The sequence below is a fragment of the Devosia sp. genome (genome assembly GCF_036406155.1).
Lineage (GTDB): Bacteria > Pseudomonadota > Alphaproteobacteria > Rhizobiales > Devosiaceae > Devosia_A.
The window spans coordinates 1-49,529 of the sequence record NZ_DASWVV010000107.1; the positions used below are offsets into that span (position 1 = coordinate 1).

Annotated in this window: 53 protein-coding genes, 1 tRNA gene and 1 pseudogene; 31 read left to right on the plus strand and 24 right to left on the minus strand. The window is 68.4% G+C overall.

From position 1 onward, the window contains the following. The first annotated feature begins 397 nt into the window (after nt 1-397). Nucleotides 398-802: a host attachment family protein gene (locus VGD93_RS06575; RefSeq protein ID WP_395010408.1), complete on the plus strand. Its 405-nt coding sequence runs from the start codon at nt 398-400 to the stop codon at nt 800-802. A 47-nt stretch (nt 803-849) separates the two neighbouring features. Here the strand turns inward: VGD93_RS06575 and VGD93_RS06580 are convergent, their stop codons facing one another. Continuing rightward, nucleotides 850-1,161, minus strand: coding sequence for a hypothetical protein (locus VGD93_RS06580; RefSeq protein WP_395010409.1), 312 nt, complete (start codon nt 1,159-1,161; stop codon nt 850-852). 122 nt (nt 1,162-1,283) lie between these two features. Here VGD93_RS06580 and VGD93_RS06585 point away from each other — a divergent pair, with 122 nt between their 5' ends. After that, complete coding sequence (locus VGD93_RS06585; protein WP_395010411.1) at nt 1,284-1,433, plus strand: hypothetical protein; 150 nt, start codon at nt 1,284-1,286, stop codon at nt 1,431-1,433. Nucleotides 1,434-1,441: 8 nt separating this feature from the next. On the opposite strand, the gene VGD93_RS06590 is transcribed toward VGD93_RS06585, so the two are convergent. Genes VGD93_RS06590 through VGD93_RS06600 form a run of 3 tightly spaced genes read right to left on the minus strand, consistent with a single transcriptional unit; the run spans nt 1,442 to nt 3,875 of the window. Beyond that, complete coding sequence (locus tag VGD93_RS06590; RefSeq protein ID WP_395010413.1) at nt 1,442-2,797, minus strand: ATP-binding protein; 1,356 nt, start codon at nt 2,795-2,797, stop codon at nt 1,442-1,444. Next, nucleotides 2,794-3,459, minus strand: a complete 666-nt coding sequence (locus VGD93_RS06595) for a response regulator transcription factor (RefSeq protein WP_395010415.1) — start codon at nt 3,457-3,459, stop codon at nt 2,794-2,796. Before VGD93_RS06595 ends, VGD93_RS06590 begins: the two co-directional genes overlap by 4 nt. Further along, complete coding sequence (locus VGD93_RS06600; RefSeq protein ID WP_395010417.1) at nt 3,459-3,875, minus strand: PepSY domain-containing protein; 417 nt, start codon at nt 3,873-3,875, stop codon at nt 3,459-3,461. Before VGD93_RS06600 ends, VGD93_RS06595 begins: the two co-directional genes overlap by 1 nt. A 231-nt stretch (nt 3,876-4,106) precedes the next feature. Between VGD93_RS06600 and VGD93_RS06605 the strand changes: the two genes are divergently transcribed. Next, nucleotides 4,107-4,505 (plus strand): hypothetical protein, encoded by a 399-nt coding sequence (locus VGD93_RS06605; RefSeq protein WP_395010418.1) that lies wholly within the window; start codon nt 4,107-4,109, stop codon nt 4,503-4,505. A 74-nt stretch (nt 4,506-4,579) separates the two neighbouring features. Here the strand turns inward: VGD93_RS06605 and VGD93_RS06610 are convergent, their stop codons facing one another. Genes VGD93_RS06610 through VGD93_RS06635 form a run of 6 tightly spaced genes read right to left on the minus strand, consistent with a single transcriptional unit; the run spans nt 4,580 to nt 10,378 of the window. Further along, nucleotides 4,580-5,374: a DUF1684 domain-containing protein gene (locus VGD93_RS06610; RefSeq protein ID WP_395010420.1), complete on the minus strand. Its 795-nt coding sequence runs from the start codon at nt 5,372-5,374 to the stop codon at nt 4,580-4,582. A 22-nt stretch (nt 5,375-5,396) separates the two neighbouring features. After that, entirely contained in the window at nt 5,397-6,143 is a 747-nt protein-coding gene (locus VGD93_RS06615; RefSeq protein ID WP_395010422.1) for an ABC transporter ATP-binding protein, read from the minus strand. Then, nucleotides 6,140-6,946, minus strand: coding sequence for an ATP-binding cassette domain-containing protein (locus tag VGD93_RS06620; protein ID WP_395010424.1), 807 nt, complete (start codon nt 6,944-6,946; stop codon nt 6,140-6,142). The genes VGD93_RS06615 and VGD93_RS06620 overlap by 4 nt, the downstream gene beginning before the upstream one ends. Next, on the minus strand, nt 6,943-7,788 hold the full coding sequence (locus tag VGD93_RS06625; protein WP_395010426.1) for an ABC transporter permease: 846 nt from the start codon (nt 7,786-7,788) through the stop codon (nt 6,943-6,945). Before VGD93_RS06625 ends, VGD93_RS06620 begins: the two co-directional genes overlap by 4 nt. After that, nucleotides 7,785-8,825 (minus strand): ABC transporter permease, encoded by a 1,041-nt coding sequence (locus VGD93_RS06630; RefSeq protein ID WP_395010428.1) that lies wholly within the window; start codon nt 8,823-8,825, stop codon nt 7,785-7,787. Before VGD93_RS06630 ends, VGD93_RS06625 begins: the two co-directional genes overlap by 4 nt. A gap of 56 nt (nt 8,826-8,881) precedes the next feature. Next, nucleotides 8,882-10,378 (minus strand): ABC transporter substrate-binding protein, encoded by a 1,497-nt coding sequence (locus tag VGD93_RS06635; RefSeq protein ID WP_395010430.1) that lies wholly within the window; start codon nt 10,376-10,378, stop codon nt 8,882-8,884. A 367-nt stretch (nt 10,379-10,745) separates the two neighbouring features. Between VGD93_RS06635 and murB the strand changes: the two genes are divergently transcribed. From murB to minE, 5 genes are all read left to right on the plus strand, one after another. Then, on the plus strand, nt 10,746-11,759 hold the full coding sequence (murB, locus tag VGD93_RS06640; protein WP_395010432.1) for a UDP-N-acetylmuramate dehydrogenase: 1,014 nt from the start codon (nt 10,746-10,748) through the stop codon (nt 11,757-11,759). Nucleotides 11,760-12,047: 288 nt separating this feature from the next. Further along, nucleotides 12,048-12,929 carry a DUF2934 domain-containing protein gene (locus tag VGD93_RS06645; protein ID WP_395010434.1) on the plus strand — a complete coding sequence of 294 codons (882 nt, stop codon included), beginning with the start codon at nt 12,048-12,050 and terminating at the stop codon, nt 12,927-12,929. 66 nt (nt 12,930-12,995) lie between these two features. Further along, nucleotides 12,996-13,727, plus strand: coding sequence for a septum site-determining protein MinC (gene minC, locus VGD93_RS06650; RefSeq protein ID WP_395010436.1), 732 nt, complete (start codon nt 12,996-12,998; stop codon nt 13,725-13,727). A gap of 23 nt (nt 13,728-13,750) precedes the next feature. Beyond that, entirely contained in the window at nt 13,751-14,569 is an 819-nt protein-coding gene (minD, locus tag VGD93_RS06655) for a septum site-determining protein MinD (RefSeq protein ID WP_395010438.1), read from the plus strand. After that, on the plus strand, nt 14,566-14,817 hold the full coding sequence (minE, locus tag VGD93_RS06660; protein ID WP_395010440.1) for a cell division topological specificity factor MinE: 252 nt from the start codon (nt 14,566-14,568) through the stop codon (nt 14,815-14,817). The genes minD and minE overlap by 4 nt, the downstream gene beginning before the upstream one ends. A 10-nt stretch (nt 14,818-14,827) precedes the next feature. Here the strand turns inward: minE and VGD93_RS06665 are convergent, their stop codons facing one another. From VGD93_RS06665 to VGD93_RS06705, 9 genes are all read right to left on the minus strand, one after another. After that, nucleotides 14,828-15,457 (minus strand): L,D-transpeptidase, encoded by a 630-nt coding sequence (locus VGD93_RS06665; RefSeq protein WP_395010442.1) that lies wholly within the window; start codon nt 15,455-15,457, stop codon nt 14,828-14,830. Then, complete coding sequence (locus VGD93_RS06670) at nt 15,417-16,568, minus strand: AAA family ATPase (protein ID WP_395010444.1); 1,152 nt, start codon at nt 16,566-16,568, stop codon at nt 15,417-15,419. The genes VGD93_RS06665 and VGD93_RS06670 overlap by 41 nt, the downstream gene beginning before the upstream one ends. A gap of 13 nt (nt 16,569-16,581) precedes the next feature. Beyond that, nucleotides 16,582-17,187, minus strand: a complete 606-nt coding sequence (locus VGD93_RS06675) for a TadE family protein (protein WP_395010446.1) — start codon at nt 17,185-17,187, stop codon at nt 16,582-16,584. A gap of 41 nt (nt 17,188-17,228) precedes the next feature. Next, nucleotides 17,229-17,732: a TadE/TadG family type IV pilus assembly protein gene (locus VGD93_RS06680; protein ID WP_413789703.1), complete on the minus strand. Its 504-nt coding sequence runs from the start codon at nt 17,730-17,732 to the stop codon at nt 17,229-17,231. A gap of 4 nt (nt 17,733-17,736) precedes the next feature. Next, the gene (locus VGD93_RS06685; RefSeq protein ID WP_395010450.1) at nt 17,737-19,257 is read right to left on the minus strand and encodes a TadE/TadG family type IV pilus assembly protein; all 1,521 of its coding nucleotides are present in this window, start codon (nt 19,255-19,257) and stop codon (nt 17,737-17,739) included. A 23-nt stretch (nt 19,258-19,280) separates the two neighbouring features. Further along, nucleotides 19,281-19,544, minus strand: coding sequence for a hypothetical protein (locus VGD93_RS06690; protein WP_395010452.1), 264 nt, complete (start codon nt 19,542-19,544; stop codon nt 19,281-19,283). Continuing rightward, nucleotides 19,531-21,054 (minus strand): type II and III secretion system protein family protein, encoded by a 1,524-nt coding sequence (locus tag VGD93_RS06695; RefSeq protein ID WP_395010454.1) that lies wholly within the window; start codon nt 21,052-21,054, stop codon nt 19,531-19,533. The genes VGD93_RS06690 and VGD93_RS06695 overlap by 14 nt, the downstream gene beginning before the upstream one ends. Before the next feature lie 33 nt (nt 21,055-21,087). Then, nucleotides 21,088-21,954: a Flp pilus assembly protein CpaB gene (gene cpaB / locus VGD93_RS06700; RefSeq protein ID WP_395010456.1), complete on the minus strand. Its 867-nt coding sequence runs from the start codon at nt 21,952-21,954 to the stop codon at nt 21,088-21,090. Nucleotides 21,955-22,030: 76 nt separating this feature from the next. After that, entirely contained in the window at nt 22,031-22,201 is a 171-nt protein-coding gene (locus VGD93_RS06705; RefSeq protein ID WP_395010458.1) for a Flp family type IVb pilin, read from the minus strand. A gap of 542 nt (nt 22,202-22,743) precedes the next feature. Here VGD93_RS06705 and VGD93_RS06710 point away from each other — a divergent pair. From VGD93_RS06710 to VGD93_RS06735, 6 genes are all read left to right on the plus strand, one after another. Continuing rightward, nucleotides 22,744-24,159 carry a CpaF family protein gene (locus VGD93_RS06710; protein ID WP_395010460.1) on the plus strand — a complete coding sequence of 472 codons (1,416 nt, stop codon included), beginning with the start codon at nt 22,744-22,746 and terminating at the stop codon, nt 24,157-24,159. Further along, nucleotides 24,159-25,124: a type II secretion system F family protein gene (locus VGD93_RS06715; RefSeq protein WP_395010461.1), complete on the plus strand. Its 966-nt coding sequence runs from the start codon at nt 24,159-24,161 to the stop codon at nt 25,122-25,124. The genes VGD93_RS06710 and VGD93_RS06715 overlap by 1 nt, the downstream gene beginning before the upstream one ends. A gap of 9 nt (nt 25,125-25,133) precedes the next feature. Beyond that, complete coding sequence (locus VGD93_RS06720) at nt 25,134-26,102, plus strand: type II secretion system F family protein (protein WP_395010463.1); 969 nt, start codon at nt 25,134-25,136, stop codon at nt 26,100-26,102. Nucleotides 26,103-26,159: 57 nt separating this feature from the next. Continuing rightward, nucleotides 26,160-26,639, plus strand: a complete 480-nt coding sequence (locus tag VGD93_RS06725) for a tetratricopeptide repeat protein (protein ID WP_395010465.1) — start codon at nt 26,160-26,162, stop codon at nt 26,637-26,639. Beyond that, nucleotides 26,640-27,155, plus strand: coding sequence for a prepilin peptidase (locus VGD93_RS06730; RefSeq protein WP_395010467.1), 516 nt, complete (start codon nt 26,640-26,642; stop codon nt 27,153-27,155). A 162-nt stretch (nt 27,156-27,317) separates the two neighbouring features. Next, the gene (locus VGD93_RS06735) at nt 27,318-28,475 is read left to right on the plus strand and encodes a M24 family metallopeptidase (RefSeq protein ID WP_395010469.1); all 1,158 of its coding nucleotides are present in this window, start codon (nt 27,318-27,320) and stop codon (nt 28,473-28,475) included. On the opposite strand, the gene VGD93_RS06740 is transcribed toward VGD93_RS06735, so the two are convergent. Next, a complete protein-coding gene (locus tag VGD93_RS06740; RefSeq protein WP_395010471.1) occupies nt 28,476-29,270 on the minus strand; it encodes an IclR family transcriptional regulator in 795 nt (264 codons plus the stop codon). 123 nt (nt 29,271-29,393) lie between these two features. Between VGD93_RS06740 and VGD93_RS06745 the strand changes: the two genes are divergently transcribed. The 6 genes from VGD93_RS06745 (at nt 29,394) to VGD93_RS06770 (ending at nt 34,356) form a co-directional block, all read left to right on the plus strand. Next, complete coding sequence (locus tag VGD93_RS06745; RefSeq protein ID WP_395010473.1) at nt 29,394-30,065, plus strand: amino acid ABC transporter permease; 672 nt, start codon at nt 29,394-29,396, stop codon at nt 30,063-30,065. Continuing rightward, on the plus strand, nt 30,062-30,712 hold the full coding sequence (locus VGD93_RS06750; RefSeq protein ID WP_395010475.1) for an amino acid ABC transporter permease: 651 nt from the start codon (nt 30,062-30,064) through the stop codon (nt 30,710-30,712). Before VGD93_RS06745 ends, VGD93_RS06750 begins: the two co-directional genes overlap by 4 nt. Continuing rightward, nucleotides 30,699-31,430, plus strand: a complete 732-nt coding sequence (locus VGD93_RS06755) for an amino acid ABC transporter ATP-binding protein (RefSeq protein WP_395010477.1) — start codon at nt 30,699-30,701, stop codon at nt 31,428-31,430. The genes VGD93_RS06750 and VGD93_RS06755 overlap by 14 nt, the downstream gene beginning before the upstream one ends. A gap of 99 nt (nt 31,431-31,529) precedes the next feature. Further along, nucleotides 31,530-32,324: a transporter substrate-binding domain-containing protein gene (locus tag VGD93_RS06760; RefSeq protein ID WP_395010479.1), complete on the plus strand. Its 795-nt coding sequence runs from the start codon at nt 31,530-31,532 to the stop codon at nt 32,322-32,324. 71 nt (nt 32,325-32,395) lie between these two features. Further along, a complete protein-coding gene (locus VGD93_RS06765) occupies nt 32,396-33,412 on the plus strand; it encodes a succinylglutamate desuccinylase/aspartoacylase family protein (RefSeq protein ID WP_395010481.1) in 1,017 nt (338 codons plus the stop codon). Further along, nucleotides 33,409-34,356: a threonine ammonia-lyase gene (locus VGD93_RS06770; protein ID WP_395010483.1), complete on the plus strand. Its 948-nt coding sequence runs from the start codon at nt 33,409-33,411 to the stop codon at nt 34,354-34,356. Before VGD93_RS06765 ends, VGD93_RS06770 begins: the two co-directional genes overlap by 4 nt. Before the next feature lie 207 nt (nt 34,357-34,563). Here VGD93_RS06770 and VGD93_RS06775 read toward each other — a convergent pair. Continuing rightward, nucleotides 34,564-34,637, minus strand: a tRNA-Gln gene (locus VGD93_RS06775). 274 nt (nt 34,638-34,911) lie between these two features. On the opposite strand from VGD93_RS06775, the gene VGD93_RS06780 reads away from it, so the two are divergent. Both VGD93_RS06780 and VGD93_RS06785 read left to right on the plus strand, forming a co-directional pair. Next, complete coding sequence (locus VGD93_RS06780; protein WP_395010485.1) at nt 34,912-36,087, plus strand: Ppx/GppA phosphatase family protein; 1,176 nt, start codon at nt 34,912-34,914, stop codon at nt 36,085-36,087. Continuing rightward, nucleotides 36,087-36,809, plus strand: a complete 723-nt coding sequence (locus tag VGD93_RS06785; protein WP_395010487.1) for an RlmE family RNA methyltransferase — start codon at nt 36,087-36,089, stop codon at nt 36,807-36,809. Before VGD93_RS06780 ends, VGD93_RS06785 begins: the two co-directional genes overlap by 1 nt. Here VGD93_RS06785 and VGD93_RS06790 read toward each other — a convergent pair. Beyond that, nucleotides 36,806-38,218, minus strand: coding sequence for an MFS transporter (locus VGD93_RS06790; protein WP_395010489.1), 1,413 nt, complete (start codon nt 38,216-38,218; stop codon nt 36,806-36,808). The genes VGD93_RS06785 and VGD93_RS06790 overlap by 4 nt on opposite strands. Nucleotides 38,219-38,366: 148 nt before the next feature. Between VGD93_RS06790 and VGD93_RS06795 the strand changes: the two genes are divergently transcribed. The 7 genes from VGD93_RS06795 (at nt 38,367) to VGD93_RS06825 (ending at nt 46,251) form a co-directional block, all read left to right on the plus strand. Next, the gene (locus VGD93_RS06795; protein ID WP_395010491.1) at nt 38,367-39,689 is read left to right on the plus strand and encodes a hypothetical protein; all 1,323 of its coding nucleotides are present in this window, start codon (nt 38,367-38,369) and stop codon (nt 39,687-39,689) included. An 887-nt stretch (nt 39,690-40,576) separates the two neighbouring features. After that, nucleotides 40,577-42,079: an IMP dehydrogenase gene (gene guaB, locus VGD93_RS06800; RefSeq protein ID WP_395010493.1), complete on the plus strand. Its 1,503-nt coding sequence runs from the start codon at nt 40,577-40,579 to the stop codon at nt 42,077-42,079. Then, a complete protein-coding gene (locus VGD93_RS06805; RefSeq protein ID WP_395010495.1) occupies nt 42,079-43,374 on the plus strand; it encodes an RsmB/NOP family class I SAM-dependent RNA methyltransferase in 1,296 nt (431 codons plus the stop codon). Before guaB ends, VGD93_RS06805 begins: the two co-directional genes overlap by 1 nt. Before the next feature lie 37 nt (nt 43,375-43,411). Then, nucleotides 43,412-43,897, plus strand: a complete 486-nt coding sequence (locus tag VGD93_RS06810; protein ID WP_395010497.1) for a TspO/MBR family protein — start codon at nt 43,412-43,414, stop codon at nt 43,895-43,897. Nucleotides 43,898-43,988: 91 nt separating this feature from the next. Then, complete coding sequence (locus VGD93_RS06815; protein ID WP_395010499.1) at nt 43,989-44,372, plus strand: hypothetical protein; 384 nt, start codon at nt 43,989-43,991, stop codon at nt 44,370-44,372. A 54-nt stretch (nt 44,373-44,426) separates the two neighbouring features. Continuing rightward, a complete protein-coding gene (guaA, locus tag VGD93_RS06820; protein ID WP_395010501.1) occupies nt 44,427-45,998 on the plus strand; it encodes a glutamine-hydrolyzing GMP synthase in 1,572 nt (523 codons plus the stop codon). 10 nt (nt 45,999-46,008) lie between these two features. Continuing rightward, nucleotides 46,009-46,251, plus strand: coding sequence for a hypothetical protein (locus VGD93_RS06825; protein WP_395010503.1), 243 nt, complete (start codon nt 46,009-46,011; stop codon nt 46,249-46,251). 57 nt (nt 46,252-46,308) lie between these two features. Here VGD93_RS06825 and VGD93_RS06830 read toward each other — a convergent pair. Continuing rightward, nucleotides 46,309-47,368, minus strand: a pseudogene (locus tag VGD93_RS06830) (sensor histidine kinase). 295 nt (nt 47,369-47,663) lie between these two features. Here VGD93_RS06830 and VGD93_RS06835 point away from each other — a divergent pair. Continuing rightward, nucleotides 47,664-48,233, plus strand: coding sequence for an NnrU family protein (locus VGD93_RS06835; RefSeq protein WP_395010505.1), 570 nt, complete (start codon nt 47,664-47,666; stop codon nt 48,231-48,233). 7 nt (nt 48,234-48,240) lie between these two features. Here the strand turns inward: VGD93_RS06835 and VGD93_RS06840 are convergent, their stop codons facing one another. Further along, entirely contained in the window at nt 48,241-48,663 is a 423-nt protein-coding gene (locus VGD93_RS06840) for a L,D-transpeptidase (protein WP_395010507.1), read from the minus strand. Between the two features lie 155 nt (nt 48,664-48,818). On the opposite strand from VGD93_RS06840, the gene VGD93_RS06845 reads away from it, so the two are divergent. Then, a partial coding sequence (locus tag VGD93_RS06845) for a tetratricopeptide repeat protein (RefSeq protein ID WP_395010509.1) occupies nt 48,819-49,529 on the plus strand: 711 nt, incomplete at its 3' end.

Below are 49,529 nucleotides of genomic sequence, written 5' to 3' on the forward strand. Positions count from 1 at the left end.
CGATCGCGGCCGCCCGCAGCCGCCCCGAGCCGCTCTCGCGCAGCACCCGCCGCAGCGCCGGCTCCTGGCTGCGCTCGATCCCCGTGCGCACCATCCGCACCGCCCACAACAGCAGCGCAACCGAACCCGCAAGCTGCAGCAAAAGCAGGTAAAAATTCATCTGAGGTCAATCACTTGTTCTGGCTTCAGTGCTGCGGGGGAAAGGTAAAGGCCGGCGCGGTCGACTTGCGTCTACATTGGCCTTTTCATGGGTATGGTCAACTGGCCGGCGGCAGCGGGGCGTCGGGCCGGTGAAGAACCGCTCGTCGGCTTGAGTAATGGGCCGCACGTCGGTATGGGAAAGCACCCCCAGTGGCGCCGCCGGCGCCGCCAGTGTTCATACCCGGAGTAAGAACTCATGATCCTACCGAACGGCGCCGTCGTGGCAGTCGCGGACGGTGCTTCCCTCAGACTGTTCCGCAACCGTGGCCCCGAAACCGAGATCGACCTCGTCGCTCTCGAGGAGCCCAGGCTGGAGCCCGGCAATTCCGGTTCCGGGCTGCGCCACCACGACGCCAACGACAATCCCGACAATGACCGGCGCGCCGAGGACCGGTTCGCCGCCGCCACCGCCGATCACCTGAACCGGCTGGTGCTCGACGGCGCCGTCGACAAGCTCGTCGTCGTCGCCGATCCGCGGACCCTGGGCGAGCTGCGGCGGGGTTATCATGCGAAGCTTCAGTCGGCACTGGTCGGCGAGCTGGCCAAGGACCTTACCGGTCACTCGGTGCAGGAGATCGTCGCGGCGCTCCGCAGCGCCTGACGGCATGTACCTGGCCGGTAGCGGCGCGCCGGGCGCCGGCCAGGGACCTATCTGCGCGCGAAGGCGAGGCTGAGGGCCGCCACCACGCCGACCAGCGCGACGATGGCGACGGCGGCCGGCAGCGGGTCCTGCCGCACGGCCCTGCCGATGCGTTTCGCCTCGCGGCCGAGTTGCTGGGTCACCATCTCGCCGCCATGCCACAGGGCGTCGCCGAGGCTTTCGGCCTCGTGCTGCACCTGGCCGCCATAGCGGGAGACCGACTTGCCCAGCGACGAGACTTCGTCCTGCAGGTCGGCCAGCTGCCGGCTCAAGTTGCGCTGCAGCCCATCCTGCCATCCACGTCTGTCCGACCAGCCCATTTGACGCTCCTTTGGTGGGGAAGGGAACGTGCCGGCCGCGCGAAGGTTCCTGGCGTGCCTGCGACAGCTTGACAGGCGGCGATTGGTCGCATCTGTTGTGGCTGAAGTCGCGGAGATCCTGCATGGACGTCGTCGAAAGCCTCATCCTGCTCGCCGCCTATGTGGCGGTGGTCGCTGCCATAGCGATACTGACACCACGCATCGGCAACGGCATCGTGGCGCTTGCCGGCTTGGCGCGTCGGCGCCGGCAGAGGGTGCCGCCGACGGCGTGAGGCTGCCCTCAATCGTTGCCGGCGAGGGGCAGGCGCAATGTCACTGCAAGCCCGCCCAATTCCGAGCGCCCCAGTACGGCGGCGCCGTTGTTGAGCTCGAGGATCTCCATCGCAATCGCCATGCCGAAACCGGAGCCGCGGCGGCTCTCGTCGAGGCGCCGGCCCCGCACGCCGAGCCGGGCGATCTGTTCCTCGGTGAGGCCGGGGCCATCGTCGGCGATGATCACCTCGGCGAAGGCGTCGGCCGGCCGGACCGTCACGTCGACGCGGTTCCTGGCCCATTTGGCCGCGTTCTCGAGCAGCACGCCTGCCAGCTCCAGCAGGTCGCTGCCGTCGATATTGACCGCGGTGTCGGGGCCTAGGCCGAGATTCCAGGCCAAGGACTCCCCTGCATGCGTCTGCCGGATCACCGACACCGTCCGCGTCAATGCCGTGTTGAGCGAGGTGCTGATGACGTCGGATTGGGCGCGCAGCCGGAGCCGGGCGAGACGCAACTGGTAGTCGATGCGGTCGGACATCTCGGCGACGATGTCGTCAATCGCGGCGGCGTTGCCCTGGTCGCCCGCCTTGCGCAGCTTGTCGGCAGTGGCGGTCAGCACCTGCAACGGGGTCTTGAGGCCATGGGCGAGATCGGCAGCGCGGGCGCGGGCGAATTCCACCGATTTTCCGCGCAGCGCCAGCAACTCGTTCACTTCGGCGACAAGCGGCAGCACCTCGCTCGGGTAGCCGTCGACCAGCTTGTCGGCGTCGCCGCGCCGGACGGCCTCGATGCCGCGCCGGAGGGCATCGAGCGGGCTCAGCCCGGTCTGAACCACCAGCCAGGCGGCACCGAGAATGGCGATGCCGAGCGTGAGCAGCGTCAACGCCATGTCGCTGCCGAATTCCCGGATCGTCTGATCGAGGATGCTGCGGTCTTCGGCAACGGTGACAAGGTAGGCCTGTCCGCCCCCGGCCGCGCCGAAGGCGACGTGGCGTGCCAGCCCGGCGAGCGTCTGGCCGTCCGGTCCGGCCAGGGTCGCCAGCTGTCGGAGGTCGGCGCCGTCCGGCATGTGCAGCACGTGGTCCCATAGCGACCGTGAGCGATCGAGAACAATGCCGCCAGTCGACTGGATCTGCCAGTACACGCCGCCATAGGGCAATTCGTAGCGGGGGTCGGGAAGCGGCTCGCGCAGCAGCGCCCCCTGGGCCCCGGGTTGGATCAGTGCCGACAGCCGGTCGAGCGTCGCCTCGAGATCGGCCCTTGTGTCGCGCTCCACGCTGGCACGGAACAGGTAGAAGATCGCGGCCCCGGTGACGAGCACGGTCAGGGTGACCCAGATGGCGGCTCCGATCAGCAGTCTGAGACGCAGGGAGCGCTGCTTCACCCGGCGTCATCCTCGACATAGTAGCCGAAGCCGCGCCGTGTCTTGACGACGTGCTCGCCGAGGCGCTTGCGGATGCGGCCCACCAGCACTTCGACGGAATTGGAGTCGCGCTCGAAATCCTGGCTGTAGAGGTGCTCGGTGATCTCCATGCGGCTCACCACCTGCCCGCGGCGGTGGGCGAGGAAGGACAGCAGCCGGTATTCCTGGGGCGGCACCGGAATGGGAACGCCGTCGCGCAGCACCTGCATCAGCCGCGTGTCGAGCACCAGGTCATGGATGTCGATGCGCGAGGAGGCGAGGCCCCCGGCGCGCCGCAGGATGGCACGCAGGCGGGCGACGACTTCCTCGACATGGAAGGGCTTGACCACGTAGTCGTCGGCGCCGGCCTCCATGCCCTCCACCCGCTCTTCCCACTGGCCCCGGGCCGTGAGGATGAGGACGGGCACGCTGCGCTTGGCCTTGCGCCAGCGCTTGAGCACGGTGAGCCCGTCGAGGTTGGGCAGGCCGAGATCGAGGACGACGGCATCATAGGCTTCGGTGTCGCCCCGATACCATGCCATCTCCCCGTCGGCTTCGTTTTCGATGAGATATCCCGAAGCGGCAAGTGCCTCGCCCAGCGAGGCCGCGATCCGGGGATCGTCTTCAGCAATGAGAATACGCATTAGTCCGGGCCTACCTGCCTCCCCGATCCGGCATCGAAATAAAGGCTGGTCACCCGGCCATCGGTCAGGAGCAGCTTCACCTCGTAGACCAGCCGGCCGTCGCGCGGATAGAGTTCGGCGTCGATCACCCGGCCCGGTGTGTTGCCGCGGACGCTGCCCAGGATGTGCTGAAGCGAGACCGCGCTCTCCGCCCTGACAGCCTCGAGCGCCAGCTCCTCGTCGGCCTTGCGCGACTTGCCGTTGCCGCCGGCATCGGACGAGTTCTCGTTGCCCCTGCCTTCGCTGTTGCCGTTGCCGTTACCGTTGTTGCCGCTATTTGCGTTCCCCTGGCTGTTGCCCTGGGCCCAGGCCGGCGGCACGACGATGGCGGCGAGGGTGATGGCGACGAAGGCGGGCCGCAAAAGGCGCCTGAGCATATGGTGAGACTCCCGAGTGCCCCGCGGGCAAACTAGGGGCCCGAACATGACCGTTTCCTGACCTTCGCCGCGATGTCGCCGTCAGACCCCGACCGCTAGGTTCGGCGCCGTCGCATGGCCTCCGGTCCGCGACATCCGAGAGGCCGTGGTGGGCCACCCCGACATGCCCGCCCCCGCAGGCTCCACCGCGGCTTCTTCCCACAAGAAACCCCAAACGACCGGGAGACTAACATGAACAAGATGCTCACGACCACCTCTATCGCCCTGCTGCTCGGACTGGCCGCTCCCGTCGCCCTCACGGCGACGGCCGGTGCCCAGGAGGTCATGGTCGATGTCACATTCTCCGACGCGGTCACGACCGCGTACCCCAGTGCCGATGCGGCCGCTTTGTGCGGCATTGCCGAAGAGGAGATCGTCGACGGCGCCTGCGATTCGGCGCTCGCCTCGAGCGAGGCCGATGGCTTCCTCGATGAACTCGATTCGGGGGGCAACGAGAACTCGGCACGGGAGTTCGCGCCGGGCCAGTTGAAGGGCGAGGGCGAGTCGGCCAGGGAATACGCGCCCGGCCAGACCAAGGAGGAGGGGGAGTCGGCCCGCAGCGAGGCTCCCGGCCAGCAGAAGAAGGACTAGACAGGAGGCCACGCCGGCAGACGCCGGTGCCTGAGGGAAAGCGGCCCTGGCGGGCCGCTTTCTGTGTTCTGGGGCTAGTCGCGCAGGCGCTTCTCGCCGGCCTCTATGCGGAACGGCAGCACGTTCTGCGGCGGCGGCAGCGGGCAGACGGCATGATCGGTGAAGGCACAAGGCGGGTTGATGGCCTTGTTGAAGTCGAGCACCACGGTGTTGTCGGTCACGTCCTCGCCGTAGACGAACCGGCACGCCGGGTAGGTGGAGTCGCGCGACGTCAGGTCCCGGAACACGAATTGCGGCCGCTCCGGAGTCCCGTGGGTGGCCACCAGGGTCCAGCTCTGGCCGTCATGGCGGAACACCGCCTTGTGCGTCACCTCGACATCGGTCGGGATATCCCTGCTGGTGTCGACGGTCAGGCCGAGGGGCGCGTCCAGCGCCACCCAGTCGGCGACGATGCGCCACTCCGGCCGGGGCGGGAAATAGTCGATGCCGCCGAATAGCTCCGGCGCCGTCGAACGGGTGTCGCGGACGCGCAGCGCGTTCTCGCCATTGATGGTGGTGAGTTCCAGCAGCAGGCCGTGCAGCAGGAATTTCGGCGGCTGCTTCTTGTTCGGTTCGAGATGAACCGCCGGGCTGCCGTCGGCGGGGGTGAAGTCGACGGTCCCGCCGGCAGCCTGCGTCAGCGTCCCCAGCGAGGCCGGGCCGACCGGAAGCACCAGATCGTTGTCTGCGCCGCTGCCGACGGTGACCGTGCCGGGGGCGAGCCACCAGCGTCCGATCAGGTTGAGCCAGCCGTCGGGGGCCTTGAGGGCGGCTAGGCGCCTCGCCTTCCAGGCTTCAAGTGCAGCGAGATATTCGGCAGATGCGGTCATGGCGACCATCCTTGTGCAGGCGTCAGGCGGGCATGCGCGGCACGCTCTGGAGCAGGTTGCGTGTATAGGGGTGAACGGGGTCGGCGAGGGTTTGTCGGGTGGGGCCGGCCTCGACGATGCGGCCGTTCTGCAGGATGACGACCTCGTCGCACAGGGCCGCGACGACGCCGAGGTCGTGCGAGACGAAGACGAGGGTCATGTGGGCGGCGACGCGCTGCAAGAGCTCGACGATGCGCACGCGCGTGGACAGGTCCAGCGCACTGACCGCCTCGTCGGCGAGGAGCAGCTTCGGTTTCGCCACCATGGCGCGGGCAATGGCGATGCGCTGGCGCTGGCCGCCGGAGAACTGGTGCGGGTAGCGCCCGAGCACGTCGCGCTCGAGGTCGACGGCGGCGAGCGCCGCCTCGACCTGGGCGCGGTGGTCGCCGGGCAGGCGCAGCGAGCGCAGCGGCTCCGACACGATGCCCAGCACCGTCTGGCGCGGGTCGAGCGAGGAGTAGGGGTCCTGGAATACGGCCTGGACCTTGCGCCGATACTGCCGCATGAACGCGCCGTCGTGCGGCTCGAGCCGCCGACCCTCGAAATTGATGCGGCCGGCGCTCGGCCGGGCGAGGCCGAGCAGCAGGCGCAGCAGCGTGGTCTTGCCGGAGCCGGATTCCCCGACCAGCCCGACGTTGGCGCCCTCGCGGATCTCGAGCGACAAGTTTTCGAGCGTGAGACGGTCGCGGGTGTAGCGGAAGTCGACGCCCTCGATGCTGACGAGGCTCATCTGCTGCCTCCCAAGGCCGCGTCGAACGCCCGGGCGGCGGCAACGAGAGCACCCGTATACTCATGCCGCGGGCGCGCGAACACCTCTTCCACCGGGCCGCGCTCGACGGCGACGCCGCGCCTGAGGACGACGACGCGTTGCACCACCTGGGCGACGATCGGCAGGTCGTGGCTGATGAACAGCAGCGCCATGCCGCGTTCGCGCACGAGGGTATCGAGCAGCTTCAGGATTTCGGCCTGGGTGGTGACGTCGAGTGCCGTCGTCGGCTCGTCGGCGATGAGCAGTTGCGGCTGGCAGGCGAGCGCCATGGCGATGGCGATGCGCTGCCGCTGCCCGCCGCTCAACTCGTGGGGGTAGGCGCGGGCGATGCGCTCGGGGTGGGGCAGGGCGACCTGTTCGAGCAGCGCCTGCACGTCGCGGCGGAGCTGGTGCCGGTCGAGCGTTCGTCCGTCGCGCGCGGCGCGCCGCCGGAGCGGCTCGGCCACCTGCCGGCCGACGCGGAGCAGCGGGTCGAGGGCGGTCAGCGGTTCCTGGAAGATCGTGGCGGTCACGGTGCCGCGCAGCCGGTCCAGCACGCGGTCGGGCGCGCCGACGACCTGCCGGCCGCCCAGAAGAACAGAGCCGGCGGCGGTGATACCGGGCGGCAAGAGGCCGGTCGCCGCCATGGCGGTCAGCGACTTGCCCGAGCCGGATTCGCCGATGAGGCCCACCCGTTCGCCGGCAGCGATGGCCAGCGAGAGGCCCGACACGAGGGTCTGCGCGCCGGCGCTCAGAGTCAGGTGGTCGATGGCGAGCAGGCTCATGCGCCGCGCCTCCGCGTCGGGTCGCCGACGTCGCGCAGCCCGTCCGCCAGCAGGTTTACACCGATGACCAGCGAGACCAGCGCGAGGCCCGGGGCAATGGCGCCGATCGGGGCGGTGTAGACCGTGCCCTGGGCCTCCTGCAGCAGGCGTCCCCAGGAGGCGTTGGGTGGCGGCGCGCCGAGGCCGAGATAGGAGAGCGAGGCCTCGGCAATGATGGCGACGCCGAACTGCAGGGCGAGGTTGACGGCCAGTGTCGGCCAGATATTGGGCAGGACGTGGCGGAAGACGATGCCGGGCCACGACGTGCCGGAGGTCCGCGCCGCGGTGATGAAATCGAGCAGCAGCACGCGCTTGGCCAGGATGCGCGTCAGCCGCGCGACGATCGGCGACAGCGCGATGCCGAGCGCGAGGATGGCGGTGCCGAGGCTGGCAGTGTCGCTGGCCGCCACCACCAGCATGGCGATGAGCAGGGTGGGGAAGGCGATGAGGATGTCGAGCGTCGCGGCCAGCGCGTCGTCGGGGAGGCGCGTCGCGAAGGCGGCGAGCATGCCGAGGGTGATGCCGATGGCGGCGCCGATGGCGACGGCGGCGCTGCCGACGATGAGGGCGATGCGCGAGCCGATCATGATCTGGGTGAGAAAGTCGCGGCCGAGCCGGTCGGTGCCGACCCAGTGGGCGAGCGATGGCGGCTCCAGCCGGCCGCCCGTCATTGCCCCGGGGTCGTATGGAGTCCAGACCAGGGTAAGCAGGGCGACGACGACGTGCAATCCGACCAGCACGAGGCCCAACTGCAGGCTCGCCGAGCGGTGCGGACGTGCCGCCGCCGTCTCGAGCGCGGTCATGGCCGGCCCCCGCGGGCCCGGAGCCGCGGATCGATTACGCGCTGCAGCAGGTCGGCGGCGAAGCCGGTCAGGAGCACCATGAGGGTCGAAATGAACAGCACACCCTGCACGTTCGGGTAGTCGCGCTGCTGGATGGCGAGCAGCAGCATGGAGCCCAGACCGGGCAGGGCGAAGACCTTTTCGACCACCACGGCGCCAAGGAACGTCGTCGCCAGTTCGATGCCGAGAATGGAGATGACCGGCACGGCGCCGTTACGGATACCGTGGCGGATGAGGGCCTCGGAAAAACTCGCGCCCAGCGCCCGGGCGGTGCGCAGATAGTCGCTGCCGAGCACGTCCTGCGTGGCCGAGCGCACATAGCGCAGGAGCGAGGCAGCGATCACCAGGGCCACCGTCACCACCGGCAGTGCGAGCGAAATCGCGGCCTCGCCGGGGTCCTCCCAGCCGCGCAGCGGAAAGCCCCCGGAGGGGAACAGCCTCAAATTGATGGCAAACGCGGTGACCAGCAGGATGCCGACCCAGAACACCGGGATGGCGATGCCGAGTTGCGAGATGACGGAGATGGCCGCGCCGTACCAGCGATCGGCCTTGACCGCGGCGACGATGCCGAGCGGCACGGCGATGACGATGGCGAGCAGGAAGCCGAAGGCGGTGAGCGGCAGGGTGACGCTCATGCGGTTGCCGATTTCTCCGAGCACGTCGGCGCGGCTCACGAAGGAGGTGCCGAGATCGAATCGAGCCAGATTCGACAAAAAGCTGACGAACTGCTCGACCAGAGGCCTGTCGGAACCGACCTGGGCGCGGGCGGCGGCGATCTGCGCCTCGGTCGCGCCGACGCCGAGCAGGGCGTTGGCCGGGTCGCCCGGCAGCAGCCGCAGCAACACGAACAGGACCACTGCCGCAATGAGCAGCGACAGCAGCAGGATGGCCAGCCGGCGGAAAACGTAGCTGAGAATCGGGCGGGTCCTCGTGTCGACCGGGCTGGCCGGCAGTCTAGAACATGCTGCGGCTTCGTCGAAACGGAACCTTGCAGGCATGCGCCGGGCCGCCCCCGGGGTGGAGGGCGGCCCGTCAAGTTATCGCAGGTGGCCGCCTAGCGGGCTTTCTTGATGTCGTAGGCGAAGAATTGCGAGTTCAGCCCGTTGATCGGATACCCGGTCACGTTGGCCGTCGACACCACGATCTGGGGATAGAGGTAGAGCCAGTTGCTGGCCGCGTCCTCGGCGATGATGCGGTTGGCCTCGGTCAGCTTGGCGACCTGTTCTTCTTCGGTGCCGGCGGCCTCCGCGTCGGCGATCAGCTTGACCACGTCCGGGTTGTTGTAGCCCCAGTAGAAATCGGGGTTGCCGTAGAAGACGATGTCGCGGTGGTTCACGTGCTCCTGCAGCGTCGCCTGGAAGTCGTGCTGCTGGTAGATCTTGGTGTACCACTCGTTGGCGGTGATGATGTTGATGTTGACCTTCACCCCGACCTTGGCGAATTCCGCCTGCAGGAACTGGGCGACGATCGGGTGCGGGTCGTAGTCCGGCGTGTCGAGGGTGAACTCGAAGCCGTCGGGGTAGCCGGCTTCCGCCAGCAGCGCCTTGGCACTTTCCGGATCGTAGGGGTCGACGCCGGTGAGGTCGACATACCACGGGTCCGTCGGCGGCACGAATGAGCCGATCAGCGTGCCGTACTCGCCCCAGATGGAGTTGAGCAGCCGCGCCTTGTCGACGGCACGGGCCAGCGCCTTGCGGACCTTGACGTTGTCGAAGGGCGCGACGCGGTCGTTGTAGGCCAGCAGTTCCTTGGTGGTCGAGGCGCCTTCGGTCACGGTGAAGGCCGGGTTGCCGGCGAACTGGGCCAGTGAATCCGGGCTCTGCACCGAGGTGATGATGTCGACGGCGTTGGTCAGCAGCGCGTTGTTGAGCGCACTGGCGTCGGTGAAATACTGGAACACCACCTCGGCGTTGCTCGCCGCCTCGCCCCAATAGTCGTCGTAGCGGCTGAGCGCCAGCGCCGACCCGCGCCGCCACTCGGCCAGGGCGTAGGGCCCGGTGCCGTCCTCGGCGGCGGTGATGTCGGCCGCCGCGTCGTTGACGATCCAGACGTAGCTGAGGTTGTAGGGCAGCGAGATGGAGCGGGCCGAGAGCGTCACCACCACCGTTGCGTCGTCGGGCGTTTCGATCGAGGCGATGGTCGACAGGCTCTTCTTGCGCGAGCTCTTGGAGGCCTCGGCGGTGACGCGCTCGATGGAATACTTGACGTCGGCTGCGGTCAGCGGGTCGCCGGAGTGGAAGGTCACGCCCGGCTTGAGCTTGAACGTGTAGGTGAGGCCGTCGTCGCTGCGCTCGAAGCTGTCGACCAGCCGGGGCTCGACCGTGCCGGCGTCGGTCAGCTGGAACAGCGCCTCGTAGACGTTGCCGTTGAAGGCCTCGTTGATGCCCTGGCCGGCGCCGGCAGTGTTGTCGAGGTTCTGCGGCTCGTAGAGCGAGCCGATGCGCACGGTCGCGTCGGGATCGAAGTCCTGTGCCACGGCAGCAGGGACGAAGGTGGCGGTCGCCAGCAGGGCAGCGGCAAGCAGCGTGCGGCGGCGGAGGGAACGGGTCATCGGGTGCTCCTTGTGGACACGTGCGGGGCCGTCTGGCCGGCCCCGGCGGAGGTGCCGCGACTGCGGCCTCCTTTTGAGCGCAGGCTAACCCGTGCCGCCGAAAAGCTCCATGCGCACGGCAGGCGTTTCTTCCTCGCCCGGGCCAGCGCCGCGAAACAGCCTTTGCCCCTGCACCGGCGCCGCGAAATACTGTTCCGACGGGCGCGGCGGCACATTGCGATGGCCCGGGAGAGTCGCCTGCGGCTGTTGTTCAGCAGCGGCCGGGCCTAGGGGCCGCGACGCCGCCGCCGGTCGCGGATTGTGCTTGACGCACCGCCCCCGCCGCGCTCTTACGGGGCCCGGTGCGGCGGCAGGGATGCATGAGCGCGTGAACAAGCTGCGGTTGGTCCCGGACTTCGATCTCAGGCCCTACAACACGCTGGGGGTGCCGGCGCGTTCGCGCTTCGGGGTCGTGCTGGACGATCCTGCCGTCTTGCCGGAGTTGTTCGCTGTGGCGGCCGGGCGCGCGCTGCCCGTCCGCGTCCTCGGCGGCGGCAGCAACGTCGTGCTGTCGCCGGACTATTACGGCGTCACCGTACTGGTGGCGACGCGCGGCCGCAGCGTCGTCGCCGCCGGGCCGGCGGGCACCCTCGTGGAGGCGGCGGCGGGAGAAAACTGGCACGGCCTCGTCGAGTGGACGATCGGGCAGGGCTTGGGCGGGCTCGAGAACCTCGCCGGGATTCCGGGAACGGTCGGGGCGGCCCCCATCCAGAACATCGGCGCCTATGGCGTCGAACTGGCCGACCGCTTCGACTCGCTGGTGGCGTTCGACACCGCGTCGCACCAAATGCGGCGGTTCGAGAAGGAGCAGTGCCGGTTCGCCTATCGCGACAGCGTCTTCAAGCACGAGCGCGGGCGCTACGTCGTGGTCTCGGTGCGGGTGCGGTTGCCGCAGCCGTGGGCGCCGGTGCTGACCTATCCCGGGCTGTCCGGCCTCGATCCGGCAGCGGGCGCCGACGCACGCGCCGTCATGGAGGCGGTGCTGCGCCTGCGCGGCAGCAAGCTGCCCGACTGGCGCGTCACGCCCAATGTCGGCTCGTTCTTCCACAACCCCATCGTCACCTCGGAGGCCGCCGCCTCGCTCGCCGCGGCAAATCCGGGGGCGCCGGCCTGGCCGCTTGCCGACGGCAAGGCGAAGCTTTCCGCCGCCTGGCTGATCGAGCGGGCCGGCCTCAAGGGATTCCGCATGGGGCCCGTCGGCGTCTCGGACAAGCATGCGCTGGTGCTGGTCAATTACGGTGGAGGCACCGCTGACGACCTGCTGGCCCTCGCCGATCGCATCAAGCAGGAGGTCCGCACCCGCTTCGGGGTGCGCCTGGTCGAGGAGCCGCAATTCATCTGAAACGGGCGCTCGTTGCCGCATAGGCGGCGTCGGACCCGCCTGCCGGCGCCGGGTCGAGGCGTCCCCCGGCGGGCGGAGCCGGGGGCGGTTTTGCGGCAAGCCGATGGCACGGTCCGGCAACAGGGGCAGCGCCGCGGCGCGATGATCTTCAACCATCGCAGGAACCGGAGCCTGCAGGCCGTTGTAACGGCATGCCCGGAATGACGAAGCCGGCGCGCGCGGCCGCGGATCGTTGTTCGGACACATTCCTGTGAAGTCCTAGCGTCACTCGACCGACGGAGGGCAGCCATGAATGTTTCGATGGAGCTGGGGCACGCGCCGCGCACGGCGCGCCATGCAGTCGTGGGCAACGAAGCCGACCTGACCTTCATGCTGGCGCGCCCCGCGTTGACGCGCTGGCAGTTCGAGACGGAGCGCCTGCGGCAGCTGGCCGGCAACAGGTCGGCGGCCAAACGCCGGCTGGCCCTGCTGGAATCGGAACTGGGCCTGGCCCAGGTCAAGGCGCTGGCGGGCCGCATCGAGCCACTGACGCAGTCCGGGGACCTCGCCGTGCGCTTCGAGGCGCAGGAAACCCTCGTGGCCCTCGATTCGGTGGGCGATCAGCTGGGCAGCATTCGCGAGCGGGTCCGCGAAAGCGGCGACCCCGCGGCCGCCGGGCAGGCCGAGGATACCGCACTGCAGGTCGCCGCTGCGGCCGACCAGGCCGGGCGACCCGCCATGCTGCCGCCCGCCGCACCCGCGGCCGATACCTTCCCGCCTCGGGCCGCCCGCTTCGAGGCGCGCTACATCCAGCACCTGGTCGGCCGCGCGGCCGGCCCCGGGGTGCGGCCCCCGCCGGTGCCGGGGGACGACGACGGCGTCGACCTCGACGCCGGGCAACAGACCGATTTCGAGGCGGCAGCCCGGGAGAGGGCGTATTTCCTTTGGGAACAGGATGGGCGCCCTGACGGCCGCGCCGACCAGTACTGGCAACGCGCCGTCGATTCGCTCCGCCGCGAGCGGGATGGGGATGGGCGGCCAGCCTGGTTGCACCCGGAGGCGCCAGATGCGTTCGCAAAACTCGCCGCGGCCCTGGCCGGCCTGTGCGACCCGGCGGAGTCCGCGCCGCAGACGCCCGCTTCTCTTCCGGCCGACGCCGGGGATTCACTGTTTCAGGGCACCGCAAGCTAGGCGGCTCCTCGCGTTCGCGCTACCGTAGTCACTGCGGTCCGGAACCCGAGACCCGTCAAAGGACAAATGCCCCAGAACACCGTCTCCCCCTTGCCGAGCCCCGCGAGCCGCTTTGTTGCCAAGTCCTTCGTGGCATTCGTCCTGTCGCCGGGCTTGCCGCTGGCGGGCTGGCTCGCCGACCTCGATCGCTGGACCCAGAACTCGCCGGGGTTTTTCGTCGGGCGGCCGGTGATTCTCGACCTGACCACGGTGGAACTCACCGTGGGGGAGATTTTCGGGCTGGTCTCGGACCTGGGCCAGCGCGGCATCCGCGTCATGGCGATCGAGGCCGAGGGCGTCGATTCGCTGGGGCCGCACCTGCCCCCCATCCTGCGGGGGGCGCGCCCGGCGGCGGCGCCACCGGAGGCGGCGGGGGATGCGGGCCAGGCGGTTGCGGAGGCACCGGAAGCGGCGCCCGCGCCGGACGCGGCGCAATCGCTCATCCTCGACGTGCCGGTTCGCTCGGGCCAGTCGATCTTCCATCCGCACGGCGACGTCATCGTCCTGGGATCGGTAGGCTCTGGCGCCGAGATCATTGCCGGGGGCTCCATCCACGTCTATGGGACGCTGCGCGGGCGGGCGTTCGCCGGCGCCACGGGCAATCCGCAGGCCCGCATCTTCTGCCGGCGCAACGAGGCGGAGTTGCTGTCGGTCGACGGCTGGTACCGCACCGCCGAGGACATGGAGCCGTCCGTCCGCGGCCGGTCGATACAATCGTTCTTCCGGGACGGGGTTCTTTGGGTTTCCGCGCTGGGCTAGCAGGCAGGATGGAGAGTTTGGACATGGCAGCCAAGGTTGTGGTGGTCACCTCGGGCAAGGGAGGGGTGGGCAAGACGACGTCGACGGCGTCGCTGGGGGCGGCGCTGGCGCAATCCGGGCGGCGGGTCGCGGTGGTGGATTTCGACGTCGGCCTGCGCAACCTCGACCTGGTCCTGGGGGCGGAGCGGCGGGTCGTGTTCGACCTGATCAACGTGACGCAGGGGGTGGCGAACCTGTCGCAGGCGCTGATCCGCGACAAGCGGGTGGAGACGCTGTTCCTGCTGCCGGCCTCGCAGACCCGCGACAAGGACGCGCTCAGCGAGGAGGGGGTCGAGCAGGTGATCGCCCAGCTGCGGGAGCGCTTCGACTACGTGCTGTGCGACAGCCCGGCGGGGATCGAACGCGGGGCGCAGCTGGCCATGCGCTTTGCCGACGAGGCGATCATCGTGACCAACCCGGAGGTGAGTTCGGTGCGCGATTCGGACCGCATCATCGGGCTGCTCGATTCGCGCACGCTGCGGGCCGAGCAGGGCGACGTGGTGGCCAAGCACATCCTCGTCACCCGCTACGAGCCGGCGCGTGCGGCGCGCGGCGAGATGCTGGGCATCGACGACATCCTCGACATCCTGTCGGCACCGCTGCTCGGCATCATTCCCGAAAGCGAGGGGGTGCTGCGCGCCTCCAACGTCGGCTCGCCCGTGACCTTGAGCGAGCCGGCCAATGCGGCCGCGCGCGCCTATTTCGACGCGGCGCGGCGGCTGATGGGCGAATATGTTCCGATGGCGCTGCCTACCCAGCGCCGCAGCCTGCTCGATCGTTTCCTCAGGAGGGGCGTCGCATGAGCCTTCTGAACCTGTTCCGCCGCCAGCGCAGCGCCCCGGTCGCACGCGAGCGCCTGCAACTGCTGCTCGCCTACGAGCGCAACAACCGCAACCTGCCCGACCTCGTCGCCGTGCTGCGCGAGGAGATCATGGCCGTCATCACCCGCCACCTGCCGGTCGAGCACGACGACGTGCGCGTCACCATGGCCCGGGGCGACACCGTCTCCACCCTCGAGATCGACATCCACTTCCCGACCGGCGCCGCCTGAGCGCCGGCGGCTACAGCACCAGGACGGGCGTGCCGACGGCGACGCGCCCGTAGAGGTCGATCACGTCAGTGTTGGTCATCCTGAAGCAGCCCGAGGTGCCGTCAAAGCCGACGCCGGCGGGGTCGTTGGTGCCGTGGATGCGATAGAGCGTGTCCTTGCCGCCCCGATAGAGGTAGAGCGCCCGCGCGCCCAGCGGGTTGTACGGCCCTGGCGGAACCATCTCCGGCAGGCCGGCCACCCGGGCGCGCATCTCGGCCGGCGGACGCCATGCCGGCCATTCCTTCCTGGCGCCGACCCGGACGCGGCCGGACCAGCCGAAGCCCTCGCGCCCGACGCTGATGCGGTAGCGGTAGGCGCGCCCGCGGGGGAGCACCCACACCAGCATACGGGCGCCGGCGTCGATGACGATCGTGCCCGCCGGCTGCCCGCCGGCATAGGCGATCTCTTCCCGGAAGGACGGGCCCATGCCCGGCAGCGGCGGCCGCGTGCTCCGGTGGATGCGCTGCGTGTCGGTCGCCTGCCCGGTTCCGGCCAGGATCAGGCCGGCCGCGGCCGCAAGGCCCAGCCGCAGTAGCGCGCGCCGAGTCGGGCGCGCGTGTTCAGCCGGTGCGTTCTCGCGCGAGGACGGTTGAGAAGACATGCTCCGCTTCCTTGACCAGCCGGGAATGCTTCGAGATGTCGGACGGCAGCACCCCGCGGTTGAGGGCATCGGCCGCCAGCGCGTCGTCGCGTGCCACCGAGAACACCGCCCCGCTGGTGAAGATCCGCGCGACATCCTTGCGTGAGATCGGATTGCCGATCAGCTTGAACGTGGTCTTGTTGGCGATCGGGAAGACGCCGTCGCCGTTGTCGCGCGCCTCGCGCACCCGCTGCAGCACGTGCCTGGCCTGCCGCAGCGAAGGGATGTTGAGTTCGAACACGACGAAGACGATGTCGCTGCCGCGCACGACGTCGCCAAACCACGGCGTCTCCAGCCGCGGCAGATCGATGACCGTCTGCCGGTGGGCGAGGGCGGCAAGGTCGAGCAGGCGCAGCACGAAGGCGCGCCCGGAGGCGGCGAAGGACAGCTCCGGGCGGTCGAACGAATACAGCGCCAGCCTGGGGCCGCGCTCCAGCTTGATGGTGTCGAGCAGCTCGGAATCGAGCCGTTCGGGCTGCGCCGCGATGCCCGACAGGTCGAACTCGTTGACGAGGTTGAGATAGGCCCCGCAGTTGGCCTGCTGGAAATCGAGATCGACGACGCAGGTCTCGCCCGGTGCGGCCTTGTCGGCCAGGTGCTGCGCCGCCATCAGCGCGAGCGTCGTGGCTCCGGCGCCACCCGAGGCGCTGACGAAGGTCACCACCTTGCTCGGCTCGGCCCGGCCGGCCCCCGAGGCGTGCGTCAATGCCGCAAGCAGCTCCTTGGCGTCGAGGGGCTGCTGCAGCCAGTCGACGGCGCGCAGCCGGACGAGCTGGCGGGCCCGATCCGGCGACATGTCCTGCGAGATCGCGACGATCGGGACGGCGCCCCATCTCTCGCGCGCCGCCTGCAGCCGGGTGTCCTCGAGCAGGCTGCCGTCGCCGACGTCGAGGATGATCGCGGCCGGTGCCGGCTGGCTGGTGCGTCCCGACAGGAAGGCGTCCGTGTCCGCCAGCATCGCCTGGTAGCTGCCCGCCCCGCCGAGATAACCGGCGATGGTGTCGCGCAGCCCGCGATCGGCAGAATAGACGGCAATGGCAGCACGAACCGGGCGGGACACCGACAACTTCATTGATCACACCAAATCAAAAGGTAGAACGCAGATCTTCACCGGTAATCGTGCTCAGCATATCGGGCATCGTGATATTGGCAAAACCCAGGAAGAAGAAATCGAAGGTGTGCCCCACGATCCTGACGCTGATCGTGGGCACCGGACCGCCCGGGCGGGTCCAGTAGCCGAGGCCGGTGGCGAAATAATCGATGCGCGCCTCTTCTGGCTTGATGCCGGGGAAGAAATCGCAGAGTCCGGGCCGGTGGTCAGGCAATACGGTGCCGCAATCCTCGCTCCCCAGGTCGTCGCCGTAATAGATGCGGTCGAACGCGCTTTGGGTAGCAGTAACGTTGGCGCAGGTGCCCGCTTCGCAGAGGCAGGAGGCGACGCCGAGGGCGGTGGCGGTGCAGCGATAGTGGTACTGACCGGCGGGCACCGGCTGGCCGACATCGCTGGTGCTGGCCGGCGCGCCGGCTTCGAGGAGGAGCCCCACCGGCACGGGCGTCGAAACCGCGGCGAGCCGCGCCCCGACCTGCACGGCCTTGGCCGCAGCGTTCCACTGGTAGAAGGCGTAGCCGAAGTCGACGAAGCCCAGCACGAGCATGATGAGCAGGCTCATCACCAGGGTCATTTCGATCATGGTCGACCCGGCCTGCTCTGCGGCGAGATGGTGGAGGCTCTTCAATTGCCCAGCACCCGTTCCTCATGCGCGGCGGTCAGCGTCAGGGCGTCGAAGCCGAGATAGGCCCACAGGCCGGTGCCGGCATAGTCATAGGAGGCCTGGACGCTCACCGTGCGCACCGCCGTGCCGGCGCTGCGGTAGTTCTGCAGCCCGGTGTCCGGGTCGGTGGTGATGGCGATGCTCGTGTAGGAGATGGTCACGTCGGCGGTGGTCCAGCCGCTCACCCGGGCCGTTCCCGATCCGCCGGTGACGGCGATGTTCGTGCCCGCCGCCTCGCAGGTCGCCTGGTTGCTGCCGCGGTTGCAGCGGGCGATGTACCGCGCCCCGTCGCGGACGCCCGCCTCGATCAGCAGCTTGGTCTTGATGATGTTGGAGAACTCGAAGACGCCGGCGGCGAGCGTCAGCATCAGCGGCACGATGAGGGTCATCTCGACCAGCGCCGCGCCGGTTTGATCGGCCCGAAATCGCGACAGCCACCGGCGGCACCGCTGCATCCCCAGCATCGCGTCACCGGTAGAGCTGGGCTTCGTCGCGCTGGAAATTCTCCAGCGTGCCGTTGCCGTGACGACCGGTGATGTCGACGAGTTCGACGAAGATGTTCGCATCGTACTCGCTCTGGGGAATGTCCTTGACCGGCTCGGTGATGAAGAAGCTGGCAAACGCCTCGGGCGGCAGGCCCACCTCGTGCCCGCCCAGGTCGTAGCCCTGCGCTTCCAGGGCCTGGCAGTTGAGAATGGCGCCGTAGAGCAGGCGGCGGTCGACGCTGGTGACGGGCGTTCCGCAGCCGCTCTTGGGCGTGCCCGTCTCGCCGCCGGTCGAAGTGTCGGCGACGAGGTTGTGGTCGATCTCGTAGCGGTACACCTCGTAGCGCGTCGGCAGGTCGTCGCCGGTGCCGCTGAGGGCTTGTGGCAGGGCGACGCCCGGGTGGTTGACTGACCAGTAGGTGTTGATGTCCCAGTTGCCGTCGCCCATGCGGCCGCCCATCAGGGGACAGTTTCCCGTCTTGTGGCAGTTGTCGGTGGGCAGCCCCATCAATCCGGTCGCGGGGTCGGTTGAATAGACCATCTGGTTGCCGTTCGGGCAGGCGTTGCCGTTGGCCGGCGCCACGCCCTTCCGGACGTTCGGGGCGGGCCCATAGTCGGCCCCGGTCCAGTTGGCGCCCGGCTCCTTGATGCCGAAGCGGATGTTGATGGCGCCCTTCACCGGGCCCGAGTTCTGGCCGGTCTTGGTGTCCACCCCCTTGCTCGAGTAGCAGGCGAGTGGGCGTGAACTGGCGATCATCTCCGCGAGCGCCCGCGCGCCGTTGGCGCCGGCGGCGTCGAGGAAACCGAAATTGCCCGGGAAGTAGGCCGACCCGCCGCCGACGCTGCGCAGGCTGATCTGGCGGCGGCGGTAGCGGGTCTCGGATACGGCGTCGGCGAGGGTCAGGCCCTCCTCGCTGTCCTCGTAGGGATTGCAGATGAAGACGGGGGTGAAGTCGCATACCGCGCTGCCGAACCCCGCCACCGCCGTCGCCGCGACGTTGAACGCATTGGCGCCGCCGAGGAAGCTGGCGGGGAAGATCGACGTGAAGGGGGTCGGGTTGACCCTGACCTCGATGAGCCGGGTTTCGGCGGGGTCATCCGACTCGTAGGTGTCGTAGTCGATGGGGTCGTCGTCGTTGAGCGGCAGGCCGGTGAGGAAATGGCGTTCGATGTCGGACTCGCCGTCGACGCTCGAGAAGGCGAGGGTGTGCAGGCCGAGGTCGGAAAAGCGGCTGTCATTGGCGACGAGGTTGGCGAGCGCGCGGTCGGCCCGGTCATGGGCGTCGGCCTGCCCGTCCAGTTCCGCCGCGGCGGCGAGCGCGAAGGCGTCGGCGGCCTTCTGCAAGTCGTTGTGCAAATTGTTGACCCGGGCCATGTCGATGGCGAGCAGCGAGAAGCCGACGAGGATCGGCAGCATGACGGTCACGAGGACGAGGGCCGTGCCGCGCTCGTCGCGCCGGAAGCGGCCCACGATCGATCCCGCCCGGGCCCGCTCCTTCAGCACTTTGCCCTCATAAGGCATGGCGGCTACGGATTGGCAGGAGGCACGGCCTGCGCATCCTGGTCGTCCGGGATCACGCCGCCGTCCTTTCCGAGGCCGGAAACGTCGTACATCGACTTCTTCGCCGGGTTGAGCGTTTCCCGCTCGATGTTCTGGCGCACAGCGTCGCCGCCGGCGAGGGTCACGCGGTCGCGCCGGTTGTAGTAATCGGCCGACGAGCAGCCGGCGAGCAGCAGGGCCAGTGCCAGCCCGGCGGCGATGGGGCGGAGAACGGCATCAGTGCTTGGCATAGACCATCCCATCCGTATCGAGGTCGATCATGTGGCCGAAGGGGCCGACGACGCCCTCGCCGGTCTCGTAGCTGCGGATCATCTTCTTGGTGACTTCCATCTGGCCGAGCAGGAAGAACTCGACGTCGTTGCTGGTGCGCGCCTGGTCGAGCGGGGAGGCCGGCTCCATGCCCGGCGTGCTCGGCCGCACCAGGCGCGGGGTGACGATCACCACCAGTTCGGTCTCCTCCTTCTGGTAGCTCGAGGAGCGGAACAGTGCGCCGAGGACGGGGATCTGGCCGATCCAGGGCAACTGGCTCTGCACCTTGCGGTTAGTGCTCTGCAGTAGCCCGGCCACCGAGAAGCTCTGCCCGTCGCGCAACTCGATGACGGAATCGAGGTTGCGCGTGCTGAAGATCAGATCGCCCGTCGGGGTAGTCCCGCTGACTTCGCTCACGTCGGGACTGAGACGAATCTGGATGCGGTCGTCGTTCAGGACCACCGGCACGAACTTGAGTTGCACGCCGAACTTCTTGTACTCGACGGTAAAGCCGCCTTTGCCGTCCGAGACCCGGATCGGCACCTCGCCTCCAGCCTGGAAGCGGGCCTCCTGGCCGGACAAGGTGGTGAGGTTCGGCTCCGCCAGCTTGCGCACCAGTCCCTTGTTTTCCAGCGCGTTGATGATGATGTCGAGATTCATGCCGCCGGCGGCGCCGGAGATGATGTTGGTGATGAAGGTCGCGAAGCTGGGGTTGCCGGTGACCCCCTGGCCCGGGGCGCCGTCGGTAATCAGGCCGATGCCGCCATTCTGGAACGTCCCCGATCCGATGGCGCCCGCTCCCGCGCCGCCGGGAGCACCGTAGGTGCCCACGACCACGTCTGGCTTCTCTGGATTGACGGCAAGCGGTCCATAGCGCCAGTTGATGCCGAGTTCCCGTCCGGCGCTTCGGCTCGCCTCGAGGATGCGAACCTCGAGGTTGACCTGCTGGCCGCCCGACAGCGTGACGGCGTTGATGATCTGGTCGCTGCCGTACTGGCCGACGACCTGCAGCACCTTCTGCATGGTTTCGGCGTCGCCCACCGTGCCGGAGAGGCGCACGCGGCCGTTGACCGTGCCGACCTTGACGTCGGCATCCGGGGCGATCTGGCGGATGGCGCGGCTGATGTCGGCGACGTCGACGCCGACTTCGATCTCGAGCAGGCCGAGCGGCACCTTGGTCGGGCTGAACAGATTGATCGTCGTCGTGCCCTGCGCCTTGCCGATGACGTAGATGGTCTTGTCGGTGATCGGCTGGGCATCGGCGATGTCGACATTGGCGATCAGCAATTCGCCGACCGGCTGGTCGAGGCTCACGGTGACCGAGCGCGACACCGGCAGGGCGATGCGCTGCACGCTGCCCCGACTCATGTCGATCTGCAGGGTTTGCGCGCGTGGCGCGGAGACGGTGCTGCCCAGGCAGCCGACCGCGATGATGGCGACGGCGAGCTGCCAGACGATGCCTGCCCGCCGCAATGCAAATGAACCAGCCATTCAGAACCTGCCCCTTCGGTTGAAATCGACGCGTTACCTGGCCGTCAGCGGCACGTCGTAGACGCTGCGTTCCACGCCGCGCGTCACGCCGACCTGAGTATTGCTGCGGGCTGCGGCGACCGGCGGCGCCGCAGGAACTGCCGGCTCGCTGGCGGCGAGCTCGGGCACGCCGGCGACGAGGTCGTTGACGGTGATGCGCTGCGTGACCTCGCCGGCGTTGGACGCCACTTCGCGCAGCGCCAGCGACAACTGGCCGATGCCGGCGGCGAGCGTCAGCTTCTGCGCGTCCTGGGTGGCGACCTCGAGCGTCACCGCCTTGACCACGGCGGCCGCTTCCTGGCGGTCATCCGCCGTCTGGTCGATGGCCAGCACTTTGACGTTCTGCAGCAGCACGTCGACATAGGGGCTGCCGTCGTTGTTCGAAATGCGGGTGAGCAGCACGTCCACCCGGTCGCCCGGCAGCACGAAGCCGGCGACGCCGAGCACGTCGTTGACGCGGATCGAGACGGCCTTCATGCCGTCATCGAGCACGGCGGAGAGCGTGGCGCGCTGGCCGGGGCCGGTGATCTTCCATTCCAGCACCGGCTCGTTGGGGCCGATGGCGGTGATCACCTGGCGGTCGCCCTCCTTGGCGTCGAGCAGCGCCGCGCGCGTCCGGAAAGCACCGGACGGCAGGGAAGCGGCGGGCCAGGGAATCTCGCGCAGATTGTCGGCCGTCAGCTTGTCGCCGAAGCGCAGCGGCGTCGCGGCGACGACGACCGTATCCTCGATCACGGCGTTCTCGTCCGCGGCCGCGGCGGAGGTCGGTTGCTGCCCGGCCAGCCACAGATTGGTGAGGAAGACGGCAGCCACCCCGAACACGACGGCAAGCAGGAGCATGACAAGTGTGTTGGGCTTCATCTTGAGTTGGCCCCGACTGGAAACACGCAGCAACGGGCGCGCGGGGCGGCGCCAGGACGCCGCCCCGCGCGATGGATTACGGGCAGGTCGCGCCGGGGAGGACGCCGCAGAGCGTGGTCCACTGCGTTGTCACCCAGGCACCGACGGCCACGATTATCGCAATCACCGCGGCAGTGATGATTCCGATCAGGATTGAATATTCGACCATGGCGGCGCCGTCTTCGTCCTGGCGGAACCGTTTGGTCATGTCAGCAATAGTTCGCATGACATAGTCCCCATGAGTTTTGCGAGACGAGACAGGCGTTTAGGACCATTCCTATTGCCCTCGTCTGAGGTCATTAATAATCCGTAAGCAACATGAGTCAATAAATCTTGCCAGAACAATGTCTGGACTGTGTCATGTAAATGACGGTTAGCAAATCGATAATGCATTGTAAAAGAAGAACAAATTCGCATCTTAACTATGGCAACAGCTTGCCCAGCGCCAGCGTTGCCCTGTAACTGGTCAGTTGACGTCCGTCGACGATAGAAAATATGCCAGCGAACGCGTTAAAGAAATGGATATGCGTGTGTTATGAACCGATTATTGCCGCCGATGGAGAATAGAAGGCGCTTTTGGTCAGGCGCAAACTGGCGAACGCAGAGGCGGCGACTGTGACCGTTTCAACGCACATCGATGGCTTTTTGGTGTTACGCCGGTGACCTGTTAAGGAGACGCCACATAATGTCTTGCCAACAGCGCCGCGATCGCCACATTGTTGCTCACTTTGATACTCCAGGACCCAAGTAATGTGGGGGAGATTCTCAGGCACGGGCGCAGTCAAACGGCAGGGCGAGAGCCCGCCCGTCGTGGACACGCAGCAAGGCGCCGTCGCGACGCCGGCGGCGGTCGAGCCTCCCGTGGAAGCCGCGCGGCCGGCGGCCATGCGCGACAGCGACGCCTACGTGGCCCTCAAGGTCGACCTGCACCGGCATCTCCTCGACCGCTTCAATCTCGCCGCCATCGAGCAGATCAGCAGCACGCAGCTGCAGGAGCAGATCCGGCCGCTGGTCAAGGATTACGTGCGCGAGCAGAACTTCCCGCTCAATGCCGCCGAGATCGACGCGCTGGTATCGGACACCGCCGACGAGATGCTCGGCCTGGGGCCGATCGAGCCGCTGCTCAAGGACGACACCATCGCCGACATCCTGATCAACACGCACCGCAAGGTGTTCATCGAGCGCGGCGGCCGCCTCGAGGAGACCAATGTGCGCTTCCGCGACGAAGAGCACCTGCTGCGCATCATCAACAAGATCGTCTCCGCCATCGGCCGGCGCGTCGACGAATCCTCGCCGATGGTCGATGCGCGCCTCGCCGACGGCTCGCGCGTCAACGTCGCCATCCGCCCGATCTCGATCGACGGGCCGCTGGTTTCCATCCGCAAGTTCTCGCGCCAGGCCTATACGCTGGAGCGCCTCATCGCCTTCAATTCCATCCGCCCGCCGATGGTCGAGTTTCTGCGCATCGCCGTACAGGCGCGCAAGTCGATCCTGGTTTCGGGCGGTACCGGCAGCGGCAAGACCACGCTGCTCAACGCGCTGTCGCACAACATCTCGCATCGCGAGCGGCTCGTCACCATCGAGGACGCGGCCGAACTGCAGCTGCAGCAGCCCCATGTCGGCCGGCTCGAGACGCGGCCGCCCAGCGTCGAGGGCAAGGGCGAGATCCGCCAGCGCGAGCTGGTCAAGAACGCGCTGCGCATGCGGCCGGACCGCATCATCGTCGGCGAGGTGCGCGGCGAAGAGGCCTTCGACATGCTGCAGGCGATGAACACCGGCCACGAAGGCTCGATGACCACCATCCACGCCAATTCCCCGCGCGATGCGCTAGCGCGCCTCGAGCAGATGGTGGGCATGGCCGGCATGCCGATGTCGCAGGAAAGCATCCGCGGCCAGATCGCATCCGCCCTCGACGTCATCGTCCAGACGCAGCGCCTGTCCGACGGCGGCCGCCGCATCGTCAGCATTGCCGAGATCACCGGCATGGAAGGCCAGGTGATCCAGATGCAGGAGATCTATCGCTTCGTTCGCACCGGCACCGGGGAAGGCGGCGCCGTGGTGGGAGAGTTCCGGGCCACGGGCGTGCGCCCGCGCTTCGCCCCGGAGGCCGAGGCGCAGGGGCTTGCCTTCGCTCCCGATGCCTTCAATCCGCAGATCAGCCTGTGATGCCGCTCGAACAGCTCCTCATCTACGTGATCTACGCACTGGCCGCCGCCACGGCGATCCTGCTGATCGAGGCGCTGTACCTGCAGTTCGTCGCGGGGCGCCGGCAGCGCGCCATCAACCGGCGGCTGGCCAGGCTGAGCGGGGACGTCAGCCAGCAGGAGAGCCTGCGCAACCTGCTGCGCGAACGCGGGCTGTCGGATTCCGGCGACTACGTTTCCGGCCTCGTCTGGCTGAACCGGCTCTATGTGCAGTCGGGCGTGGCCGGCCGGCCGCTGGTCTTCGCCGCCTGGTTCTTCGGCGTCGGTGCGGTGATCGCGCTCACCATCCTGCTGCTAGGCGGCGGCCTGCTCGCGGCCCTGCTGGCCTGGCTGCTGGTGGCGCTGGCGCTGCCGTTCTGGCTGCTGCGCCGGTCGCGCTCGCGCCGACTCAAGCAGTTCGAGCGGCAGCTTCCCGACGCCCTCGAGATGATCGTGCGCAGCCTGCGGGCCGGGCACCCCACCTCGGTCGCCATCGGGCTCGTCGCCCGCGAAATGCCCGATCCGGTGGGCACCGAGTTCGGCATCGTCGCCGACGAGGTGAGCTTCGGCGCCGATCTCGAAACCGGGTTCCGCAAGATGGCCGAACGCGTCGGGCTCGAGGGGCTGCAACTCCTCAGCGTCGCCATCAGCATCCAGTCCAAGACCGGCGGCAACCTGTCCGAGATCCTGCACAACCTGAGCAAGGTGATGCGCGAGCGCCTGATGCTCAGGCTGAAGATCCGGGCGCTGTCGTCGGAGGGGCGGGTATCGGCGATCATGCTCACGGCCTTTCCGGTCGTGATGTTCGGCGTGCTGCTGCTCATCGCTCCCAGCTATTACGGCGACGTCTGGGGGGATCCGCTGATCCTGCCGGTCTTCGCCGGCTTCGGGCTATGGGCGCTGTTCGGGGACATGATCATGTATCGCATGGTCAATTTCGATTTCTAGGAATGCGAGATGGCCGAGGCGCTGACACAGCTGTTGCGGGGGGACCAGATCGGACTGGTGATTTCCGCGTCGGTGTTCGCGGCCGCGGTCGCCATCTTCCTCGGCATCGCCCTTTTCCTTGCCCCGGTCCTGCAGACGCAGAAGCGGCTGGACCAGGAACTGGTGCGCCAGGGCTTCGGCGGCCGGCAGGCGCTTGGCGCGCAGGCGGAGATCCGCAAGCTCGCGGCGAGGGGGCCGGTCGATGCCTACTTCACCGCCATGGAGCGCGAGCAAAGCCAGAAGGACGCCATCGAGAAGCGGCTGTTCGAGGCGGGATTCTACGGGCGCAACGCGGTGCTGGTCTACAATCTGATCCGCATCGGCACGGTGGTGGCGGCCTTTCTCGGGGCGTTCCTGTTCGTCAACGGCCTCGTCGGCAAGCTGGTGCCGCTACCCTTCATCCTCGGCGGGTCGCTGGTGTTCGGGGCCGCCTTCATCGTCCTCCCCTCGATCGCCCTGGACTTCTACGCCAAGGGCATCAAGGAGCAGTACCGGCGGGGCTTCCCGGATTTCATGGACATGATGGTGACCTGCGCCGACGCCGGCATGAGCCTCGAGGCGGCGGTGGAGCGCGTCGCCAACGAGTTCGCGGCGACGCACCGCCACCTCGGCATCCAGCTCGCCATCCTGACGCTGCAGCTGCGCGCCGGCAAACCGCTGCGCGAGGGGTTGCGCGAGATGTCCGACCGCATCGGGCTCGAGGAGGCCAAGGCGCTGGCGGTGCTGTTCCGCCAATCCGAGGAACTGGGGACGAGCCTCGTCGATGCGCTGCGCGTCTATGGCGCCGAGATGCGTACGCAGCGCGTGCTGCGGGCCGAGGAGAAGGCGAATTCCCTGCCGGTGCGCATGGTCATCCCCCTGGGGTTCTGCATCTTCCCGGTGGTCATGATGATCGTGATGCTGCCGCTGATCATCCGCATGCGTGGCGTGTTTTTCTGAGTTCCTGGAGGTAGGGCGAAAATGTCGGGTGCAAATCGTCTTGGGGTGAGGGCGTCCTTGCCGGCGCTCGCGACCCTGTTGCTGCTGCTCGCGGGCTGCACGACCATGGAGGGGGCGTTCGGCGACCGGAAGTCGGGCCTGGCCGACATTGCCAACATCGAGTACTACGCCTCCGACCAGGCCCTGGCCGAGGCGAAGAACCAGTTCCGGCACGGCAATTACGGCCACTCGGCGACGCTGTACAAGCGTGCCGCCGAACTGGAACCGAAGGACGCCGAGGCCTTCTTGGGCCTCGCCGCGTCCTACGACCGGCTGCGCCGGTTCGATCTCGCCGACCGCGCCTATCGCCGGCTGTTCGGCCTGAGCGGCGGGACGCTGCAATACTACAACAATTACGGCTACTCGAACCTGCTGCGCGGCAACCTCGTCGCGGCGCGGCAGAACTTCCTCAAGGCGTATGAGATGGACCCCAAGAACATCATCGTCGCCAACAATCTCGAGCTGCTCGGCGCGAGCGCCTCGGTGGTGCAGCGCTAGATGCAGCCGGAGGTTCTGCTGGCGACGGCGGCGCTCTTCCTCAAGGCTGCCGCCGTGCCGCTGCTGGCGCGCATCGCCGTCACCGACTTCCGGCAGCACAAGATCTACAATGCCGAGCTGCTGCCGCTGCTGGCGCTCGCCCTCGCCGCCGTCATCACCGAATGCATGCGGGTGCACAGCCTCGCCCCGGCCCAGGGCGCCGCCATCATTGCGGCCGCGGTGTTCGTCGTGCTCATCGGCTTCTGGCTCGCCGGCAAGCTGGGCGCGGGCGACGTCAAGCTCATGACGGTCGTGTCGCTGCTGGTGGGTTCCGCCGGCGCGCTGCCGCTGGTCGTGGCGCTGCTGGTCTTCTCGCTTGCCGCCTTCACCGCGATGAAGGCGCCCATGCTGCTGCCGAGCCGCTGGTCGAGCGTCCTGGCGCAGGCACTGGACCAAGCCGGCAGGGTGCCGTTCGGCGTGCCGATCTCGGCGGCGACGCTGGTGGCGCTGCTGCTGTCGGGAAGCGGCGGGCTTTGAGCCGGCGAGGGGCGGCCACCGGCTGTTGAGAAGAACGGAGGTTGACATGGCGGCCCTCGAGACCTGCCATCTGCAGGCGGCCATCGTCGTCGAGGCGCCACCGGTCTCGTGGACCATGCGTCGGCCGGCGCGGTCGGTTGCAGTCGCGAAGGGGAGGGGGCAGTGTCGAGGCATGACTTCACGGCGGCCGAGTTCGAAGCGCGCAGGGCGCGGCTGCGCTCCGCCATGGCGGCGCACGGGTTGGATTGGCTGGTGTGCTTCCACCCGGTGTCGATCCACTGGCTGACCGGGGCAGAAGCCAAGAGCTACCAGGAGTTCCAGTGCCTGCTGTTCCCGGCCGAGGACGATGCGATCGTCGTCCTGACCCGCGAGGGCGAACGCAACGAGTTTGTCGACGACGCCCGCGTCGACAGGCTGGAGACGTGGGGCGGGCCCGAGCCGGAGGACCCGATCGAGCGCTTCGCCGGGCTCGCGGCAGACCTCGGCCTGGGCTCGGCCCGGGTGGGAATGGAGGTTCCGGCCTATTATCTCCATCCGCATCACTATGCACGTCTTCGCGAGGTGCTCGGCCCGGCGCTTGTCGAGGAGCCGAGCGCGCTGGTTCACGACCTCAAGCTGGTGAAGTCGCCGACCGAACTGGGCTATATCCGCAAGGCCGCGGCCCTCGCGGATATCGGCATCGAGGCGCTTCGTCGCGCCCTGCGGCCGGGGCAGAGCGAGCTTGCGCTGGCCGGGGCCATCATCGGTGCCACCATGGCAGCCGGAAGCGGCATTCCGGCCAGCCCCATCAACCTGGTGACGGGGCGGCGCACCGCCTACAGCCATGGCGCCCCGACGAACCGGATCCTGCAACCGGGCGATTTCGGCAATGTCGAATTCGGCACCACCAGCCACCGCTACACCGCCACCATCGGCCGCCAGTTCGCGCTCGGCCAGCCGACCCCCCGAATGCTCGAGCTCTACGGCGTGGTCCGCGAGGCCGCCGACGCCATGATCGCCACCATCCGGGCCGGTGTGCCGGCCGTGCTGCCCCACGAAGCAGCGAAGGCCGTGATCGCGAAGGCGGGCCTCGATCGCGGTCGCGTCCACACCTCTGGCTACGGCCTGGCGCCTGGCTTTCCGCCAACCTGGGGCGAACCGTTGCACATGTTCGGCGGCAGCAAATACGTCCTCGAGGCGGGCATGGTGGTGACCGTCGAACCCCCGGTTTTCCTCGGCGACGAAGGCCTCGGTGCGAGGCTGATCGACAATGTGCTGGTTACCGACAGCGGTGCGGAAGTGCTCGCCAGGAGTGGCAGGGACCTCATTGTCGTCGCGTGATCAGTAGGCGTCGGCGAACTGGGCCTGCGGCGAGTAGACGCCAAGCTGGCTGGCGATCTCCGCGCATGCCAGCTTCTGACGGGCCAGCATGGCATCGAGGTCGGTGGCGACGCTCCGGCGCGCCACCGCTGCTACCGTGATGCACGCCACGGCATGGCCGTCCGCGATCACGATCGGGCAGACCACGTCGGTGACACCGACGATATCGCGACTCTCGTGGATGATGGCACCGGCGGTGCGCACGCGATCCAGTTCGGCCAGCAGGCTGGCCCGGTCGGGCGGGTTGCGCATCAGCACCAGCGTCTCGGCGATCATGCGGTCCCGCCGGTCGGGTGGCTGGAATGCCATCAGCACCAGGCCCGAGTGGGCGTCCGCCAGCGGGCGGCGATAGCCGAGCTTGAGCGAGAAGTTCATGTCGGCACCGCCGGAACTGGCGGCGATGATGACGGTTTCGCCGCGGTGCGCGACCACCAGGTGCGCCGCCTGGTGGATCTCCGCTGCGAAACGCTCGACGATCGGCGCCGCAACGCTGACAAGGTCGCGTGACCGGGCGGTCTGCATGCCGAGACCGAAGAGCTTGTTGGAAAGCATCAGCTCTTCGCCCCCCGCCTCGCGCAGGATGTAGCCGCGCGACAGCAGCACATGGACCATCCGGAAGATTTCGTTCTTGGACCGGCCAAGGTCTTCGGCGATCTGGCGCGTGGTCATCGGCACCCCGCGCTGGGCCAGCAGCTCGAGGATGTCCAGTCCCTTCTCCAGGGCCGGGGCTGAGTAGTTGGAGCCGTTGGTGCTCATAGGATCATCGTTTCACTAATGACGCTTGACGGCACATATGAAGCACTTGTAGCCTCCTGTCATCCGAAAAGCGCTTGGGGATAGGCGCTCTGAGGCCATCTGGCGGCGAGGGGCGATGCGCTGATGGAATACAACTTCAGATTTGCGGCAGTCCTGCGCTACTGGGACGAGATCGTGGAGGGGGTCCTCCTCACCCTCCAGTTGTCGGCGACGACGATGGTGATCGGCCTCGCCATCGGGCTTGGCGTTGCGGCGCTGAGCACATCGTCCAATCCCTGGCTTCGCCTGCCGGCGCGCGGCTATGTCGAACTGATCCGCAACACGCCCCTCCTGGTGCAGCTGTTCATCGTCTTTTTCGGTCTGCCCAGCCTCGGTGTCAGGCTCAACGCCAACGATGCGGCAGTGATCGCGCTGTCCATCAATCTCGGGGCCTACGGCGCCGAGATCATCCGCGCCGGCATCGAGTCGATCCGCCGCAGCCAGGTCGAGGCCGGTCGCGCGCTCGGCCTCACGGCGCTGCAGACGTTCCGCCACGTGGTCCTGTTCCAGGCGCTCAAGGCGATCTATCCGGCGCTGGCGAGCCAGTTCGTGCTGCTCATGCTCGCCACCAGCATCGTCTCGGCGATCGGTGCCAGCGAGCTGTTCCACCAGGCAGCCTTCATCGAATCCCGGACCTTTCGCTCCTTCGAAGCCTACACGCTGATCACCATCTCATATCTCGGCCTGACGCTGGGCTTCCGGCTGCTGTTCTCCGCCATCTATTGGCTGGTCTTCGTTCGCCGGCCGGCCCGATGATCCGCGAATTCGCCCTCGCTGATGTCGGCTTCCTGCTCCTCGCCACCCGCTGGACGTTGCTGCTCGCCCTGACGGCGGCGATAGGCGGGGGCGTCTTCGGGTTGATCGTGGCCATCTTCCGCGTGGTTCCGGCGGCGCCGCTCAACTGGCTGGCCATCGGCTACATCAACTTGATCCAGGGGACGCCGCTGCTCGGCCAGCTGTTCGTCTTCTTTTTCGGCCTGCCGCTCCTCGGGCTCTCCGTGGATGCCTGGACGGCGGCGGCCCTGGCGCTGTCCATCTACGCCAGTGCGTTCTTCGCCGAGATCTGGCGCGGCTCGCTGCAATCGGTGCCGCAGCGGCAGTGGGAGGCGGGGGCCTCGCTCGGGCTGACCTACGGTCAGCGCTTTCGCTACGTGATCATCCCCCAGGCGATCCGCATCTCGATCCCGCCCACGGTCGGTTTCCTGGTGCAACTGGTCAAGAACACCTCGCTGGCGGCGCTGATCGGCTTCGTCGAGCTGACCCGGGCGAGCCAGATCATGACGGCGGCCACCTTCGCCCCGCTGCAGGTCTACCTGGTTGCCGCCGCCATCTACTTCGCCATCTGCTTTGGCCTGAGCCAGCTGAGCCGGGTCGTCGAAGGGAGAATCCATGTCTCTCGTTAAGCTCGAGAACGTCGTCAAGCGCTTCGGTGCACTGGAGGTGCTCAAGGGCATCTCCATGACCGTCGAGAAGGGCGAGATCGTTGCGGTGATCGGCCGTTCCGGCTCGGGCAAGTCGACCCTTCTCCGCTGCATCAACGCCCTCGAGCCGGTGCAGGGCGGCTCCATCGTGGTCGACGGCATCGAGGTCACGGCGGAGGGCGCGGACCACAATCAGTTGCGCGCCCGTGTCGGCATGGTCTTCCAGAGCTACAACCTGTTTCCGCATCTCAATGTCGAGCGGAACGTCAAGCTCGCGCCCAAGCTGGTGCGCCGGCAGAGCGACGCCCAGGCGAGCGAACTGGCGCGGCGGATGGTCGCCAAGGTGGGCCTGGCCGACAAGCTGCTCGCCTATCCGGACGAGCTCTCCGGTGGCCAGCAGCAGCGCGTGGCCATCGCCCGGTCGCTCGCCATGCAGCCGACGATCATGCTGTTCGACGAGATCACTTCGGCGCTCGATCCCGAGTTGGTGGGCGAAGTTCTCAAAGTGCTCGAAGGGCTCGCCGACGAGGGCATGACCATGATGCTCGTCACCCACGAAATGAACTTCGCCAAGAACGTGGCCAATCGCGTGATCTTCATGCACGAGGGCCGCATCCACGAGGACGGCCCGGCGCGGGAGACGCTGCTCGCACCCAAGACCCCGGAACTGAGGAGCTTTCTTGCCGCGGTCCTGCACTAGCCCGCCCCGCGCCGGGGCCCGCCGTCCCAGGGCGGCGGGCGATGCGCCGGGAGACAGGTAGACTGCCAGACGTCACATACGAAAACAGGGAGATTACGTATGCTGAGCAAACTGACCAGACTTGCCGCCGCTGCCGCCATTGCCGCGGGCGCAAGCTTCGCGGCTCCGGCAATCGCCGCCGACCTCCAGGACATCCTTTCGGCAGGCAAGGTGCGCATCGGCGTGCCGATCGACGTACCGCCCTTCGGGTTCGTCGACGCGAACAACCAGCCGGTCGGCCTCGACGTCGACGTCGCCAAGATGATCGGCGAGGCGCTGGGGGTGGAGGTGGAACTCCAGCAGATCACCGGTGCCAACCGCATACCCTACCTCGTCACCGACCGGCTCGACCTCGTGATCTCGGCGATGGGCGCCAACCCGGAGCGCGCGCAGCAGATCGCCTTCTCGTCGCCCTATTCGGCGCTGTCGATCGGCGTGTTCGGGCCGGACAGCATCGCGGTCTCGAGCCCCGGGGAACTGGGCTCGGAGACCATCGCCGTGGCGCGGGGCACCACGCAGGACCTGGAGCTGACCGCCGTCGCACCCGATGCCAACATCATGCGCTTCGACGATGACGCCACGGCGGCGGCCGCGTTCCTTTCGGGCCAGGCCCAACTCTTCGCCACGGCGAACGTCGTCGCCAAGGACCTGATGGACAAGGATCCCAACGTCCAGCTGAAAGCCAAGTTCATCCTGCGCTATTCGCCGACGCATATCGGTATCCAGCAAGGCAATCCGGAGCTGCTGCGCTGGCTCGACACCTTCGTCTTCTACCACATGACGACCGGCAAGCTTTCCGAGCTCACCGAGAAGTGGCTCGGGCAACGACTGCCGGAACACTTCCCGACGCTCTGACCAGCAACTGCGAACAGGCGGGCGGGCACCATCGTGTCCGCCTGCTCCACCCTCTCGCCCGGATGCAATTCATGGCCCGCCCTTCGACGGTCAGCACCAATATCGACTTCGACAAGCCAGGCAAGCAGACCGGCTTTTTCAATATTCCCCATTCGCCGCACGAGGATGCCTGGGGCGCCACCCGCATTCCCCTGTGCGTCATCAAGAACGGGGAGGGACCTACCGCCATCCTGATGAGCGGCAATCACGGCGACGAATATGAGGGGCCGATCACCCTCGGCGAGATCATTCGCGACCTTGACCCCGGCATGGTTTCGGGCCGGCTGATCCTCCTGCCGGCGCTCAATCTTCCGGCCGCCCTGGCTGGGCGACGCACCTCGCCGGTGGACGGGCTCAACCTCAACCGCACCTTTCCGGGCGACCCGATCGGCTCGCTCACACAGCAGATCACCGCCTATGTCAGCGACCACATCTATCCGCTGGGCGACGCCATGCTGGACCTGCATTCCGGCGGGTCCTCGCTCGACATATTGCCCAGCGCCATCATCGAACCGGCGCCCACCGCCGAGCATCGCCAACGCAACGTCGCGGCCGTGCTCGCCTTCGACGCGCCCCTGACGGTCGTCATCGACAATCTCGGCGATCCCCGCACCTCGACCGCCACGTCGGTGCGGGCCGGCCTGACCACGGTGGGCACCGAAATGGCTGGCAGCGGCACCGTTTCGCACGTCGCTCTCGATATCTGCCGGCGCGGCGTGCGCAACGTGCTCGCTCATCTGGGGATCCTGCCGCCTGCGCCCGGGAGCGAGCGCCGCCACGCCGATCAAGCCATCCTCAGGATTCCCGGGCCGCCGGGCTATGTCTTCGCGACGACCGAAGGCGTGTTCGAAGGCGAACACCGGCTCGGCACCATGGTTGAGGCCGGCCAGGTTGCCGGCCGCATCCACAATCTGCGCGAGCCGTGGCGCCCCCCCGAAGTGCTGCACTATGAAGCCGACGGGATGGTCTATGGGCGGCGGCAGCCGGGGCGGGTGACGCCGGGCAATTGCTGCGTCGTCGTCGCCGCGCGCTACGAAGGGGAGCTATGATGATCACGCTCGCGGACGTGCAGGGCGCCGCACACAACATCGCCGGGCGGGTACGGCGCACCCCGGTGCTCGCGGCCGACAACCTGAAATCGCCCCTTAGCGACGGGGTGAAGGTGGTCCTCAAGCTGGAACTGCTGCAGGTCACCGGTTCCTTCAAGGCCCGCGGTGCGACCAACCGGTTGCTCGCCACCAATGCGGCGACCCTGCAGCGCGGCATCGTCGCCGCGTCGGGGGGCAATCATGGCCTCGCGACGGCCCGGGCCGGCTTCGTCTCCGGCGTACCGGTGACCATCTACCTGCCGGACAATGCGACGCCGGCCAAGATCGAGAAACTCCGGCAATGGGGGGCGGAAACGCGCATCGTCGGCTCGGTGTGGCACGAGGCGAATGCCGCGGCGCTCGAGCACGTCGCGCGCACGGGGGCAGCCTATTTCCACCCCTTCGGCGACCCGCTCGTGGTCGCGGGGCAGGGGACCGTGGCCCTCGAAGTGCTCGAGCAGGTTCCCGATGTGGATGTCATGCTGGTGGCCATGGGGGGCGGCGGCCTCGTCAGCGGTGTCGCCACGGCGCTGAAGGCGCTGCGGCCGCAGGCCCGCGTCGTCGGCATCGAGGCTGCCGGCTGCCCGGTCCTGCTCAAGGCGCTGGAGGCGGGGAAGAACGTCGGGCTCGAGCGGGTCACCACTTCCGTCGCCACCATGGCCTGCGCCAAGACCGAGGACGCGATCTTCGAGATCGTGCGCGACAAGGTGGACGAGATCGTCCTGGTCGACGACGAGGAGATGCGTGCCGCCGCCCGCTGGCTGTGGTTCGAGATGGGGCTTGCCGCGGACCTCAGCGGCGCCGCGGCCATTGCCGCGCTGCGGCAGGGCCGGGTGAGGCTCCGCCCCGGCGAGACCGTCTGCGCCATCATTTGCGGCGCCGGGCCCGACGCGCTGCTTGCGTGAAACTCGGGCAAGGGCCGGGAGCGCCCTCTGCTGCGCAACGGGGTGCGATGCGCTTCATTGCCCCGGCCCCGGGGCTCCGCCCGGGCGTGCGACAACTCCTGAGCGTGCTACGAATCACGACGACGCGCCCCGTGCCGCCCCTGCAGGGCCGCCCCCACCGGGCGCTCAGGGTTGGCGGCTAGGCGTATGATTTCATGAAAAATAGGTTGGCTGGGGAACCTGGATTCGAACCAAGATTAACGGAGTCAGAGTCCGCTGTTCTACCGTTGAACTATTCCCCAAGCGCTGGCCGGGCGCAGGCCGGTCGAACCGGTTGGCCGCGACTGGCGTGCCTTCTAGCGGCAATCGCGCCGCCGATCAACACCTAACCGGCGCCCGTCGGCAGCGCGTCGCCTGTGCCCCCCAGATGGTGCCCCGGCCGGCGAAATCAAGGCGGAGCCGCGGCGTTGCGCTCGGCGGGCGCATGCTCTACGCTGACTGCGACACATGCATGCACTGCGGTTGGGCGCGTTGGGCCGCGAGGCCTTCCGGCGACCGCGCAGGATGGAGATAAGGGTGGCCGATCTCGATCGGTCCGCCGCCGCGGCGTCTCCGGCAGGGGAAGTGCGGCACCGCCAGGGAACGGGCGAAGACCGTTTCCCGACAACCGTCGCGGTGGGGAATCGTCCCCATCCGGACGGGGCGGAGAGGCGGACGCAGAATAGCCGGAATCCGTCCGCGCGCCGGTCGCGGGGACCGCTTTTCGCGGCCCTCGACCTCGGCACCAACAATTGCCGCCTGCTGATCGCCCGCCCGCACGAGCAGAGCTTTCGCGTGCTCGACGGCTTCACCCGCATCGTCCGGCTGGGCGAGGGGCTGTCGACCACGGGACGGCTCGGCGATGCCGCCATGGAACGCACCATGGAGGCGCTGCGCCAGTGCCGCAACAAGCTGCGCGAGCACGAGCCGGCGCATGTCCGCCTGATCGCCACGGAAGCCTGCCGGGTAGCGAGCAACGGGGCCGAGTTCATCGCCCGGGTGCAGCGCGAATTGGGCCTGGTGCTCGAGATCGTCGATCGCCAGACCGAGGCGGCGCTGGCGGTGACCGGGTGCGCCGACCTGATCGAGGACGGCACGTCCGGGGCCCTGATGTTCGACATCGGCGGCGGCTCGTCCGAACTGGCCTGGCTGGATTTCCGCGGCGGGCGGCCGAAGCGGCAGGGGCGGATGGCCGCCTCCATCCGCTCGTGGCAATCGCTGCCGGTGGGCGTGGTCTCCATCGCCGAGAAGTTCGGCGGCGTCGAGGTCTCCGCCGCAACCTTCGCGGACATGGTGGACTACGTCGCCGGGCACCTGCGCCAGTTCCGCGGCCGCGACAAGCTGCGCCAGATGATCACCGAACATCCGGTGCACCTGATCGGCACGTCCGGAACGGTGACGACGTTGGCCGGGCTGCATCTGGGGCTCGAGCGCTACGAGCGCCAGAAGGTGGACGGGCTGTGGATGACCAGCCGGCAGGTCGACGACACCATGGCCGCGCTGCTCAACATGCCGTATGAGCGGCGTGTCGCGCATGCCTGCATCGGCCGCGACCGCGCCGACCTGGTCCTGCCCGGCTGCGCCATTTTCGAGGCCATCAGGCGCGAATGGCCGACCGACCGGGTGCGGGTCGCCGATCGCGGCCTGCGCGAGGGCATCCTGATATCGCTGATCGACGCCGACCGGGCGGCGCGCGGGCACAAGGGGCGCTGATGGCCAAGACCACCGGCATGGGCGGGGGCGCCGGCCGCAAGTCCGACAAGGACCTCAAGGTCCGGGTGAAGACGTCCAAGGGTCGCAAGATCGGCTCGACGCTGTGGTTGCAGCGCCAGCTCAACGACCCCTACGTTGCCCGCGCCAAGGCCGAGGGCTACCGCTCGCGGGCCGCCTACAAGCTCAAGGAACTGGACGAGCGCTACCACCTGCTGCGCCGCGGCATGCGGGTGGTCGACCTGGGCGCAGCCCCCGGCGGCTGGTCGCAGGTGGCGGCGGCGGCCACCGGATCGACCGACGCCCATCCGCTGGTCGTCGGCATCGACTATCTCGACATGGATCCGATCCCCGGCGTCCTGCTGCTCAAGCAGGATTTCACCGACGACGCCGCGCCCGCCATGCTGGTCGAGGCCCTGGGCGGCAGCAAGGCCGACATCGTGCTCTCCGACATGGCGGCCCCCACCACCGGCCACAAGGCCACCGATCATCTACGCATCGTGCATCTCGTCGAGCTCGCCGCCGATTTCGCCATCCAGGTGCTGGCGCCCGGCGGCAGCTTCGTGGCCAAGGTGCTGCAGGGCGGCACCGAGCACGAGCTGCTGGCCCTGCTCAAGCGCCATTTCGCCAGTACCCTGCACGCCAAGCCCAAGGCCAGCCGCCCGGAATCGGCGGAGACCTATCTCGTCGCCCGCGGCTTCAAGGGGACGCCGCCGCAGGATTAGCCGGCCGGCTTCGCGGGCGGCGTGTGCCGGTGCCCCGAGACGTGGCTGCCGGCGTCGGGCGGCAGGCGCAGGAAGGGCAGGACGCTCAGCAGGGCGACGCCGGCGACGACGTACCAGGCGATGTGGAAGTCCTCGAGCCGGAGTTCGCCACCCCCGAGGCCCGAGCTGATTTCCAGCACGCCGCCGGCCAGCGCCACGCCGAAGGCTACCGACAGCTGCTGGCCGACGGCGTTGATGCCGGTGGCCTGGCTCGCCTCGTGCTCCTCGATGTCGGTGAAGACCAGGGCGTTGATGCCGGTGAAGAAGATGGAGCGGGAGAGCCCGCCCGCCAGCAGCGCCAGATAGAGGTAGAGGTGTGGCGTGCCCGGGGTGAACAGCGCGTTGACGGCGAGAAAGACGCACCCGATCGTGGTCGACACCAGGAGGACCCGTCGAAACCCGAACGCGGCGTAGACCCTTTCGGCGAGGAACTTGGAGGCGATGGCGCCGATGGCGGTGATGAAGGTGATCATGCCGCTTTCGAACGGATTGAGGCCGAAGCTCAGCTGCAGCATCAGCGGCAACAGGAACGGGAAGGCGCCGATGCCGACGCGGAACAGCGACCCTCCGACGATGGCGCTGCGGAACAGGCTGTGGCGGAACAGGCTGTGGCGGAACAGCCGCGGATCGAGCAGGGGGTAGGGCGCCCGCCGCGCCTGCAGGTAGTAGAGCGCGCCCGCGGCAGCGCCGACGCCGATGGCGAGGTAGCCGGCGACGGCCGGGATGGCCGGCAGGCTGATGACGGACAGCCCGAAGATGATGCCCGCAAAGGAGATGCCCGCGAGAAAGAAGCCGGGCACGTCGATCGGCCGCGGCGTTCGCGCCTCTATCTTGGGCAGGAAGATGGTCACCAGCACGATCCCGATCAGGCCGATCGGCACGTTGATCCAGAAGATCCAGTGCCAGCTGAGATAGGTCGTCAGGAAGCCGCCGAGCGGGGGCCCCGCCAGCGGCCCGATCAGGGCGGGTACGCTGAGCCAGGCCATGGCCGCGACCAGCTCGTGGCGCGGTGTCGCCCGCACCAGCACGAGCCGGGCGATGGGCGTCATCATCGACGCGCCGATGCCCTGCAGGAAGCGGGAGCCGACGAAGGTCTCGAGCGAATAGGAGAAGGCGCAGCAGATCGAGCCCAGCACGAACACGGCGATGGCGATGCGGAAGATGCGCCGTGCCCCGAAACGGTCGGCCATCCATCCGCTCAGCGGGATGAAGATGGCGAGTGCGACGAAATAGGCGGTGAGCGCCAGCTTGAGCGAGATCGGCTCGGCCCCGATGTCGGCGGCGATGGCCGGCAGCGAGGTGGCGATGACCGTCGAGTCCATTTGCTCCATGAACAGCGCGACGGCGAGGATGAGGGGCGTGATGCGCAAGCGGTTCATCGGCGTGGGGCGGACGGAGGGCCCGAGTTATGGGGGAGGGGGCGGGCAAAGGCAACCGGCCGTCCGCGTCCGGTTCCGGTTGACCCGCCCGGCCCGGCCGTGCCCTATTTGCGCGGTGCGCGCCGCCGCGGGGAAAGCCGTGAGGAATTTTTCGCCGTCCAGCTTCAACAACCACCACGAGGACATGGTCGCGCGCGCCCGCGCCGCGGTGGCTGGGGATCCGCAGGCGCTGTTCACGGATTTCCAGTGGTTCCTGTTCACCGGCCGGGACACGATCTTTTTCACCGCCTTCTCCGCCCACCGCTTCGACAAGGCCCAGCTCAAGGGGTTCGTCGCCCAGATGGTCGAGCTGGCGCCGCAGCTGACCCTCGGCTTCGCCGGGGCGCGGCCCGGCGAGGCGCTGACCGACGCCCAGATCGAGGCCGTCACCTCCGCCGAGGATGTCGACAGCCTCGAGGGCTATCCCGAACGCTGGCTGTCCGAGAGCGCCGACATTTTCGCGCATCCCGACCTGCCGCTGTTCAGGGTGATGGTCGCCAACCGCAGCGCCGGCCCCGACGCCGGGGGGCGTGCCTCGGTCGTCCAGGTGCGCGCCGCGCACGCGCTGCTCGAGGGCTCGGATTCGGCGTTGATGATGCGCTCCCAGCTCGCCGCGCACGGCATCATGTCGGACAAGAGCCGCAAGGTTGCCCTCGGCAAGCGCGCCCGGGGCGCGTGGGGCGGGTTGCTGATCGCGATTCCGCATCTATTGTTCGCGCACCTCCTGTCGCCGCCGGCGCGGCAGACGCATTTCAGGACGCTGGCCCTGCCGCGCGCGCGGCTGCGCCGGCTGGCGACGAAGTTCGGCGTCGGCCAGCGCGCGATGTATTTCGCCCTCGTCACCTTTGCCCTGTTTCGCGAGGCGGGGCGCCGCCGCAACAAGGATGCGGTCGCGGTTTACTACACCGTCCTCGACACGGAGCGGCACGCGGCCGACGACGATTTCTTCCGCGTCCGCACGCTCAACGCCCGCTTCCCCGTGCACGACGATTTCGCCGCCTATGTGCGCGGCGTCGACGAGGCGATGCGGGAAGTCGAGAAGCGGGACACCCACCGCGTGCAGATGGCCGTCAACGCCATGTTCTCGACGCACCGGGCGCTGCACCGCCTGTTCCCGTGGCTCTACGGCCCGCGCTTCTGGCGTTTCCAGGGACGCAGCGACATCGTCCTCACCATGGTGCCACCACACTACGCCATGGGGCCGCTGACCGAATGGACGATGGAGCCGGTCTATGTCGGCGCCTTCCACCCCTCGTCCAACATCTGCACCTTCTGCCCGGGCCGCGAATTCATGACCATCAGCTTCGCCCTCGGCAAGGCGGGCACCGACAAGATCGACGAGATCGTGCAGCTCATCGCGGATGCCGAGGCGACGGACGTCGCGCCGCTGCCGGCCGGGATGGCGGCAGCGGGGGAGGAGTGACGCCGGGTTTGCCGGCGGGATCGGCTCGATCGGTTTCCTTGCATGCAGGCCAAGACCCCGCCTCGGCGCGTGCCCATCGGTTTCGCCTCGAGTCTTTCCACCTCGGGGATCACGTCTTGGGCGCGATGTGGCTGGAGACGAGCCGCGGCGCCGAAAGTCGGCGCCTTCTCCCCTTGTGGGAGAAGGTGGCGAAGCCGGATGAGGGGGGCAGGGCCGCGTCGTTCCCCTCACCCGCCCTTCGGGCACCCTCTCCCACAAGGGGAGAGAGCGATGGAGCCGCGGCCTCTGCGGCAACACTCAATTGCAGCAGGTCTCTCCCTCCCCCGCGGAGGGTGTCGGCCCGTAGGGACGGCGGGTGGCGGTGGTGCAACTGAGCACAGAGGGACCTCACCCGTCCCGGCTGCGCCGGGCCAGCTTCCCCGCAAGGGGCGGGAAGGCCGACTTCTGGCGGCGGGGCGGAGGTGCCGGGTTGCGTGCATAGCCTTCCCGAAGCCGTAATCTTCGTCCTCGGGCTCGACCCGAGGATCAGTCGCGAGAACCCAGAGTTCGCGCACCGGTGCGCAACCGCGCCCGGCACCGTCCGCCTGGGTCCTCGGGTTGCGCTGCGCGCCCCCGAGGATGACGTTCCGTGGGGGTGGGACGGATCCGCCCCGACCCTCACGCTTTGAGGTGCATGCTACTGCGGGTGCGGAGCGGCAGCTGGGGGGCATGCTCCGAAGCGTGATCGTGGCAAGCAACGCCCGGGGCCGGGCGGCAGGTCGCAGCACACACTTTCCAAACCGCATGGCCGATGCTATTGACCCTCGCCAACCCGAGAGCGGGCGAGAGTCGCTTTTCCGGGCTTCCATTTATTTCTGATCCCCATCAGAGGCAGGAAGGGTCTGGCCTTGGCGAAAATCATTTCTTCCGCAACCGGCGAAGCGGCGCTCACCTTCGACGACGTGCTGCTGCAGCCGGCGCGCTCCGACGTACTGCCGACCGAGGTCGACATCCGCAGCCGCGTCACCAGGGACATCGAGCTCAACCTGCCGATCCTGTCCTCGGCCATGGACACGGTGACCGAGCACACCATGGCCATCGCCATGGCCCAGGCCGGCGGCATGGGGGTGATCCACCGCAACCTCAGCGTCGCCCAGCAGGCCGAGCAGGTACGGCAGGTCAAGAGCTTCGAGAGCGGCATGGTGGTCAATCCGATCACCATCGGCCCCGACGCCACCCTGGCCGATGCCCTGGCGCTGATGAAGGCCAACCGCATCTCCGGCATCCCCGTCGTCGAGAACGGCGGCACCGGCGGCCGCATCACCGGCCGGCTCGTCGGCATCCTTACCAACCGCGACGTGCGCTTCGCCAGCAACGAACGCCAGAAGATCTCCGAACTGATGACCCATACGGGCCTGGTGACGGTGCGCGACGGCGTCGGCCGGGACGAGGCCAAGCGCCTGCTGCACGCCAACCGCATCGAGAAGCTGCTGGTCGTCGACGGCGACGGCCAGTGCGTCGGGCTCATCACCGTCAAGGACATCGAGAAGGCGCAGCTCAACCCCAACGCCATCAAGGACGCCGAGGGACGACTGCGGGTGGCGGCGGCGTCGACGGTCGGCGACGCCGGCTTCGAGCGCTCCATGGCGCTGATCGAGGCGGGCGTCGACCTGCTGGTGATCGACACCGCCCATGGCCACTCCGTGCGCGTCGCCGAGGCGGTGGAGCGCATCAAGCGGGAAAGCAACGCCACCCGTATCGTTGCCGGCAACGTCGCCACGGCCGAAGCCACCAAGGCGCTGATCGACGCCGGGGCCGACTCCGTCAAGGTCGGCATCGGGCCGGGCTCCATCTGCACCACCCGCATCGTCGCCGGCGTCGGCGTGCCGCAACTGGCCGCGGTCATGGCCTGCGCCGAGGAGGCCGACCGCCAGAACGTGCCGGTCATCGCCGATGGCGGCATCAAGTTCTCGGGCGACATGGCCAAGGCCCTGGCCGGCGGCGCCGCCTGCGTCATGGTCGGCTCGCTGCTTGCCGGCACCGACGAGAGCCCGGGCGATGTCTACCTGTACCAGGGCCGGTCGTACAAATCCTACCGCGGCATGGGCTCGGTGGGGGCGATGGCGCGCGGCTCCGCCGACCGCTATTTCCAGCAGGAGGTGAACGACAGCCTCAAGCTCGTGCCGGAAGGCGTCGAGGGGCAGGTGCCCTACAAGGGGCCGGCCGGCAACGTGCTGCACCAGCTCGCCGGCGGCCTGCGCGCCGCCATGGGCTATACCGGGGCGCACACGCTGCAGGAGTTCCGCGACAACGCCACCTTCGTGCGGATTTCGGGTGCTTCGCTCTCCGAGAGCCATGTCCACGACGTCAAGATCACGCGCGAGAGCCCGAACTACCGCGGCGAGATCTGATGCGCCTGCCCGGACGGATCGCCGCCGCCATCGCGGTGCTGGCCGAGGTGGAGGCGCGCCGGCGCCCGGTCGCCGAGGCGCTGAAAGCCTGGGGACTGGCCAACCGCTTCGCCGGCGCCGGCGACCGCGCCGCCATCGGCAACCTCGTCTACGACGCGCTGCGCCGACGGTCGTCGCATGCCTGGGCGATGGGCGGGGAGACGCCGCGCGGCCTCGTGCTCAGCGTCGTCGTCCGCGAGTGGGGCGAGACGCCGCAAGCGCTTGCAGGGCTTTTCTCAGGCGATGCACACGCGCCAGCGGCGCTCACCGAGGAGGAGGTGGCGCGGCTCGAAGCCGCCGATCCGCTCGCCGGGGCGCCCGAGCACGTGCGCGCCGACATGCCGGAGTGGGTTGCTCCGGCGTTGCGCGAGGCCTGGGGCGAGACCTGGGTGGCCGAGGCCCAGGCGCTGGCTGGCCGGCCGCCGCTCGACCTGCGCGTCAACACGCTCAAGGCCGGCCGCGACAAGGTGTTGAAGGAGCTCAGGCGGTTCGCACCGCTCGAAGGGCCGGTCGCGCCCGACGGCATCCGCATCCCCGCCGGCACGCGCGACAGCCGCACCCCCAACGTGCTGGTCGAGGAGGGCTATCGCAAGGGCTGGTTCGAGGTGCAGGACCAGGGCAGCCAGGCCGTGGCCGAACTGGCCGGCGCCAGGGCCGGCGAGCAGGTGCTCGACCTGTGCGCCGGGGCCGGCGGCAAGGCGCTGGCGATGGCCGCGGCGATGCGCAACAAGGGCCAGATCTTCGCCCATGACAGCGATCGCGTGCGGCTGGCGCCGATCTATGACCGGCTGCGGCGCGCCGGGGTGCGCAACGTGCAGGTGCGGGCGCCCGCGCCGGGCGCGCTCGATGATCTCGTGGGGCGGATGGACCGGGTGGTGATCGACGCGCCGTGCACCGGCAGCGGCACCTGGCGCCGCCGCCCCGATGCCAAATGGAAGCTGACGGCGGAGCAGGTCGCGGCCCGCGTCGCCGAGCAGAAAGCCATCCTCGAGGACGGCGCACGCTACGTGAAGCCGGGGGGCGTGCTGGTCTACATCACCTGTTCCGTCCTGCCGGAGGAGAATGGGCTGCAGGCGGCCGGTTTCCTCGCCGCGCATCCCGAGTTTTCCATCGTGCCGGGGCACAGCCTGTGGCACGGCAGGTTCAGCGGCAGCCCCGCCCGGGCCCGCTTCTCGCCCGAAGGCGGGGTGGCGCTCACGCCGCACACGACGGGCACCGACGGCTTCTACCTTTTCGCGGCCGCCCGCAGCGGGTGAGTGAAACTCAGTCGGGCTGCCGGCCGTTACTTCGCGCATGAGCACCGTGAACACCGCCCCGTCCCGCCCGTTGCGCCCGCTGCTCGGGCTCGGCGCGTTCCTCCTCCTCGTCATTGGCGTCGGCTCCGTCATCGGCGTCGTGACCGCTCCCGGGGCGTGGTATGCCGGGCTCGCCAAGTCGCCGTTCAATCCGCCGAGCTGGCTGTTCGCGCCGGTATGGTTCGCGCTCTATGTGTGCATCGCCATTGCCGGCTGGCGCACCTGGCGGCGCGAGCCGGCGGGGCGCGCCATGGCGCTGTGGGCGGGGCAGATGCTGCTCAACTGGCTGTGGACGCCGGTGTTCTTCGCCCTGCATTTGCCCTGGCCGGCGCTCGGCGTGATCGTGGTGCTGCTCGCGCTGATCGTCGCCTTCATCGCCGACCGCTGGACCCGCGACCGCGTCGCGGCCTGGCTGTTCGTCCCCTATGCGGCCTGGGTCGGCTTCGCCACCCTGCTCAACGGCGCCATCGCCTGGCTGAACTGAGCGCGGCACCGAGCCGCCGCGGAGTTTGATCCACGTCAACGTTCGCCTTGCCCCGCATGCCGCAATGTGGCCGCCTGCGAGGAGGTTTCCGATGAGCTACTTCACGACGCTGTTGCACAGATGGCGGGATCGCCAGGAGCAGGCCGCGGTCCTCAGGGCGCTGGAATTCATGGGGCCGGAACAGGCAGCCGCCCTTGCCGCCGACGTCAAGCTCGACGCCCCGGGCCTGAGGCAGGTGCTGCACGAGGGGGGCGCGGTCGCCGTGCTGCTCGATCGCATGCTGGCCGCCCGCGGGCTTGCGGACCGGGCCATCTCGGCGCCGCTGCAGCGCGACCTCGAGAGCACCTGCGCGCGCTGCGCCAGCAAGACGCGCTGCCGGCGCGAGCTCGACGCCGGCACGGCGCGGCTGCACGCCGCAAGCTTCTGCCCCAACGACCGGGTGATGACCCTGATGGAACAGCGCCTCGCCGCCTGACCGGGCGCGCGCCACCCCCTTGCACGATTCGAACGGGGCCGATAAAGCCCCGCCATGACAGCGCTCGTGCAAGCCCCGCCCTCCGATGCGATCCTGATCGTCGATTTCGGCTCGCAGGTGACGCAACTCATTGCCCGCCGTATCCGCGAGACGGGCGTGTACTGCGAAATCCACCCGTTCAACCACGCCGGGGAGGCTTTCGCCCGGCTGCAGCCCAAGGGCGTCATCTTCTCGGGCGGCCCGGCCTCGGTAACGGAGGCGGGCAGTCCGCGGGCGCCGCAGGAAGTGTTCGATTCCGGCGTGCCGATCCTGGCCATCTGCTACGGCCAGCAGACGCTGGCCCTGCAGCAGGGCGGCAAGGTCGAGGGCGGCCACGCCCGCGAGTTCGGCCGCGCCGACGTCGAGATCCGGGCGCCGAGCCCGCTGTTCGAGGGCGTCTGGGAGGTGGGCGGGCGCTACCCGGTATGGATGAGCCACGGCGACCGGGTCACCGAGCTGCCGGACGGCTTCGAGGTCGTCGGTACCTCCGAGAATGCGCCCTTCGCCATCGCCGTGAACGAAGCCAAGCGCTACTACACCACCATGTTCCACCCCGAGGTCGTGCACACTCCCGACGGCGGCCGGCTGCTGGCCAATTTCGTGCACAGGATCGTCGGCCTCGAGTCCGACTGGACCATGCACGCCTATCGCCAGCGGGCGATCGAGAAGATCCGCGCCCAGGTCGGCAAGGGCCGGGTGATCTGCGGGCTCTCGGGCGGCGTCGACTCCTCGGTGGCGGCGGTGCTGATCCACGAGGCCATCGGCGACCAGCTGACCTGCATCTTCGTCGACCACGGCCTGATGCGGCTCAACGAGGCCGAGGAAGTGGTCACCATGTTCCGTGACCATTACAACATCCCGCTGGTGCACGTGGATGCCGCCGACACCTTCATCTCGGCGCTCGAGGGCGAGGCCGACCCGGAAACCAAGCGGAAGACCATCGGCCGGCTGTTCATCGAGACCTTCGAGGCCGAGGCCAAGAAGCTGGGCGGCGCCGAGTTCCTCGCCCAGGGCACGCTCTATCCCGACGTCATCGAGAGCGTCTCCTTCACCGGCGGGCCCTCGGTCACCATCAAGAGCCACCACAATGTCGGCGGCTTGCCCGAGCGCATGCACATGCAGCTGGTCGAGCCGCTGCGCGAACTGTTCAAGGACGAGGTCAGGGCGCTGGGCCGCGAACTGGGCCTGCCCGAACGCTTCGTCGGCCGCCATCCGTTCCCGGGCCCGGGGCTGGCCATCCGCTGCCCGGGCGGCATCACCCGCGAGAAGCTCGACATCCTGCGTCGCGCCGATGCCATCTATCTCGACGAGATCCGCAAGTCCGGCCAGTACGACAAGATCTGGCAGGCTTTTGCCGTCCTGCTGCCGGTGCAGACGGTCGGCGTCATGGGCGACGGGCGCACCTACGAGTTCGTGTGCGCGCTCCGCGCCGTGACCTCCGTCGACGGCATGACCGCCGATTTCTACCATTTCGACATGAACTTCCTCGGCCGCGCCGCCACCCGCATCATCAACGAGGTGCGCGGCATCAACCGCGTGGTCTACGACGTGACGAGCAAGCCGCCCGGCACCATCGAGTGGGAATAGAGGGGCCGGGATGAGCCGTCGCGACGCCCTCGTTTCCGTCGAACGCCGGGTGCGCCGCGTCGCGGTGCGCCATGGCCTGTCCATGCTCAAGGCGCAGAAGCCCGACGCGAGGGTGAAGGCGCATGGCGGCTACATGCTGCGCAACGATGAGAGCTACGAGATCGTCTTCGGCGACAAGCCGTATCCCTTCGCCGCCGACCTCGACGAGATCGAGGCCTATCTCGAAACACTGACGCAGGCGGGGGAGGACTGAGCGCGGGCTGCTGCTACCATCCTGCACGCGATGGGGGGACAGTTCCGGAAAGGCGGGTCACATGGTCTCCGGTTCGCCATCTTCAAGCGCGGCAATCTGCCTGTGAGCGATCGTGACCGAGGTCCCCGGCCTTTCGGGTGAGATCACTACTTCGGCCTCGAGCCGTTTTGCGAGTGCCTCGACGATATTGGTTCCGAGGCCGGGCCTGGCATCCTTCACATTCTCGGGCATCCCGATCCCATCGTCGGTGACCGACAGTGTCCAGTTCGGTCCCCCCGAGTGGTAGGCAACAACTATCTTACCGTGGCGATGGTCAGGGAAGGCGTGCTTGAGAGCGTTGATCACGAGTTCGGTGACGATCAAACCAAGGCTCACCGAGACGTCGGCGTCGACGACGCTGTCATCGACGTCAACCTCTATGGAAAGCTGCTTGGGGTCGTGGACCATCGATGCGCTCAGGCTCTTGCAGAGTTGCACCAGGTTAGGGGCCAAGTTCGACGTCACCGAGCGTGGACGCCGCGAGCTGCTGTTGCACGGCAGCGATTGACATTACGCGGTTGTGGGCATCGTGCAGGTGCCCGCGCGTTTCTTCCGACTGCACCTTGCGGGCACTTTGCATCAGCACGCTGGCGATGATCTGCAGGCTGTTGGCAACACGGTGCTGGACTTCGCGCAGCAGGATGTCTTTCTCTCTTACGAGGTCATTCTTGAGTTTGGCGTCCGCGCGGGCCTGGGTCACGTCCGCAACCGCCACCAGCAGCCGAACTTCCTCCTTGTTGGAATAGTCAAGCTTGTGGGCCCGCACGATCAAATGACACGCCGGCTGACCTTTTCGATTGAGGTCCATTTCATACGCTTCGATCTCGGCCGATCCGGAGGCAGTGGCCTCCAGCAGCGATGTGAGGTGCGGCACGTTCCATTCCCCCGCTCCCAGATCGGCAAGCCTCTTGCCGGGAACGGATTCAGGATCGATCGTGAATGCCTTGCAGAACGATGCACTCGCTGCGATCACCTGCAGCTGCTGATTCAGGAGAAGGAGGGGCGTGCTGGACGCGGAGATCACCGCCAGCATCAGACTGAGAGCAGATTCTAGATGCAGAGTCAGCGGAGCGGACACATCAGCCCTCCTATGTGTAAGGCTCTGAAGAAAGCCATGTAACACGAATTGTCACTTTAGCCCCGTATCGGAACAGCCTCAAAAGGGAATGGTTGCGGCAGAAGCGACGCACCGCGGGCCGTCGGGCTGTACGAATGACGCGGTCGGTCTACCATTCGCGCTGTTGCCTGCCGTTCCCGTGTATGGCGATCTCCTGTTGACTGCAGGCGTTCGCCGGTTGCCGGTCGGCCAGGGGCGTGCTGGAAATACGCCCGGCGCCGGGCCGGCTCGGTCCGGGCGCAGCGGAGGTGAGACGATGGGACTGTGGGTACTGCTCCTCGGGCTGGCGCTGTTCTTCGCCATGCACTCGGTGCGCATGGTGGCCGGCGGCTACCGCGAGGCCCAGCTTGCCGCCGACGAGCGGCGCTGGAAGGGGCTGTATGCGCTGGTCTCGCTCGCCGGGTTCGTGCTGATCATTGCGGGCTGGATCCTGTATCGCGGCGATGCCCCCGAACTCTACGAGCCGCCCGCCTGGGGGCGCCACATCGCCATGGGCCTGGTGCTGCTCGCCTTCATCCTGCTGCCTGCCGCCAACATGCCGGCCGGGCGCATCCGCTACTACGTCAAGCACCCGATGCTGGTGGGCGTCATCCTGTGGGCGGCGGGACACCTGCTGGTCAACGGCGACCTGGCCTCGCTGCTGCTGTTCGGATCGTTCCTCGCCTATTCGGCCATCAACCTCGTCGCCGTCATCCCCCGCGGCGACCCGGCCCCGCAAATGGTGCGCCCGCGCAGCGACCTGATGGCGGTCGTCGCCGGAACGGTGCTCTACGTGATGTTCGTGCTGTGGCTGCACGGCTGGCTGTTCGGCGTTTCGCCGATCTGAGCCACCGTCAGTCGCGGACCCGGATGATGGTGTTGGCCCGCCCGACCCGCCGCACCAGGGCATAGAGTTCGGCCGCATTGTCGTGATGCAGGCGGATGCAGCCGTGCGAGACCGGGCGCCCCAGCGAGCGCGTCTCGGTGGTGCCGTGGATGGCGTAGCCGTGGAAGAAGAAGATCGCGTGCGGCATGGGCGCGCTGTCATAGCGGGTCGAGTACCACATCCTTTCGAGGCGGACGGGGTGGAACGTGCCGCGCGGCGTGCGGTAGCCCTTGCGCCCGGTCGAGACGTCCCAGCGATACCAGGTGTCGCCGTCGACGCCGACGCGCATGGACTGTTCGCTGATGTCGACAGTCACGAGCAGCTGCCGCGCGAGCACCGGCGAGACGGTGGCGAGGGCGACGAGCAGGACGATCAGCAGGCGGCGAAGCATGGCTGTACTCACGGGTAGGTAAGGGTGCCGCGGGGACGGCGCCCCTGCCTTGACCTGCGTCATCCGCCGGCGTCCGGCGGCGGGCGGATCAGTTTGCATTCGGCAGGCGGCGTCACTATTGTGCGCGGCCAACCGACCCACCAACAAGGCGTTCAATGTCCAACGACACACTCCTCCGCGAAGTCGACGAAGAGCTGCGCAGCGACCGCATGCGGGCGCTGTGGAAGCGCTACGGGCCCTATGTCATCGGGGCAGCGGTGGCGATCGTGCTCGTCGTCGCCGTGAACGAGGGCTGGACATGGTGGCAGAATTCCAACGCGGCCCGCTCGTCGGACCAGTTCTACCAGGCGCTGGACCTGGCGGAGGGGACCGATATCGGCGCGGCACAGGCCGCGCTCGACAAGGTGATCGCGGAAGGATCGGGCGGCTACCCGGCCCTGGCGCGCTTCCGCAAGGCGGGGCTGCTGGTCGAGGAGGGCAAGACCGCCGAGGCCCTGGCCGCCTATGACGCCCTCGCCACCTCCGAAACCAATCTCAGGGTGCGCGAACTGGCGCTGGTGCTCGGCGCCCACGTGCTCGTGGACGGCGGCGATGTCGGTGCCGTGCAGCAGCGCGTCGCCGGCCTGCTCGCGCCCGACAATCCCATGCGCAACGCGGCGCGCGAGGCCCTCGGCCTCACCCAGTACAAGGCCGGCGACAGCAACGCGGCGCTCGCAACCTTCGAGGAGATCCTCGCCGACCCGCAGGCCTCGCGCGATCTGGTGGCGCGGGTCCAGGTCTACGTGGCGCAACTGGTCGCGGAAGGGGCGGTCTCCGCCACCGACGCTGCCGCCGCCAGCGAACCCGTCGCTCCCGCCGTGAGCGAC

Coding starts and splice junctions, on each gene's coding strand:
- VGD93_RS06575 (WP_395010408.1), top strand. CDS start 398: ATGATCCTACCGAACGGCGCCGTCGTGGCAGTCGCGGACGGTGCTTCC.
- VGD93_RS06580 (WP_395010409.1), bottom strand. CDS start 1,161: ATGGGCTGGTCGGACAGACGTGGATGGCAGGATGGGCTGCAGCGCAAC.
- VGD93_RS06585 (WP_395010411.1), top strand. CDS start 1,284: ATGGACGTCGTCGAAAGCCTCATCCTGCTCGCCGCCTATGTGGCGGTG.
- VGD93_RS06595 (WP_395010415.1), bottom strand. CDS start 3,459: ATGCGTATTCTCATTGCTGAAGACGATCCCCGGATCGCGGCCTCGCTG.
- VGD93_RS06600 (WP_395010417.1), bottom strand. CDS start 3,875: ATGCTCAGGCGCCTTTTGCGGCCCGCCTTCGTCGCCATCACCCTCGCC.
- VGD93_RS06605 (WP_395010418.1), top strand. CDS start 4,107: ATGAACAAGATGCTCACGACCACCTCTATCGCCCTGCTGCTCGGACTG.
- VGD93_RS06610 (WP_395010420.1), bottom strand. CDS start 5,374: ATGACCGCATCTGCCGAATATCTCGCTGCACTTGAAGCCTGGAAGGCG.
- VGD93_RS06615 (WP_395010422.1), bottom strand. CDS start 6,143: ATGAGCCTCGTCAGCATCGAGGGCGTCGACTTCCGCTACACCCGCGAC.
- VGD93_RS06620 (WP_395010424.1), bottom strand. CDS start 6,946: ATGAGCCTGCTCGCCATCGACCACCTGACTCTGAGCGCCGGCGCGCAG.
- VGD93_RS06625 (WP_395010426.1), bottom strand. CDS start 7,788: ATGACCGCGCTCGAGACGGCGGCGGCACGTCCGCACCGCTCGGCGAGC.
- VGD93_RS06630 (WP_395010428.1), bottom strand. CDS start 8,825: ATGCCTGCAAGGTTCCGTTTCGACGAAGCCGCAGCATGTTCTAGACTG.
- VGD93_RS06635 (WP_395010430.1), bottom strand. CDS start 10,378: ATGACCCGTTCCCTCCGCCGCCGCACGCTGCTTGCCGCTGCCCTGCTG.
- VGD93_RS06645 (WP_395010434.1), top strand. CDS start 12,048: ATGAATGTTTCGATGGAGCTGGGGCACGCGCCGCGCACGGCGCGCCAT.
- minC (WP_395010436.1), top strand. CDS start 12,996: ATGCCCCAGAACACCGTCTCCCCCTTGCCGAGCCCCGCGAGCCGCTTT.
- minD (WP_395010438.1), top strand. CDS start 13,751: ATGGCAGCCAAGGTTGTGGTGGTCACCTCGGGCAAGGGAGGGGTGGGC.
- minE (WP_395010440.1), top strand. CDS start 14,566: ATGAGCCTTCTGAACCTGTTCCGCCGCCAGCGCAGCGCCCCGGTCGCA.
- VGD93_RS06665 (WP_395010442.1), bottom strand. CDS start 15,457: ATGTCTTCTCAACCGTCCTCGCGCGAGAACGCACCGGCTGAACACGCG.
- VGD93_RS06670 (WP_395010444.1), bottom strand. CDS start 16,568: ATGAAGTTGTCGGTGTCCCGCCCGGTTCGTGCTGCCATTGCCGTCTAT.
- VGD93_RS06675 (WP_395010446.1), bottom strand. CDS start 17,187: ATGATCGAAATGACCCTGGTGATGAGCCTGCTCATCATGCTCGTGCTG.
- VGD93_RS06680 (WP_413789703.1), bottom strand. CDS start 17,732: ATGCTGGGGATGCAGCGGTGCCGCCGGTGGCTGTCGCGATTTCGGGCC.
- VGD93_RS06690 (WP_395010452.1), bottom strand. CDS start 19,544: ATGCCAAGCACTGATGCCGTTCTCCGCCCCATCGCCGCCGGGCTGGCA.
- VGD93_RS06695 (WP_395010454.1), bottom strand. CDS start 21,054: ATGGCTGGTTCATTTGCATTGCGGCGGGCAGGCATCGTCTGGCAGCTC.
- cpaB (WP_395010456.1), bottom strand. CDS start 21,954: ATGAAGCCCAACACACTTGTCATGCTCCTGCTTGCCGTCGTGTTCGGG.
- VGD93_RS06705 (WP_395010458.1), bottom strand. CDS start 22,201: ATGACCAAACGGTTCCGCCAGGACGAAGACGGCGCCGCCATGGTCGAA.
- VGD93_RS06710 (WP_395010460.1), top strand. CDS start 22,744: ATGTGGGGGAGATTCTCAGGCACGGGCGCAGTCAAACGGCAGGGCGAG.
- VGD93_RS06715 (WP_395010461.1), top strand. CDS start 24,159: ATGCCGCTCGAACAGCTCCTCATCTACGTGATCTACGCACTGGCCGCC.
- VGD93_RS06720 (WP_395010463.1), top strand. CDS start 25,134: ATGGCCGAGGCGCTGACACAGCTGTTGCGGGGGGACCAGATCGGACTG.
- VGD93_RS06730 (WP_395010467.1), top strand. CDS start 26,640: ATGCAGCCGGAGGTTCTGCTGGCGACGGCGGCGCTCTTCCTCAAGGCT.
- VGD93_RS06740 (WP_395010471.1), bottom strand. CDS start 29,270: ATGAGCACCAACGGCTCCAACTACTCAGCCCCGGCCCTGGAGAAGGGA.
- VGD93_RS06745 (WP_395010473.1), top strand. CDS start 29,394: ATGGAATACAACTTCAGATTTGCGGCAGTCCTGCGCTACTGGGACGAG.
- VGD93_RS06750 (WP_395010475.1), top strand. CDS start 30,062: ATGATCCGCGAATTCGCCCTCGCTGATGTCGGCTTCCTGCTCCTCGCC.
- VGD93_RS06755 (WP_395010477.1), top strand. CDS start 30,699: ATGTCTCTCGTTAAGCTCGAGAACGTCGTCAAGCGCTTCGGTGCACTG.
- VGD93_RS06760 (WP_395010479.1), top strand. CDS start 31,530: ATGCTGAGCAAACTGACCAGACTTGCCGCCGCTGCCGCCATTGCCGCG.
- VGD93_RS06765 (WP_395010481.1), top strand. CDS start 32,396: ATGGCCCGCCCTTCGACGGTCAGCACCAATATCGACTTCGACAAGCCA.
- VGD93_RS06770 (WP_395010483.1), top strand. CDS start 33,409: ATGATGATCACGCTCGCGGACGTGCAGGGCGCCGCACACAACATCGCC.
- VGD93_RS06785 (WP_395010487.1), top strand. CDS start 36,087: ATGGCCAAGACCACCGGCATGGGCGGGGGCGCCGGCCGCAAGTCCGAC.
- VGD93_RS06805 (WP_395010495.1), top strand. CDS start 42,079: ATGCGCCTGCCCGGACGGATCGCCGCCGCCATCGCGGTGCTGGCCGAG.
- VGD93_RS06810 (WP_395010497.1), top strand. CDS start 43,412: ATGAGCACCGTGAACACCGCCCCGTCCCGCCCGTTGCGCCCGCTGCTC.
- VGD93_RS06815 (WP_395010499.1), top strand. CDS start 43,989: ATGAGCTACTTCACGACGCTGTTGCACAGATGGCGGGATCGCCAGGAG.
- guaA (WP_395010501.1), top strand. CDS start 44,427: ATGACAGCGCTCGTGCAAGCCCCGCCCTCCGATGCGATCCTGATCGTC.
- VGD93_RS06825 (WP_395010503.1), top strand. CDS start 46,009: ATGAGCCGTCGCGACGCCCTCGTTTCCGTCGAACGCCGGGTGCGCCGC.
- VGD93_RS06835 (WP_395010505.1), top strand. CDS start 47,664: ATGGGACTGTGGGTACTGCTCCTCGGGCTGGCGCTGTTCTTCGCCATG.
- VGD93_RS06840 (WP_395010507.1), bottom strand. CDS start 48,663: ATGCTTCGCCGCCTGCTGATCGTCCTGCTCGTCGCCCTCGCCACCGTC.